The sequence below is a fragment of the Cupriavidus sp. 2SB genome, from assembly GCF_005503625.1.
Classification (GTDB): Bacteria; Pseudomonadota; Gammaproteobacteria; order Burkholderiales; family Burkholderiaceae; genus Cupriavidus.
Genome location: NZ_SCMX01000004.1, coordinates 1 through 56,628, shown reverse-complemented (window position 1 = coordinate 56,628; position 56,628 = coordinate 1). Strand labels below are relative to the sequence as shown.

Below are 56,628 nucleotides of genomic sequence, written 5' to 3'. Positions count from 1 at the left end.
AAGCCCGGACGCCTTGTGGTCGTGGCGGAGAACCACACGGTGATCGGCGGACTGGGCGAGGCGGTAGCGGGAACTTTGCTGCGCGCCGGCGTGAACGTGCCGTTCCGACAGATCGGTTTGCCCGATGCTTTTCTCGATGCCGGCGCACTGCCCACCCTGCACGATCGCTACGGCATTTCCAGTTCGGTGATGGGAGGAACCATCAAAGCCTGGCTGGGATAACGCACCACGATACTGCATGCGCTTGCGACGGGTGTTCGATGTTCCGGTCAAATCGCTGGCCGGCATTGAACACCCGGGCGCATCGACTTTCCTATCGGCACTGGACTTGGAGTGCGCTTGCGTAGGGGGCGTCCGACATCGGGTATCCTCCGCGGTGCATTTCGTATTGCTTTGAGAGGAAGTTGTGTCGCGCAGCAGTTGGGTCGTGGCGGTTGGGCCACTTTTAGGGTTGTTCATTGTCAGCTTGGGAAGCGGCTTCATGTCTTCCCTCACGTCTCTGCGGCTTGACGCCGCAAGCGTTTCGGCAACGATGATCGGCGCCATTTCGTCTGCGTATTTTGTCGGGCTGACTCTCGGTGCGGTAACCAGCGACCGGCTGATTTCCCGAATCGGTCATATCCGCTCATACAGCAGCTTTGCCTCCCTTGTCGCCATCACCTACCTGCTCCAGGGTCTGGTTTTCGATCCCTGGGTCTGGCTGCTGCTGCGCCTTGTGAATGGCTGGGCGATGGTAGGGATCTACCTCGTCGTGGAAAGCTGGTTGCTGCTCGTGGGAGATACGAAGTCCCGGGGGCGATTGCTGGCGATCTATATGATCGCGCTCTACGGTTCCATCATGCTCGCGCAGATGAGTCTGGGCGCCATTGGATCTGCGGCTGAGAGCGCGCCATTCATGGTGGCCGGTGTACTCGCCTCCATGGCGGTGTTGCCCATGGCCGTTTTGCCGAAGACTGCACCGGACGTAAGTCATGCCGAACCCCTGATGCCACAGGATCTCGTTCGCATGACGCCCGCAGGCGCAATCGGCAGCTTTGGTTCCGGTGTGGGCATTGCGGCGGTCTATACGCTACTGCCGATCTACCTGCAACGAGAGGGCATGAGCGTTGCCCAGGTTGGCCAGTTGATGGCCAGTGCCATCTGCGGCGCGATGGCGTTGCAATACCCGGTAGGACGATGGTCCGACAGGAAAGACAGGCAGAGCGTCCTGCTTGCATTGAGCGTGGGCTGCGCAGCGGTCTCGTTGGCTGTCCTGATCCTTCCGAGTTATCCGCCCTTGTTAATGGTGCTGATGTTCCTGATCGGGGGCAGCATTTTCGCTATCTACCCGGTGGCGGTGAGCCACTCGGCGGATCGTGCAGAGGCCAGCGAGCTGGTACGCGTCATTCAAGGCATGCTCCTGATCAACTCGGTCGGTTCGGCGATCAGTCCCTTGATCATTTCTCCGCTCATGAATCGGTTAGGGCCCAGCGGGCTTTTCTGGGCATTTCTCGTCCTGCACGCTGGCCTGGCGTCCTTCTTCCTGTGGCGACGCAATAGCCATCCATCCCCGACATCGGCCGCGCCATTTGCGGCAACCGCGCAGATGACCCCGATCGGGGCAGAGATCCGTGTGACCGAGGAACTGGCGCAAGCCGTCTCGGAGGCGCGAACGGAGGCGCTCGTCCCGTAACTTTTATTTTTGCGTCCACACCGCAGGCAGTCTGCAGATGAAGCACGATTGATATGAACAGCAAGCAACGCCGCAAAGCATACCGACAAAGCCCCTATCAGATCGAAACGAAGTGGATCTTTCGAGGCGCGCCCGTAATCATCACCCGCATTGCGAGCCCCACCGCAGTCATTGTCGAATTCGAGGGGGCCGGCGCGCGTACCCATGTTCCGACGCGAGCACTGGAGCCTCGCGGCCATACGGGCTGGTGGCAGGCCGGCATCCTGTGAGGGGCCGCACCGTAATGTGCTGGTTGAGTCGCGCTGACTGTTGCGCCAATCGCTACGCACTATTACCTAATGCTGCAATGCGACAAACCTTCTGCTACAATCCGGGAAAACCCCATAAGGGTAATCCCTGTAAGGAAGGACGCCATGAACACCCAATCCGATATCAAGCTGACCGATCAACTGGAACGTGACCTCATCGAGCGCGAGCTCGGTACCCAGCGTCTGGGCTTTGTGAACGACGCAAAGCGCGTGATTGCTACGGTGCAAAACGTTTTCGCCCGCCTGCAGGCGGAAGCGCGCAAGGCCAAGGTGGTCTACGCGAACGGCTGATCGACACAGCTGAATGAATGGGCGGTGCTCAAGGCGCCGCCAGCACTAAAAAGCCGGTCCTGGCCCGCTTCGAAAGAGGCGGGCCAGGACCGGCTTTTTGTTTGTATTGAGGCGGGCTGCGGAGCTAGCTGCCCGATTGCTCCTCTATCCAGAGCGTCAAGCGGGCCTTGTACGCCTGCTGGATATGGCGGCGCGTGATCTGTTCGGCTTGTTCGGGGTTGCGTGCTTCCAGGGCTTCCACCAGCGCCATATGTTCTTCGTACGAGCCGCGCGCACGTCCGGGGACGGCCAGTGTGGAGCGGCCCAGCAAGGCCATCGACTCGTGCAGCGACCGCAGCGTCTTGAGCAGATAGCGATTGTGGGCGCAGCGATGCAGGGTTTCGTGGAAGAGACGATTGTTCATCGCCAGCTTGTCCGGGTCTGTAGCGAATGACAGGTCGCGTTCGACGATATCGCGCAGCAACGAGATTTCCACGTCGGTGGCGTGTCGCGCGGCGAGCGCCGCAGCGGTGGATTCCAGGACCTCGCGCATCACATACAGTTCGCTGACCATGCTCGCGTCAAGGCGCGTAACCATCATGCCGCGATTAGGCTCATTGACTACCAGCCCTTCGGACTCCAGCCGCGAGAGTGCTTCGCGCACGGGGGTGCGGGACAGGCCGAGCGATTCGGCCAGCTCTACCTCGCGCAGGCGCGTGCCCGGCGGGAGCTGACCGGCCTGGATGGCGGAGCGCAGTTGCTGGTAAGCGCGCTCGGAGCGGGGCAGCGAAGCGCTCTGATCGCCGTCGGTGCCGGCGAGATCCGTAGGAAGCATGTAAGGACTGATGTGGGGATGACAGCAAGGCAGCCATCATACCCGGTCAGGCCTTGTCCTCACTAGTGTGCCGGGGTCTGCCCCCTCGCTTTCTCGCGGCGCCGCCGCGCCACCATGTTCAACGCTTCCACGGCGGTCGAGAAGGCCATCGCCGTATAGATATAGCCCTTCGGCACATGGTGTCCCAGGCCATCGGCGATCAGTGTCATGCCGATCATGATCAGGAAGGCCAGGGCCAGCATGACGATGGTTGGGTTGTGGTTGATGAAGTTGGCCAGCGGCGTGGCGGCGACAAGCATGACCGTGACGGCAGCGATGACAGCAACGAACATGATCGGCACATGATCGGTCATGCCCACGGCGGTGATGATGCTGTCGATCGAAAACACGAGGTCTAGCACCAGGATCTGGCCGATGGCCGCGGCGAAGCTTGGTACGGCGCGGGCGAGGGTGGAGGATTCTTCGTGCTCCGCATCCGGTGACACGTGCTGGTGGATTTCACGCGTGGCCTTCCAGACCAGGAAGGCCCCCCCGGCAATCAGGATCATGTCCCGCCAGGAAATGCCCTTGCCGAAGATGGTGAAGACCGGCTCCGTCAGCGCGACGATGATGGCGATCGTCGCCAGCAATCCCAGGCGCAGGATCAGCGCCAGGCTGATACCGATACGGCGCGCTTTCTCGCGGGTTTCTTCCGGCAGCTTGTTGGTGAGAATCGAGATGAAGATCAGGTTGTCGATGCCGAGGACGATCTCCATGGCCACCAAAGTGGCGAGAGCAGCCCATGCGGAAGGATCGCGGGTAAGGGCAAGCAGCGTTTCCATGCGAACTCCAGTTCAGAGGTAACACAGGCCGGGGGCGGCTGGCCCGCAAGCGGACAACGGGATACATGGTAGCGCACAGCCAGACGCCCGCGAAGCGGGCACAGCGCAATTAGAAGGGATCAGATGAAGAACGAGGTTGTCGAATGGCGATTGTGAAATATAGTATGTGATATACCAATGCGGATTTGAGTGGCTCCGCGTGCAGCTTTCGGCATCACATATCTAAATAAACCACCATCGAGGAGACAACCCCATGAAGATTTGTATCTACGGCGCGGGCGCCATCGGCGGCTATATGGGCGCGCAGCTTGCGCTGGCCGGCGCAGACGTGAGCTTCATCGCGCGCGGGCCGCACCTGGCCGCCATGCAGGCCAACGGCGTTCGGCTCCAGATCGAAGGCGAAGAGCGCGTCGCGAAAGTCCGTTGTACCAGCGATCCGCGCGAACTCGGCCCTCAGGACTACGTGTTCATTACGCTAAAGGCGCACCAGGTGCCGGGCGTGGTCGATCTAATGCAGCCGTTGCTCGGGCCGGAGACGGCGGTGGTCACTGGTGTGAACGGCATTCCGTACTGGTACTTCCACGGCCACGGGGGCGAGTTCGCCGGGCGCACGCTGGAGAGCGTTGACCCGGGTGCCAAGCAGTGGAATGGTCTCGGACCCGAACGCGCGATTGGCTGTGTGCTGTATCCCGCCGCCGAAATCGTGGCACCGGGCGTGATCAAGCATGTGTACGGCAAGAAATTTCCAATTGGTGAGCCCGATGGTACCCGCTCGGACCGCGTGACGCGCCTTGCGGAGATGATGGCCAAGGCGGATCTCGATGCGCCGGTTCGCGACAACATCCGAGACGAGATCTGGCTCAAGCTGTGGGGCAACCTCTGCTTCAACCCGATCAGCGCCCTGACGCATGGGACGCTGGACATCATCACCTCGGACCCTGCCACCCGCGGGCTGTCGAAGCAGATGATGCTCGAGGCCAAGGACATCGCGGAACGGTTCGGCGTGCATTTTCGTGTCGATGTGGAGCGGCGAATCGATGGGGCCGGCGCGGTGGGCGCGCACAAGACCTCGATGCTGCAGGACCTGGAGGCGGGCAGGGCGATGGAGATCGATCCGTTGCTGACGGTGGTGCAGGAGATGGGCCGCATGATCGGTCAGCCGACCCCGATGATCGACGCGGTGCTCGGCTTGATCAAGCAGCGGGATCGCATGGCGCAGGCTACCGCGTCTGCGCCTGTGGCTGTGGCCGCGCCTCAAATTGAGAAAGTGGCGAGGGCGGCGTAACACGCGCGGCGTTAAACGTCCTTCGGAAGTGCCGTCTTTGTGATATACCATATACAAAAGGGCCGGTCCCGCCTCTTCGCCTGTGATTCCATTCGGTTGCCTGCCAGATTCATGAGCAGAACGCATGGGGTCATGCCAAACTGAGCGCGTTGACGTTCAGGAAGAGGCGGGTCGCCGCTGCTCGCCAGACTGGCGGGCAGGGCGCCGGCCATTGACGAGTGTATTCATGTCTGCCCAAAGCGAATCCGAAGTCCAATCGCATGGTCAACCGCCCGCCGGGCTGGCGCTGTCCTTGCAACCTATCAATGCGGGGGCAAGCCTGCGCGACCAGGCGTATGCGATGCTGCGCCAGGCGATTGCCGACGCCGATATCTATCAGTCGCGTGACGAAGTACGCCTTGACGAGCGCGTGTTGTCCGAAAGGCTAGGCGTAAGCCGCACGCCGATTCGCGAGGCCATGACGCTACTCGAGCAGGAAGGTTTCCTGCGTACGGTGCCACGACGTGGTATCTACATTACGCGCAAGACCAAGCGCGAGATCGTCGAGATGATTCAGGTCTGGGCGGCGCTCGAAAGCATGGCCGCGCGTCTGGCCACGCAGAATGCCACCGACGCGGAAATCGGCAAGCTGCGCCATATGTTCGACAGCTTCCGCGACTCCACGCCCGCCGAGCATATCGAGGAATACTCGGACGCGAATATCGTCTTTCACCAGGCGATTGTGCAGTTGTCGAAGTCGCAGGTCATCATGGACCAGATCAAGAACATCTTCGTTCATGTGCGAGCCATTCGAAAAATGACGATCTCGCAGAGCGACCGCGCCGCGCGTTCTATCGTTGATCACCTGCGGATCATCGAGGCGCTGGAAAGACGCGACACGGAGCTGGCCGAGCGGCTGGTTCGCCAGCATTCGCTGGACCTGGCAGAGTACGTGGAGAAGAACTGCGACTTCCTGGACTGACGTCGGAGTGACGTCTTGCACGCTGCCTGGCAGGTGTCAGGGATAGCTAGCCACAACCGATTTCACCGCATCATTTGAACCCCGACAGCCTTGCGGCTCGTTGGGGTTTTTTCGTTGCGCGGTCTGGGCGCAGAGCGTGTCCACGCAGCTTGCTGCGGCGCAGTATCGAAAGCTGCTGAATTCGGGTTTAAACCCCCTTGCATCTTGGTGATATACCACATACTGTATGTCAAAAGCACAAACACACATCATCAGGAGACGCAGCATGGGTGACACTCACACCGAACGGAAAGCGCTGGACGGTATTCGCATCCTGGACATGACGCACGTGCAGGCCGGGCCTTCGGCCACGCAGTTGATGGCCTGGATGGGCGCCGACGTGATCAAGGTTGAAATGCCTGGGCGCGGCGACATCACGCGTAGCCAACTCCGCGACGTGCCGAATGCCGACAGCCTGTACTTCACCATGCTGAACAGCAACAAGCGTAGCCTGACGCTCAATATGAAGACACCGGAAGGCAAGGCGCTGCTTGAGGACCTGATCCAGCAAAGCGATGTGCTGATCGAGAATTTTGGCCCAGGTGTGCTGGCCCGCGCCGGATTCGACTGGGAGAACATCCAGACCCTGAATCCGCGCATGATCTACGCGTCGATCAAGGGTTTTGGTCCCGGGCCGTACCAGGACTGCAAGGCCTATGAAAATGTGGCGCAGTGCATGGGCGGTTCCGCGTCCACGACTGGCGAATCGCATGGTGTGCCGACGGTGACGGGTGCACAGATCGGCGATTCGGGCACGGGCGTGCACTGCGTGGTTGGCATCCTGGCCGCACTGCTGCAGCGCGAACATTCGGGTCGCGGTCAGCGCGTGGAAGTGGCCATGCAGGACGCCGTGCTGAACCTGTGCCGCGTGAAGCTGCGTGACCAGCAGCGCCTCGAGGCTGGCCCGCTGCGTGAGTACCCCAATACCGAGTTCGATGACCACGTGCCGCGCGCCGGCAATTCGTCGGGCGGTGGTCAGCCGGGCGCTGCGCTGCGCTGTGCACCCGGCGGCCCGAACGACTATGTCTACGTCATCATCCAGCCGCAGGGCTGGGAGCCGCTGATGCGCCTGTGCCGTCGCGAGGACCTGATCACCGATCCGGATTTCGCCACGCCGGAAGTGCGCCTGAAAAAGCTCGCGGCCTGTTTCGGCATCATCGAGCAATGGACCCTGGGCCGCACCAAGTTCGAAGTCATGACCGCGCTCAACGACGCAGATGTGCCGTGCGGCCCGATCCTGTCCATGAAGGATCTCATCGAAGACAAGTCGATGTACGAGCGGGGCTACCTGGTGGAACTGGATCATCCGACGCGCGGTAAATACGTGCAGTTGGGTTCGCCGATCACGTTGTCCGACTCGCCGGTGAGCGTCGAGCGCTCGCCGCTGCTGGGTGAGCACACCGACGAGATTCTGGAATGGCTGGGACGCTCGCCGGCACAGATTGCGGCGCTACGCGTAGCGGGAGCCGTCTGACGCGAGGCGCGCGGCTCACTGGCCGTCGCCCGTCACCCGTCACCCGTCACTGGCCCCCGACTGGGGGTCCCAATCCCTGCTGAGAGCGCAGGCGCGACACGCACGCGTCTGCCTGAGGAGCTCTGCCGTGCAAACCTGGATTCGCTTCCGCCGCCCCGACGGCGACACTGCTTATGGCCGGCTCGACGATGGCGATGCCGACCGCGTCATCGAATACGATGGCCCTGGCTATGCCGATTCCCGTCCCACCGGTAGCGTCTATAGCTACGCCTCGCTGGAACTGCTCGCGCCGTGCCTGCCCGGCAAGATCGTGGCGCTATGGAACAACTTTCACGCCCTTGCTGCGCGGCTGGAGAAGTCGGTGCCCGTGCATCCGTTGTTCCTGCTGAAGCCGGCCAGTTCACTGGCTGGTCCCGGCGACGCGATCGTTCGTCCGAGCGGCTACGCCGGCAAGATCGCCTATGAAGGCGAACTCGGCATCGTCATCGGCCGTGAATGCCGCAACGTGCCATTGAACGAAGCGGCCGCGCATATCTTCGGCTACACCATCGTCAATGACGTGACGGCGGGCGAGCTGCTCAATGCCGACCCGAATTTCCCGCAGTGGACGCGCGCCAAGGGTTCCGACACCTTCGGTTGCATCGGTCCGGCCATCGTCACCGGATTCGACTGGCGCAGTGCCAGCGTGGTGACGCGCCTGGATGGGGTCGAGCGCCAGAACTACCCGTTGTCCGACATTGTGTTTTCTCCGGAAGAGCAAGTCAGCCGTCTGTCACAGGACATGACGTTGATGCCGGGCGACGTGATCGCAGTTGGCACGTCGATCGGAGTCGGGTCGATGAAGGACGGTTCGGTGGTGGAGGTATCGATTCGCGGAATTGGCTCGCTGGTCAACCACGTGCGCGGCTAACCAGGCAGAACTCAGGGGAATCGGTAATTCCCCTTAATTTGCGTCTATTTGTCACGAAATGCTGCGGTGCATCGACGAAAGTTCGTCGGAATAGTGGGAAATAACTTGCTGATCTTTGATATATCACATACGGTATTTCAGCGTTAGAGAAGTACAGCGAATCGAAAGGGAGGAGACACCGTTCCATCCGACCGCTGACACCAAAAAAGACAGTCCAATCCCGTCAAATTTGCATAGAAGGAAGCAACCATGGCAGAAGTCGGAAACGAGCTGCAGCGTCACGCTGCGGAAGAACATCAGGCACAAACCGATGGTTTTCACCTGGTCATCGACGCGCTCAAGCTGAACGGCATCGAGAATATCTACGGCCTGCCCGGCATTCCGGTCACCGATCTGGCCCGTCTGGCACAGGCCAACGGCATGCGCGTCATCAGCTTCCGTCACGAGCAGAACGCAGGCAACGCCGCAGCCATCGCTGGTTATCTCACGCAAAAACCGGGGGTTTGCCTGACGGTGTCCGCACCCGGGTTCCTTAACGGTCTGACTGCGCTGGCGAATGCCACCACCAACTGCTTCCCGATGATTCTGATCAGCGGCTCCAGCGAGCGCGAGATCGTCGATCTGCAGCAGGGTGACTACGAAGAGATGGATCAACTGGCCATCGCCCGTCCGCACGCCAAGGCTGCCTTCCGCGTGCTGCACGCCGAAGACATCGGTGTGGGGATCGCGCGTGCCATTCGTGCTGCCGTGTCCGGCCGTCCGGGCGGTGTGTACCTGGACCTGCCGGCCAAGCTGCTGGGCCAGTCGATGGAAGCAGAGAAGGGTCGCAAGTCCCTGATCAAGGTGGTGGACCCCGCTCCGCGCCAACTCCCGGCACCGGATTCGATCGATCGCGCCGTGGAACTGCTGAAGGGCGCCAAGCGTCCGCTGATCCTGCTGGGCAAGGGTGCCGCCTACGCCCGTGCCGACGAGGATATCCGCGCGCTGGTGGAGAAGACCGGCATTCCGTATCTGCCGATGTCCATGGCCAAGGGCCTGCTGCCCGATACGCATCCGCAATCGGCATCGGCCGCGCGCTCTTACGTACTGGCCGAAGCGGACGTGGTGCTGCTGGTGGGCGCCCGCCTGAACTGGCTGCTGTCGCACGGCAAGGGCAAGACCTGGGGCAAGCCCAAGCAATTCATCCAGGTAGATATCTCGCCGACCGAGATGGACAGCAACGTGGCCATCGCCGCGCCGGTAGTGGGTGATATCGGATCGTGCGTATCGGCACTGCTCGACAAGATTGGCAACAACTTTGCCAAGCCGGGCGCGGAGTGGATCAACGCCGTGGACGAGCGCAAGGACAAGAACCTGGCGAAGATGGCCGAGACGCTGGCCAAGGACACGTCGCCGATGAACTTCCACAGCGCGCTGCGCGTGCTGAAGGATGTCGTCAAGGCCAACCCGAGCATCCCGTTTGTCAACGAAGGCGCCAACACGCTGGACTATGCCCGCGCCGTCATCGACATGTACGAGCCGCGCAAGCGCCTGGACGTAGGTACGTGGGGCGTGATGGGTGTAGGCATGGGCTATGCGGTGGCTGCGGCGGTGGAAACCGGCAAGCCGGTGCTGGCGGTGTGCGGTGACAGTGCATTCGGCTTCTCGGGCATGGAAGTGGAGACAATCTGCCGCTACAACCTGCCGATCTGCGTCGTGGTGTTCAACAACAACGGCGTCTACAAAGGTATCGACAAGAACCCGACGGGCGGTTCGGACCCGGCCGTCACGATGTTCGTGCCGGGCGCCCGCTACGACAAGATGATGGAAGCGTTCGGCGGTGTCGGTCACAACGTCACCACGCCGCAGGAACTGGAAGCGGCAGTCAATGAAGCATTGCGCTCGGGTAAGCCCACGCTGGTCAACGCCGTCATCGATCCGGCTGCCGGCACGGAAAGCGGTCGCCTGACCAACCTGAATCCGCAAAGCTCGGCCAGCAAGTAATTCACTTGAATCCACTCGAATTTCACCCCCATTCCTCAATCCAATAGGAGAGCGAACGTGAACCTTCCACTGCACGGCATCAAGATCATCGACTTCACGCACGTCCAGGCCGGCCCCGCCTGCACCCAGCTTCTCGCGTGGTTTGGCGCAGACGTGATCAAGGTGGAGCGCCCCGGCTCCGGCGACGTCACCCGTACGCAGCTCCGCGACGTTCCTGACGCGGACGCGCTGTACTTCACGATGCTCAACAGCAACAAGCGCTCGTTGACGCTGGACACCAAGAAGCCCGAAGGCAAGAAGATTCTCGAACAACTGATTCGCGAATCTGACGTGCTGGTGGAAAACTTCGGTCCGGGCGCACTGGATCGCATGGGCTTCTCGTGGGACCGCATCAAGGAACTCAATCCGCTGATGATCGTGGCATCGGTCAAGGGCTTCAGCGACGGCCACCACTATGAAGACCTGAAGGTCTACGAAAACGTGGCGCAATGCGCGGGCGGCGCTGCATCGACCACCGGTTTCTGGGACGGTCCGCCCACGGTGTCGGCAGCTGCCCTGGGTGATTCGAACACCGGCATGCACCTGGCCATCGGTATCCTGACCGCAATCATCGGCCGCCAGCAGACCGGCAAGGGCCAGAAGGTGGCCGTGTCGATGCAGGATGCCGTGCTGAACCTGTGCCGTGTGAAGCTGCGCGACCAGCAGCGCCTGGATGCCCTGGGTTACCTGGAAGAGTATCCGCAGTACCCGCACGGTACGTTCAGCGACGTGGTGCCCCGCGGCGGCAACGCCGGCGGTGGCGGCCAGCCGGGTTGGGTGCTGAAGTGCAAGGGCTGGGAGACCGATCCCAACGCCTACATCTACTTCACCATCCAGGGCCACGCCTGGGAGCCGATCTGCAAGGCGCTGGGCAAGGAAGAGTGGATTACCGACCCGAACTACAGCACGGCGAAGGCGCGTCAGCCGCACATCTTCGACATCTTCAATACCATCGAAGCCTGGCTGGCCGACAAGACCAAGTACGAAGCGGTGGATATCCTGCGCAAGTACGATATTCCTTGCTCGCCGGTGCTGTCGATGAAGGAAATTGCCGCAGATGAATCGCTGCGCAAGAGCGGCTCGATCGTGGAAGTTCCGCACAAGGTTCGTGGCACGTACCTGACCGTGGGCAGCCCGATCAAGTTCTCGGACCTGAAGCCGGAAATCACGGGTTCGCCGCTGCTGGGCGAGCACAGCGACGAAGTGCTGGCCGGCCTTGGCTACAGCGCCGAGGAAATCGTCAGCCTGCGCGAGTCGCAGGTAATCTGAGCGCGGTGTGCCGGGGAACGCGCGGACGAAACCTTCCGCGCATTCCCCGGCGGCTCGGGCAAGTGCCAGAATGACAGCCTGGAACCCGGGGCGACGATCCACGCCTCTTCCCATTCCTCAGGAATGACCATGCAGACTGCAATCGACTACGAACAATTGGTGTCCGCCATCGGCGACGCCATCATCATCTCCGGCGCCGATGGCGCCATCACGTTGTGGAACCCCGCGGCAGAATACATGTTCGGTTTCACCCAGGAGGAAGCCCTGGGCAAGTCGCTGGACCTGATCATTCCCGAGCGCCTGCGTGCGCGCCACTGGGAGGGGTACGACAAGACCATGGCAACGGGCCAGACCCGCTACGGCCATGACTTGCTGAAAGTCCCGGCGATCAACAAGAAAGGCGAGGCGATGTCGATCGCCTTTACCGTGGCGTTGCTGCACGGAGAGGGCGGGGAGATTACGGGCATCGTGGCGGTGATCCGCGACGAGACCGCGCGCTTTCAGGAAGAACGGGCGCTGCGCAAGCGCATCACGGAACTGGAAGCCAAGGCGGGCGCCGCAGCCTGAACTTCTTCTCTCTTTTTCGGGGGCGCGCGGATGCCTGCGCGCCCCCGATGCCTATTTCATCGCGGCTGCCATGGTTGCTCCCAGAACCGCTGGCGAAGCGGGCACATGGAGTCCGGCTTGCCGCATGGCGTCGATCTTGGCTTCCGCCGTCCCTGTCCCCCTCAAGACAACGGCCCCTGCATGACCCATGCTGCGTCCCGCTGGCGCAGTGTTGCCGGCGATGTAGCCCACCACGGGTTTGCGACACCGGGCTTCGCGCAGGAAGCGTGCGGCGTCTTCTTCCGCAGACCCATCGATCTCGCCCAGCATGAGGATGCCTTCGGTCTGGTCGTCGGCCAGGAACATCTCCAGGCAGTCGATAAAGCTGGTGCCGTTGACCGGATCGCTGCCAATGTCGATGCAGGTCGACTGACCCAGCCCGGCAGCCGTGGTTTGCGCTACGGCCTCGTACATCAACGTACCCGAACGTGACACTACGCCGATCTTGCCCGACGCGTGGATGTGCCCGGGCATGACGCCGATCTTGCATTGGCCGGGCGTGATCACGCCCGTGCAACCCGGGCCGATCAGGCGGCTGCCGGAACCTGACAGCGCACGCTTGACGCGCACCATGTCCATCACGGGGACGCCTTCGGTCATGCAGACGATCAGGGCAATGCCCGCATCGACCGCTTCCAGGATGGCATCGGCGGCGAACGGTGGTGGTACGTGGATGACCGATGCATCCGCGCCGGTGGCGTCGGCCGCTGCCGCCACGGAGTCGAAAACCGGCAGGCCGAGGTGCGTCGCTCCGCCTCTGCCGGGCGCAACGCCGCCGACCATCTTCGTGCCGTAGGCCAGGGCCTGTTCCGCATGGAACGTGCCTTGCGCGCTGGTAAAGCCCTGGCAGATCACGCGCGTGTTCTGGTTGATCAGGACACCCATTTCACCTGCCTCCTTTTGTCTGCGTGGCGCGCACGGCGGTCACAATCTTTTCGGCCGCATCGGCTAGATCCCCGGCAGACACGATCGGCAGACCTGAATTGCGCAGGGTATGCCTGCCCTGATCGACGTTGGTGCCAGCCAGCCGCACTACCAGCGGCACGGTCAGGTCCACTTCGCGCGCGGCCGCGATGACGCCTTCGGCAATGTCGTTGCAGCGCACGACCCCGCCGAAGATATTCACCAGAACACCTTTGACATTCGGATCGGCCAGGATCAGGCGGAAGGCCGTCGTGATGCGCTCCGTGGTGGTACTGGCGCCTATATCCAGCAAGTTGGCTGGCTCGGCGCCATGGAGCCTGACGATGTCCATGGTGGCCATCCCGAGTCCCGCGCCATTGGCCATGCAGCCGATAGTGCCGTCCAATTGGACATAGTTCAGCGCGTGCCTGGCAGCCTCGGTCTCGGCGGGGTCCTCCTCGCCCTCGTCGCGCATTGCCTCGATCTCGGGATGGCGGAAGAGGGCGTTGTCGTCGAAGCGGAACCTGGCGTCGAGCGCCATGACCTCGCCGTTGTCCGTGACTGCAAGCGGATGAATTTCCAGGAGCGACGCGTCGAGCTCGGTGAAGGCGCGATAGGCCGAGAGAATGAGTGGCGTGGCGGCATCCGCCAGCTTGCCTGACAGCCCGAGGCCGAACGCCAGCCGGCGTGCATGGAACGGTTGGATACCGCAAGCCGGGTCGATCGCCACCTTCAGGATCTTCTCTGGTGTGTGTGCGGCAACCTCGTCGATGTCGGTGCCGCCTTCGGTCGACACCATGATCGTGACGCGCGCCGTGGCGGGGTCGATCAGGATGGCAAGGTAAAGCTCGCGCGAGATAACGCAGTCTTTCTCGATATAAAGACGCCGCACGACCCGGCCGGCCGGGCCGGTGTGCCTGGTGATCAAGGTCCTGCCCAGCATCTGCGCAGCGTTGGCGTGCACCTCGTCAATGGACATCGCGACACGCACGCCACCCTTTTCCGAATGATTGCCCGCGAAACTGCCGGCGCCGTGGCCGCCCCCGTGAATCTGCGACTTCACCACCCAGGCAGAGCCCCCAAGCTTGCGGGCGGCATGGGCGGCGTCGTCCGGCGTAAAGGCCACGCAGCCGGGTGGCACGGGCACGTCATAGCGCCTGAGCAATTCCTTGGCCTGATGTTCGTGGATGTCCACGTGTCTCCTCTCGCTGTTATATGCCGAATGCCGGTCTTGGAAGCGTCGATTTCCTTACAAAAATACGGTATGTAATATATCAACGAGAAAGGTGTAAGGAAATCCGCGAAAACGAGTAGGTAGGAAGCCCTTCTCCTGCCTCGATAGCGGTCGGGACCTTGGCCGGGATCTACAAGGGAAGCGATCTGAACTTGTCGTCGCCGGCCAGGAAAATAAAAAGCGCGCCATTGGCGCGCCTTTGACTTCAAGACTGAAGAACTCAGCGATTCAATTCGTCCCTGCTCCCGCCACGGCGCGCAGGTACTCGTTCTTCTTGTCGAAGATGAGTTGGCTGAGGAACGGCGCATCGTACGCGGTGAGCAGGTGCGCATGGTACTGCTCGATGTAGCGCGCCACGCGGGCTTTTTCGCACTCGATGCCGCACAGCCATTCGAACATGGGTGCGTCCCAGCGGAACGTCAGCTCCAGTTCGTCGAATGCGGCGTTGTAGGCGGCCAGCTGGACGTCGCGGTCATGATGGCGCGTGTCGTTACCGGCTGACGTGGAAAGGGAGGAGGCGGATTCGCCGGTATGAAGTTGTTGCATGTTCGTCTCCTGAAAGTGCACTGCGGTGAATCTTGGTATGTGTGCAGCTTAGGCAGGACGAACGATTTACGATAATTAAAGTTACATCGAAAAACCATAAGTAAATGCTTATGCATTGACGCGATGTCGTTGCGCGGGCCGGATCAACCCCTCGACACCGGTGATCTGCTGGATCAGCGTATGACCTTCCTCCATCAGAAAATGCTTGAATGCCAGCGCTACCGGGGGAAGACGCTTGTTTTTCCGGTGCACGACATACCAGTTCAGCATCACCGGGAAGCCCTGGATATCGAGCACGGCCAGTTTGCCGGTCTGCAGTTCCAGTCCGACGGTATGCGCCGAGAGAAAAGCGATCCCCATGTTGGCGATCACCGCCTGTTTGATGGTCTCGGTGCTCTTGATCTCCATGGCGATGCGAAGGTTGGACAGCCTTCCCGCAAAACCTTCCTGCATCGAGTTCCAGGTGTCAGATCCTTTTTCGCGTGAAACAAACGCCTCCTCCGCCAAGCCGGCCAGAGGTATGTTGCGTTGCCCAACAAGTGGATGATTCGGCGCGGCCACAATCACGTAGGGATGAGGAGCGAATGATTCCGCAATGGTGTCAATACCTTCTGGTGGGCGCACCATGACAGCCAGGTCCGTCAGGTTTCCGCCCAGTTGATGCAGCAATTCCTCGCGATTGTGCACTGCGAGATTCAGTGTCACGCCATCATGCCGATTCATGAATTCGGCAAGCAGGCGAGGAAAGAAATAATCGCCGGCGCTGATCACGGCGACGTTCAGACGGCCTCCGGAAATACCCTTGAGTTGCGCCATGGCATCCTCCGCCTCCCTGAATTGCTGGATGATGCTGCGGCTGTAGTGGAGCATCTCCGTGCCTGCCGGAGTGAGGTAAATCCGCTTGCCGAGCTGCTCGAACAAGGGCAGGCCCACATGGTGCTCCAGCTGCCGAACCTGCGTGGACACGGCAGGCTGCGTGAGATGCAGCTCCTCTGCGGCCCGCGAAAAGCTCAGGTGACGGGCTACCGTCTCGAACACTTTCAATTGCCGCAGCGTTGCATTTTTCATTGCACTGGATTCCTGCAATCTATAAAGGATCGTCAATGATCATAATAAAAAACTTTATGACGTGCTGATCTAAGTTTGAAGTAGCATCAATGCACGAATTCGTGCCGCAATGTCAGGCGCGCTCATTCAGTAGTGAAAAAAACGGGCGGTTCCCCAAACAGGCCAGCCCAGCACTCGCGCCGCAGAGCGCGAAGACACTAATGCAAGGAGACACGACATGGCGCACTTCGATGCGGCAGACGCCGTCACGGCTAATCAAGACGGCGGCCGCTCAGGCGGCCTGCTGGGCAATCGCTGGTTCCAGCTTTTCATCGGCATCCTCTGCATGGGGCTTGTGGCGAACCTCCAGTACGGCTGGACATTGTTCGTCAATCCCATGAACGCCAAGCACCATTGGGGCGACTCTGCGATCCAGGTCGCCTTTTCCATTTTTATCGTGACCGAAACCTGGCTCGTGCCGCTGGAAGGCTGGCTCGTAGACCAGTTCGGACCCCGGCCGGTAGTGGCCGGCGGCGCCATCTGCGCAGGTCTTGCCTGGGTGCTCAATTCCTATGCCACGTCGCTGCCGATGCTGTATGCCGGCGCCGTGCTCGCCGGGATCGGCGCAGGCGGTGTCTATGGCACGTGCGTGGGCAACGCGCTGAAGTGGTTCCCGGACAAGCGCGGGCTGGCAGCCGGGCTCACCGCTGCAGGGTTTGGCGCCGGCGCAGCCCTCACGGTGATTCCCATTGCAAATATGATCGAGAAGTCCGGATACGAGCATGCGTTCCGCACGTTCGGCATCATCCAGGGCGTGCTGATCTTTGCGATGGCGTTGTTACTGGTCAAGCCACGCCCGCCCAAGGGGCTGAAGGCCAACAAGGCCATCCTGACCAACCCCGTGGAGTTCACGCCGGGCCAGATGGTGCGTACACCGGTGTTCTGGGTGATCTATGCATCGTTCGTGGCCGTGGCAGCCGGCGGCATCATGGCCACCGCGCAACTTGGACCGATTGCCCGGGATTTCGGCTTCGCGACGATGCCCATCACGATGCTGGGCATGACGTTGCCGCTGCTGACGATGACACTGTCCATCGACAACCTTTGCAATGGATTGACGCGGCCGTTGTGCGGCCTCATCTCGGATCGCATCGGTCGTGAGAATACGATGTTCGTGATTTTCATTGGCGAGGGCCTGTCGCTGATCGGCCTGCTGGAGATGGGACATAACCCGTACTGGTTCATGTTCTTCGCCGCGCTGGTGTTCCTGTTCTGGGGCGAGATCTTCTCGATCTTCCCGGCGTTGTGTGCAGATACGTTCGGCAGCCGCTTCGCCGCGTCCAATGCCGGCACGCTTTACACGGCCAAGGGGACAGCCGCGATACTGGTGCCGCTGGCATCGGTGCTGTCGCATACGGGCGGATGGAACCTCGTCTTCGCCGTAGCAGCCGCGATGACTGTGGCTGCGGGGCTATCGGCGAAATTCGTATTGCAGCCCATGCGCCAGCGCTTCATCACGGGACATGCCGCTGCGAAACCTGTCAGCGATGCGGGCGGGTACGCAACGGGCTGGTCGGCAGGCAAGGGCGACTAAGCAGGTATTACCCACCTACAACTTTGTAGCCGTACCACCGCACTATCACGGCGACAGCCAGCAAGGAGCGGCACCATGAATGTTTCGCTTCCGCAGTTGAAGGCATTTGCCGCTGTGGCGCGCCAGAAGAGTTTTACGCGCGCCGCGGCGGAGTTGGGGCTGACGCAATCGGCCATCAGCCGTAGCGTGCGCGAACTCGAAGAAGAAATCGACCAGCGCTTGTTCGATCGTACGACTCGCCAGGTGGAGCTAACCGATGCCGGCGAGACGCTCTCCCAGCGGATTTGCCACCTGATAGAAGAGGTGGAGCAAACCCTGCGGGAGAGTCATGGAACGGGAAAGCCGAGCCAGGGCACCGTGCAGATTGCGACCGATCCGGTGACGTCCTCGATGTCGGTGCCAATGTGGGTGGCGGGTTGCCGGCAGGCCTGGCCCGGCATCGGCATTACGCTGCGCGACAAATCGCATGACTCGGTCCTGCAGAGCGTGCGTAGCGGCGAGGTGGATTTCGGTATCGCCAGCAACCCGGCGCCGTGCGATGACCTGTACTGCGAACCGCTGTGCATCGATTCACTGCAGGCGGTATTGCCCGCGGATCATCCGCTGGCAGCGGGGGAGTCCGTGGGCTGGGGCGAACTGGCCGACGCCTCGGTGCTGACCCTCGATCAGAATTCGGGCGTACAGCCGGCGGTGGACCGCGCGTTGTCCACCTATCACGTCAGGCCAGGCTCGCTGCAATTGCTCGGACACTTCGCCGCTATTTTCGGGATGGTTGCGATGGGACTCGGCATTGGCGTCGTGCCGTCGCGTGCCCAGGCCAGCGGTATGGCGCCCGCCGCCGTGCTTCGCCCTTTGCGTCCGCAGGTGACGTCCAACGTCATGCTCGTGCGGCGCAAGTCCCGATCGCTAAAACCTAACGCTGCCGCCATCTGGGACAACCTTCGTGCACAGGAATACGACACCGGGCTGTTGAAGAAAGTAGGGTGAGATCGTGAAACGGATTCATGTGATGCGCCGCCGCATTATTTTTAGTGCCTTAATAGGCTGAATTCATCACGAAAGCGACTGATAAAGCGGATTTTATTCATATTGTTGTGATGACCAACGCACCTCTCGGGGTGCGTTGTCTTTTTAGGCGCAGACCTCTACTGATATACCACATACCAAATATTTACAGACCTCGCAGTGCAGCATATAATGAATCCACCTTGATCTTCATCACTTAGGAGTTTTCATGAACGCTACGCTGCTTACTATCCTGGCCCTTGGTGTGGTTTCCCTTGGCGTTACCGTCACGTATGTCCTCGCCACGCTCGTGCCGATGGGCCTGCTTACCACAGCTCAGGAGCACGGACGCTTCGCTGGCCTGGGTTCCGAAGAGAGCGATACCGGTATCGGCAGCTCGGTTTCGGACACCGTCCTGCAACCGCGTTTCCTGCACGCCTGATCGCTCGGTTTTATCGCTGTACCAAGTATCAAGTTCGGGTCCACTGTAGCGGCCGGCAACACCTGAACTGAAGTGGTTTGTCAGTTTTCCTCGCGGCCGTTTCTTCAGCTTCTTATGCCCCTGCGCCTGCGGATCTCAGGTCCCGACGCAGCGCGGTATATCGCTCCACTCGTTCGTTTCCCTGCTTTTTTTGTTCTCGCATTGCTCGGGACTTACCCTATCGCGGGTATTCCGTAACATGCGCCGCACCAATTTCCACTCCAGCTTCGGCATGATGCATTCATGCGAAAAAGATCCCTAAGTAATTGATCTGAAAGGGGAGCGATACAAGCCGCCCAAGGAATTTGATGCACCCGACGCACCAGTCCGCGTTGCGATGATCATGCGTGCTTTCGAATGTCCGCTGTACCAGTCAGGCACACGTTCCAAGGCCCTTGAACTTCGGTGATATACCACATACTGTATAGCACTAGAACGGCTCAGCTGTTCGAGGCAGCAGGACAGAAGGGCAGTCCAAAAACAAAAGCAAAGCAGTAAAAGCAGGATTAAAAGAAACACCAGAAGACATATCAAAACACCACCGGTATCCAACGTAGATGCCATTCCGCAACGGCGGGACACACCGCCAGAAGGAGACACCACCATGGAAAGTCAGCAACGCGCAGGCGCGCAAGCGTCCTGGTATGGTTCGCCGTGGATGCAGCTTGTATTCGGCGTGATCTGTATGGCGATGATCGCCAACATGCAGTATGGCTGGACGTTGTTCGTCAACCCCATTGACGAGAAACACCAATGGGGCCGCACTGCCATTCAGGTGGCATTCACCATCTTTGTGGTGACCGAAACCTGGCTGGTCCCTATCGAAGGTTATCTGGTCGACAAGTACGGTCCGCGCCCGGTTGTGGTGGGCGGGGGGTTGCTATGTGCGATCGCATGGGTCCTCAATTCGGTAGCTGGATCTCTGCCGATGCTCTACGTTGCCGCTGCAATTGGTGGCGTGGGTGCCGGCGCCGTATATGGCACCTGCGTGGGCAATGCGCTGAAGTGGTTCCCCAATCGTCGTGGCTTGGCGGCGGGTATTACAGCGGCCGGGTTTGGAGCGGGTTCTGCGGCTACCGTGGTGCCGATCGCCAACATGATCAAGACCAGTGGCTATGAGGCAACGTTCCTGTACTTCGGTCTGGGGCAGGGCATCATCGTGGTGCTGCTTGGCCTGGCGCTGCTGCCGCCGCCCGCGAAGCTGATGGCGGACGTCAAGGCGACGCTGAAGTCGGCTGCGACGTATAACGCGTCGCCCCGGCAGGTTCTGTCCTCGCCCATCTTCTGGGTCATGTATGCGATGTTCGTCATGATGGCCGCAGGCGGTCTGATGGCGACGGCGCAACTCGGTCCGATCGCCAAGGACTTTGGCCTGCACGATTCGCCGGTGTCGATCCTCGGCCTGACTCTGCCGGCGCTGACCTTCGCCCTGACCATCGACCGTGTGCTCAATGGGGTCACGCGCCCCTTCTTCGGCTGGATCTCCGACCACATCGGACGTGAAAACACGATGTTCATCGCGTTCGCCGTGGAAGCTGTCGGTATCCTGCTACTGTCCAAGTACGGTCATGATCCGGTGGCGTTCGTGGTGCTGACTGGCATCGTGTTCTTTGCCTGGGGCGAGATCTACAGCCTTTTCCCTGCCACCTGCGGCGATACCTTCGGCCCGAAGTTTGCTGCCACCAATGCTGGCATGCTCTACACCGCCAAGGGAACGGCAGCCTTGCTGGTGCCTTTCTCCAGCGTCATCACGGCCGCCACGGGCGACTGGCACGCCGTGTTCATGCTGGCTTCGGGCATGGCCGCGCTCTCGGCGCTCCTGGCGGTGTTTGTCCTCAAGCCGATGCGCGAAGCGCATGCACGAAAAACCGTGCAAGACAGCGCGCCGATTGGCATGCCGCGCGATGCGTGAGAATCTGACGTGAACAAATAGTAGTCGCCTCGCGAGAGGCGTTTGTCCCAGGCCCGCCGCGTGCGGGCTTTTTTGCGCTTGTTCCGAGGCACGCACCCGACTGGCTTCGTAGACTTCGTGCAATTAACCGCCAACGAAGGACCTAAACAATCCGGGGAGAGGGCCTGCCTTTCGGCAAGTCCCTCTCCCCGGATTCATGGTCTCCAACGAGCAGGGGTCGCTGTGGCGCTAACGGCCCAGGGGCAAGGCAGATCTGGTAGTGAGATTGCCGACGAAATCGACGACATGCCCGAGCACAGCATCGTCGGCCAGGATGCGACGATGGCCCAGCCCTTCGGTTGTCAGGAGTCGGGCGCCCGGCCAAGCGCCGGCAATGGCTGCGCCATCCTGCCAACGCACGGTTTTGTCATGGCGGTCGTGAATGACAAGGGCGGGAGGCACCGGCCGCGCGCGTCCGATATCTGGCACATTGAACGTCGACCAACTCGTGCCGAGCCATTGTTCGCTGTTTCGCTGCATCCGCGCCAGAACCCTGGGCGCAATGCCGAGCTGCCAGGCCAACGCCGAGCAGGCATCGTGCATGTCGGCAGGCGAGCCGATCATGACCACGCCACGGGCTGGAAGACCTTCGCGGATTGCCTGCGCTGCGGCGGCACCGCCCAGCGAATGCGCAATGACCGCGTGCACCGGTCCAACATGCCACGCGACCGCCAACAGCGAGCGCGTCATTTCAAGTATCGAGGTTTGCCGCTGGCCACGGGCGCCTGCGTCCGACGCGCCATGTGATAACGCATCGAAAGCCACGACACGCATGCCCGCCGACAGCAGCTTTCCAACCATGGCGTGCCACTGTCCCGCATTGCCGCCCCATCCATGGGCGAGTACCACGACCGGTCCTTTGCTTCCCCAGCGATATACCCGCACGCGGCGGCTGCCGCCTTGCCCCGTTACAAGTGCCCACTCTGTGCGTGCAGCATCGAGCAATCGCAAACCTTCCGCCGGGATGCGTTCGCGTGGAGGCGAAAACCACAGTCTCTCGAGCGCGCGCGACGTGGCGTCGGGAAAAAACAGGCTGCCGGTCTGCCAGCGCAGGCGGTGCCACGCCAACAACCCGGACGTCAAGGTGTTGGTGAGTCGATGACGGAGGCGAAACGGTACCTGCCCGGGTTCGGATGCAGGGTCGACGGATGCAGATGACAACACTTGCGGCACGGTGAGCACCTCCAACAGCTTCTTTATGATGGCTGACGAGAATATGACTGCAGCCGGTCCGACTTTTTTCGCGTAAGGGAACGACCAGTCGTGCTATTTTTTGGGCAAGAAAAACCGGCAAGAATGCCGTTGGATACACTGCGCGAATGCCCTCGCTGCAGCGTTGTCAATCCCGTTAGCCGGTTTCCTGTAGTACTACTCTGCGCGGGCCGGCGACCCAGGGCAATTCTCACGGACGTCATTGACGAGCCGCCCAAAGGCCTTTCGCGCCATCCCTGCCGCATCGCCCCGGCCCATCAGCCTGAGCGATGACTGGAACGACATCCCGATGCCAGCCATCTCGAATGCGAACTGGCGCGGATCCGTATCCTGGCGCAGATCCCCTTCATCGACTGCATCCAGAACCACCCGTACGATGGTGCTGTGCCAATCCTTGAATGCCTGTACAACGTTGTCCCGTATGACGCCGGGACGATCCCGGTATTCCTGGGACAACGCCATGAACACGCATCCGCCTTCGATCACCGTGCCGGACAACCAGGCCATGTAGCCGTCGAACAACTTCTCCAGCCGGCCGGTGCCGCGAGGCTCGCGCATGGCGGGCTGAATGACGATTTCCGAGAAGCGTTCCATGGCTCTGACCAGAACGGCTTCCTGCAACGCTTCCTTGGATCTGAAGTGCGCGTAAAGCCCGCTCTTCGACATGTTGGTGTCGGCAGCAAGTGTTGCGAGCGACAACTGCTCGAAGCCGACCTTTGTGGCCGACTGCAGTGCCTGCTCGATAATTGCGCTCCGCGTCAGTTGTCCTTTTTGCATGCGCTGGAGAATAGCACGACCGGTCGGTTTGTCAACTTGCCTTGTGCCACACATGGACGATACTGATGTGACGTCAACGCAAAGCGGGCGCTTCCGTTATGTGAAGGCGGAGGAGGATGGTGTGCTTTGTCAGCCGTACGGATGAGAGTCCGAATGGCCAGATCAAGCCATCATTAAAAAACTGTAAAAGTGTTCCACAACAGACCTTACGGAACGCTTAACGTGCTCTATACTCGAATGCACGTCCGCGCACTTTTTTTTCACTGGTGACTGGAGACCGACATGAACAGTACAGCCGTGCCAAGAGGCGCTAGCGAACCGTTCCGGCAACTGCGTGCGTTGCGTCGAGCCCGCAAGCTCAAGCAGGAGGACGTCGCCCGTAAGGCCGGGATTTCCCGGGAGGCCTATCTCAGGGCCGAATCGGGCCAAGCCGATCCGCGCATGTCCACCTTTCTGGCGGCATGCGAGGCGTTGGGCCTTGAAGTCGTACTTGCGCCGCAACACCTGGCTGCAGACGTCAACGCATTCATAGCCAGCCGCAATGGTGGTGTCACAACCGCCTCAATGGCGGGACAACCCGCTGCAGCGCAGGCCCCGTCGGCGCCCGCGCCGTCGCAGGGTGGTTTTGGAACCGGCTCGGCGCCGGGCGAGGGCCACAAGCCCGTTTGACCGAAACAGTGCGCTGAACGACGAGGGCGGGCGAGTCATCGCTCGCCCTCGGCGGATATATGCTTCGCCGCCAGCCCCTGCTGGCGCATATTGCGTGGCCGTGCGCCGCGCATCTCGTTTTCCTGATTCATTCTTGGCCGCCCGTCCTCGTCTTCGCGCGGCGCTCCTGTCGTTCACATTTCCCCGTTTGTTTCGTTGCCGTCGCCTGTCAGCTGACGATGCCTGCGTGCGTCTATTGTGTTGGTGTCAGTTGTGTTTGACTTTGCGCAGGCGCGTGATTACGATTCGGTAAATTGATTTAACAATACGTAATTTTCTCGGCGACGCTTGAGTTTGATGGCGAGGTGAGAAGGAGACTTCATGACACAAGCACAACTTCATCCGGCTGAAGGCATCGGGCAGCAGGCAGCGGCGTATATGTCCGGGTTCGCCAACGAATTTGCTACCGAGGCGCTGCCTGGCGCGCTGCCTGTTGGCCGCAACTCGCCGCAACGCGTGGCATATGGTCTCTATGCCGAACAGATTTCAGGTACCGCCTTTACCGCGCCGCGCGCGCACAACCGTCGTTCGTGGCTGTACCGCATTCGCCCGGCGGCCATGCACAAGCCGTTTGTCGAGATGGCGCAAGGCCGCTGGCTAAGCCGCTTCGACGAGGTGCCGGCGTCACCGAACCAGATGCGGTGGAGTCCGCCGGCGATGCCGTCTGCCCCAACGGATTTCGTGGACGGCATCGTCACGATGGCAGGCAATGGCGGACCCGAGGCGCAAACGGGGTGTGGCATCCATCTCTATATGGCGAACCGGTCGATGCAGGACCGCTTCTTCTATAACGCCGATGGCGAGATGCTGATCGTGCCGCAGCAAGGCCGCTTGCAGGTGGATACAGAGATGGGACGCCTGACCGTGGAGCCGCAGGAAATCGTGGTGATTCCACGCGGTGTGCGATTCAGCGTTGCGCTGCCCGATGGCGAGGCGCGCGGCTACATCTGCGAAAACTACGGGGCGTTGTTCCGGCTGCCGGATCTTGGCGTCATCGGCTCCAACGGTCTGGCGAATCCGCGTGACTTCCTCACACCGGTTGCCCACTACGAAGACCGCGAAGGCAAGTTCGAACTGGTGGCGCGCTTCCAGGGCAATCTTTGGCGCGCCGAGATCGATCATTCGCCGCTTGATGTCGTGGCATGGCATGGCAACTACGCGCCTTATAAATACGACCTGCGCCATTTCAATACGATCGGATCCATCAGTCATGACCATCCGGATCCGTCCATCTTCCTGGTGCTGCAGTCGCCGTCGGACACACCGGGTGTCGATACGGTCGACTTCGTGATCTTCGGGCCGCGCTGGCTGGCTGCGGAAAACACGTTCCGTCCGCCCTGGTTCCATCGCAATATCGCCAGCGAATTCATGGGCCTGATCACGGGCGTGTACGACGCCAAGGCCGATGGATTTGCACCGGGTGGTGCCAGCCTGCACAACTGCATGAGCGGGCATGGTCCCGATGCCGAGACCTTCGAGCGGGCCAGTGTCTCGGACACCAGTGCGCCGCACCACATCACGGACACGATGGCGTTCATGTTCGAAACCCCCGGCGTTATCCGTCCCACTCGCTATGCGGCGGAGTCGGCCATGCTGCAACACAACTACTACACGTGCTGGCAGGGCCTAAAGAAGCATTTCAACCCTGACGTCCGCTGAAACTCGGAGTATTTCGATATGACCGCCCCCATGACCAGCTGGGTCGAATCGGCCAACGATGGCCAGACTCATTTCCCGCTGCAGAACCTGCCGTACGGCATTTTTTCCAAAGTTGGCGAGACACCGCGCGTAGGCGTGGCGATTGGCGACCAGGTGCTTGACCTCGCTGCACTGGACGATGCCGGACTGCTGCCCGCCGCGGCGCGCGGCACGTTTGCGGCGCCGACGCTGAACCGCTTCATCGCCCTTGGCAAGCCGGTGTGGAGCGAGACGCGTGCGCGGCTGGCCGCGCTGCTGTCAGTAGCGGGTGACCAGAGCCTCCGGGGCAATGCGGCACTGTGTGGCAAGGCGCTGGTGCCGATGTCTGCAGCGACCCTGCACCTGCCCGTCGAGATTCCGGGCTATACCGATTTCTACTCGTCTCGTGAGCACGCGACCAATGTCGGCCGCATGTTCCGCGATCCCGAGAATGCGCTGCTGCCCAACTGGCTGGAGATTCCGATTGGTTACAACGGTCGTGCCAGTTCGGTCGTGGTCAGCGGCACCGCGCTGCGTCGGCCGAATGGCCAGATCAAGCTGCCAGATCAGCCGCGCCCGATTTTTACGGCGTGTCGCAAGCTGGACTATGAACTGGAGATGGGCTTCATCGTTGGAAAACCGTCGACCCTTGGAGACCCGGTGAGTACCGAGGCCGCGCCTGCGCATATGTTCGGCATGGTGATTCTCAACGACTGGAGTGCGCGCGATATCCAGCAATGGGAATATGTGCCGCTTGGGCCGTTCAACAGCAAGGGCTTTGGCACGTCGATCTCGCCGTGGGTCGTCACGATGGATGCGCTAGAACCGTTCCGTCGCGACAATCCGGCCCAGTCTCCCGAGCCGCTGCCGTATCTGCGGCAGCAGGCGAGGAACGCCTACGACATCGCGCTTGAAGTGGCGCTGCAACCCGAGGGCGGCGATGCCACCACGGTATGTCGTACCAACTTCAAGGCGATGTACTGGACGATGGCGCAGCAACTGGCTCACCATACCGTATCCGGCTGCAATGTACGCGTCGGGGACCTGATGGGCTCGGGCACCATTAGCGGTACCACGGCCGATTCGTGCGGCAGCCTGCTGGAAACCACGCGCAACGGCAACGAACCCGTGGAACTGGCTGGCGGGGTCCGGCGCGGTTTCCTGGAGGACGGCGATACCGTGGTCATGACAGGCTGGTGCCAGGGCGACGGTTACCGCGTGGGATTCGGAGAAGTGATGGGGAAGATCCTGCCGGCGCATGCATAATTTGACCGACTGAATTCTCGGACTACACGGTCGCGGGGCGGGGCAACCAAGAGGTTGCGCCCGCCCCGTTACATTTGGGCAGGATCGTTACGGTTACGCCACAGCTTTCGTGGCAGTTAGAGACTACGCTTGGAAAATAATACGGAACTATCCCCGGGTCTTGCGGGTGCCGGCACTTCGCGTGCGTCAACAGGCACTCCGTGTGCGGCGTGCCTGTGGCGGGTTCCGGGTCTACTACTCACCCGACGCGCACGGCATGACATTGGAATTTGGAGTTCGCGCATGGGCGGCAACTGCGCCGGCATTGCATACGCCTGACGCCTGGCAGGCATGGTGCCGGTCGCCATGGCTACCAGACGGCACGGGCTTGCCCGCACTCTCCTCCATGGCGCCGATGTTGCGCCGACGCGTCAATGCGATCGGCAAGGCTGCATTACTTCCGGTCTGTGACGTAGCCGGCACCCCGGTGCCCGCGTCCGAAGGCGGCTCCCGCCTTCCACAGATTCCTTCCGTTTTTGCCTCGCGCCATGGCGATAGCGAGCGCGCGTTCGAGATGTTGAGCGAACTGGCCGCAAACGCGCCAATTTCGCCGACGGCCTTCGGGCTGTCCGTGCACAACGCAATTGGCGCCCTGTTCTCGATCGATCGTGGCGAGACCTCGGTCCAGCAGGCCGTTGCTGCGGGGTGCGACACCGTCGAGGCGGCCGTCGTCGAAGCGGCTGCACTCTTGGCCGATGGCGCTGACGAGGTGCTGCTGGTCTGCTATGACGCGCCGTTGCCTGCCGCTTATTCCGAGTTCGCGGATGAACCGGGCTGCCTCTTCGGTTGGGCGTGGCGAATGGGCCGTCCACGTGCCGGAGACCCTGCCATGAGGCTGGAAATTGTGGCGCAGCGCGGGACGAGGGAAGCGGAGGATACGGACACTGCGCATCCTGTGTTGCCGCACGGCCTGGACGTATTGCGCTTCTTCCTGGCCGGCGAACCAGAACTGATGCACCGTGGCGAGCGCGCGATCTGGAGGTGGCAACGCCATGGTTGAACGCCTGGACCGCATGTGGCGCGTTTGCGCCACGGGCTTCTGCTTCTCGAGCTTCGGCATGGGCGGCCTGATGCTGCGGGTGTTCGTATTTCCGGTCTTGTCGTTGCTGCCATGGTCCGATGCCAGTCGTCAACGTGCATGCCGGCAGGTGATCCACCATGCGTTCCGGCTGTTTGTCTGGCTGATGCACACCGTGGGCGTGATCCGCTGCGATGTGCTCCACGGCGAGCGGTTGCGCCGCAATGGGCTGCTGGTCGTGGCCAACCACCCGTCACTGATCGACGTGGTGTTCCTGATGTCGCTGATCCCTCGTCCTGACTGCGTGGTCAAGTCCGCGCTGGTGCGCAATCCGTTCACGCGCGGGCCGGTGCTGGCGACGGGCTGGGTCCGTAACGACGTCGGGGCAGCGATGGTGGATGACTGCATCGCATCGCTGCGCTCGGGCAACAACCTCATCATCTTTCCGGAAGGCACGCGCACGCGCCCCGATGGTCCGCTGACCTTGCGGCGTGGCGCCGCCAACGTGGCGGTGCGTGGTGGATTCGCGCTGACCCCGGTGGTGATCCGTTGCCAGCCGCCTACGCTGACCAAGGGCGAGAAGTGGTACCACGTGCCAGTGCACCGGCCACACTTTGTTATCGAGGTGCATCCCGATGTGCCGGTGTCTGACTGGGTGCCGCCGGGCACTGACGACAGTCTGGCCGTGCGCCGGCTCACGCAATCGCTATCCGAATTTTTCTCCAGGGAGATCCGCCGTGACGGCGCTTGAAACAGAAATCAAAGAACTGATCATCTCATCGCTGTCCCTTGAGGACGTGAGCGCAGATGACATCGACCCGGCGGCACCGCTGTTCGTCGAGGGTCTTGGCCTCGACTCGATCGACGCGCTGGAGCTTGGCCTCGCGCTGCAGAAACGCTTTGGCATCACGATGAACGGCAGCAAGGAAGAGGTCCGCGCGCGTTTTGCCAGCGTCTCGGCACTTGCCGCCTTCGTGGCCGAGCAGCGCGGGCAGGCGCCTGCCTGACGTACCGCCACCGATCTTTCCGCCCAGCTACGGAGTCCGACATGACCCATGACCAAATCTTCGCGCGCGTGGCCGCGGTCCTCGAGGAGAGCTTCGAGATCGACCCGGCGTGCATTACGCCCGAGGCGCGCCTGTACGACGATCTGGATATCGACAGCATCGATGCAGTGGACTTGCTGGTCAAGCTCAAGCCATTGTTGAGCAAGCCGCTCAAGCCCGAGCATTTCAAGTCCGTGCGCACGGTGCAGGACGTTGTGCTGGCGCTGTCGCAACTGATCGACACGCCGGCTACCGCGTGACGCCGGCATGCTCTGGCGCAAGTGGGGATTCGGGCTGCTCACGCTGTCCTATCCGCCAGTGATCTACCTCGGTCTGCAGCATTTTTCGCCGCGGGTGATGGCGCTGGCGCTGTTGGCGCTGGCATTGTTGCGCGCCGGCACGAGCCGTCAAGCCGGCTGGCGCGTCGTGGCACTACTGGCGGCCGGGCTCGCCATGGTGGTCATGGCGTCGGATCATGCGTTGCCGCTGAAGCTATACCCGGTAGTCGTCAATGTGGCGATGCTGTGCGTGTTCGGCTGGACGCTGTGGCATCCGCCCACGCTTGTCGAGCGTCTGGCTCGTATGCGGGAACCGGACCTGCCGCCGAGAGGGGTGGCCTACACACGCCGCGTCACCCAGGTGTGGTGTGTGTTCTTTGCGTGCAACGGCACGATGGCGGCAATCACGGCGTTTGCGGCCAGCGACCGCGTCTGGGCGCTCTATAACGGCGCCATCGCCTACGGGTTGATCGGCGCGATGTTTGCCGGTGAGTGGCTCGTCCGCCAACGGGTGATGGCTAGGGGCGCGGAGAATCGTCATGGTTGAGCGGCATCCGGTGTGGACCGGGTTGGGGGGCGTCATGGCGGCGCTGGCCGCGGCCGATGGCGCGCATCCCGTGGCGTGTGACGGGGCGCGCACCGTGGATACCGTGCAGTTCCTGGCGCGCGCCACGGCATGGCGGCGCATGCTGGCTCTCGCGCCGGGGCGGCGCTGGGCGATCCATCTCGACGACACCGCCGAGTTTGCCGCTGCACTCTTCGGCGCCTGGCATGCGGGCAAGCACGTGGTGCTGCCCGGCGATACCCGCCCCGAAACACTGGTGGCATTGCGTGCGCAGAGCGATGGCTGGGCCGGCAACCTGCCGGGTGGAGCGTTGCCCGACCCGGCACAGGTCACGGATACCGGGGGCGACTGGCCGAATCTGGCGACGCAGGACACCGGGATCACGCTGTTTACGTCCGGCTCGACCGGCGCGCCAGAGGCGATCGACAAGCGCCTGGGCCAACTCGATGCCGAAGTCCACGCGCTGCAGCAGGCATTCCGCCACACCTGCTCCGACACCACGCGTGTACTGTGCACGGTTTCGCATCAGCATATCTATGGACTGCTGTTTACGGTGCTCTGGCCGATGGCGGCCGGGCGGCCGATGCCGCTCTCGCGACTCGCTTTCCACGAGGAATTGGTGGCTGCCTGCCAGAGCGGTGGCACACCGGCCGTGCTCGTCAGTAGTCCTGCATTCCTGAAGCGGCTGCCCGATGCATTGGACTGGCCGGTAATACGCCATGTCGTACGCGCCGTCTTTTCGTCTGGCGGCCCATTGCCCCCCGAGGCGGCGGCCGCCACGCTGCGCCTGATGGGCCAGTCTCCGATCGAGGTGTTCGGCAGTTCGGAAACCGGCGGCGTCGCCTGGCGCCAGCGCCCGGTAGAAGGCGATCGCTGGACCGCGCTGCCGGGCGTGGCATGGCGGCTCCAGGACGGCTTTCTGGCCGTGCGGTCGCCCCATCTGGCCGACGACAACTGGTATGTCTGCGCGGACCGGGCGTTGCCTGCCGGCGACGACAGCTTCGTGCTGGCGGGACGGGCCGACCGCATTGTGAAGATCGAGGAAAAACGGATCTCGCTCACGCAGATCGAGCAGTGTCTGATGGCATCGCCATGGGTGCGAGAGGCGCGTGTGGTAACGATGGAACTGGATGTCGGCGTGCGTGTGGCCGCCGCCGTAGTGCTCTCGGACGATGGGCAGGCGCAGCTGGATGCGTACGGACGAAGTGTCCTGGGCAGTGCGCTACGCCGGCATCTGGCCGACGCTATCGATCCCGTGGCGTTGCCACGTCGTTGGGGATTTCTGGGGGCGCTGCCGTGCAATGCGCAGGGCAAGACGACCGAAGTGATGCTGCGCGAGGTGTTTCGCCGCACAATGCCCGACGTGCGCTGGCTGGCGCACGACGCGGTGTCCGCCATGGCCGAGCTGCACGTGACCGAGGACCTTGCCGTGTTCGACGGTCATTTCCCCAGCGCGCCCGTGGTGCCAGGCGTGGCCCAGGTGGACTGGGTCATGGCACTCGCCCCTCAGAAGCTGCCGGTCCCGCCGCGCCAGCACTTCGCGGGAATGGATATTCTCAAGTTCCATGCCGTGATTCGTCCGAACACCCGCGTGCGGGTGGAACTGATCTGGCACGCCGATCTCCATGCGCTGGGTTTCCGCCTGAGCTCCGATGCGGGGCACCACGCCAGCGGCAAGATCGTCTTTCATCGCGGGGCGCCATGAGTTCGACAGGCGCATGGGTCCGTCCGGCGTTTCACCCGGTGGTGCTCGTCCCCGTCTTCGATCACGAAGGGGCGATTGGCGCCATGGTGGACGCTATTCTTCAGCACCCGACACCGTGTCTGCTCGTGGACGACGGCAGTGGTCCGGCGTGCGAGCAGGTGCTTCGCGAGCTCGCCGCTGCCCACCCGGGCCGCGTGCGCCTTGTGCGCCTGCCGCAGAACCAGGGCAAGGGTGCCGCGCTCATGGCGGGCTTTCGGGCTGCCGCAGAGTTGGGCTACACACATGCGCTACAGATCGACGCCGACGGCCAGCACGATGCCGCGTGCATCCCGCAGTTTCTGGCGCTGGCCGAGGCGGCTCCGGAAGCCTTGATTTGCGGTCATCCCGTCTATGACGAATCCGTCCCGAAGCACAGGTTGTACGGGCGTTATCTGACCCATGTCTCGGTGTGGATCAATACGCTCTCCTTCGAGATTCGGGATTCGATGTGCGGGATGCGGGTCTATCCGCTGCCTGCCGTGACGCGTCTGATGCGGGAAGTGAATCTGGGCCACCGCATGGAGTTCGATACCGAGGTGGCTGTGCACCTAGTGTGGCGCGGCGTGCGGGTGGTCAATGTCCCGACGCGCGTCACGTATCCGGCCGATGGCGTATCGCACTTCGATCTGTTGCATGACAACGTACGCATCGCGCGCATGCACGCACGGCTGTTCGTCGGCATGTTGCTGCGGATGCCGCGCCTGCTGTGGCGCAAGGTGGTGACGTGAATCCGGCCGATACTGGCCCTGGCGCCGCATCCGGTGCCGCCCGTTCGCGCCACTGGAGCACGATTGGCGAAGTCACGTGTGCCTGGGGTGTCTGGTTCCTGTATTTTCTCCATCGGATCTTCGGTCGGACCCTTTTCCGAATCGTGATCTATCCGGTGGTGACGTACTTCTGGCTGACCCGCCCGCTGGCCCGCCGATCCTCGATGGCGTTCCTGACCCGGGTCGAGCAGACCGCCGGCACGTTTGGCGGCAGGCCGACCTGGCGGCATTCGCTGCGGCACCTGTTCTGCTTTGGCGACACGTTGCTGGACAAGCTGCTGGCCATTGGCGGCCGGTATCGCTTCGACAATGTCCGCTACGAAGGTGTCGAGGTGCTGCGCGAACAGATCGCACGGGGGCAGGGTGGCGTCATCATGACCGCACATCTGGGCTGCCTGGAGCTATGCCGCGCGGTGGCCGACCGGCGCGACGGCATGCGGCTGACGGTACTCGTTCACACCCAGCACGCGGAACAGTTCAATCAGATCCTGTCGCGCCTGGATCCGGAGTCGGGTGTACAGCTCTACCAGATCGTCGATATCTCGCCTGCCACGGCGCTGGAACTATCGGCCAGGGTGCAGGCCGGCGAATTCGTGGCGATTGCGGGAGACCGCGCACCCGCCCACGGCGGCCGCGCCGTGCGGGTGCCGTTCATGGGGGCGCCAGCCCGGTTCCCGATAGGCCCTTACGTACTGGCATCGCTGATGCGCTGTCCGTTGTATGCACTGGGCTGCATCCGGCAGCGCGACGGGTATCTGCTGCGCTTCACCGAACTTGCACGCGAGGTCAAGCTGCGCCGCGCGCGTAGAGAAGAGGCGTTGGTCGAATTGGCCACGGCCTATGCCGCGTGGCTGCAGGCCATCGTCCTGGAGTCGCCGTACGACTGGTTCAATTTCTACGATTTCTGGGCGGACGATCCCGTAACCGCCGGTCGCCAGGTGGCGGCGGCTTCTTGAGACAGGCAGGCCCAATTTCCCATGCCCAAAGCGCTCCATCACGCCATCACGCTGACGCCGTCATTCCATGACCTCGATCCCATGGACGTGGTCTGGCACGGCAACTACCTGCGCTACTTTGAAGTGGCGCGCTGCGCGTTGCTGCAGACCTTCGACTACGACTATCCGCAGATGCGGGAGTCGGGCTACGCGTGGCCCGTGGTTGACCTGCGCGTCAAGTACGTTCGCCCGCTGGTCTACGGGCAGGTCGTCGAAGTCCATGCATCGATTGTCGAGTGGGAGAACCGGCTCAAGATCGACTACGAGATCCGCGACGTAGCGTCGGGGCAGCGCGTGACCAAGGGGTATTCGATTCAGGTGGCTGTCGACATGAAGACGCAGGAAATGCTCTATGTGAGCCCGCCGGTGTTGCTGGAAAAACTTGGAGTGGAGCCATGAAGCGCCGCCACTTCGTTTGCTGCCTTGCGCTCGGCGCGGCGTTATGTGTGGGTGTTCCCGCCCAGGCCGAAGACCTGCTCGGCGGCGTGGCCGCGCGACTGGCCGATGCGCCAGTGATTCGTGGCCAGTTCGAGCAGACTCGCAAGCTGGCCGGTTTCGGCAACCCGCTGGTGTCGCGCGGCGATTTCGTCCTGGCACGCGGACGAGGCGTGATATGGGCCACGCGTGAGCCGATTGCATCGAGCTTGCTGGTCACGCCCGAGCGGCTGGTGATGCGTGGCGCCGATGGCAAGGTGCAGCAGCAGATGCAATCCGATACCCAGCCCGCGATGCGCGTCGTGGGTGAATCCATGATCGCGATGCTGCGTGGCGACCTGCGCAGCCTGCAGGCGCGCTTCGATGTGACGGGCAAGCTGGTCGGCAAGGCCGGCTGGGCGTTGACGCTGACGCCGACCGATGCCGGCATGCGCCGGGTTTTTGTCCGTATCGAACTGACGGGTGACAAGTTCGTGCGCAATGTCCGGCTGGAGGAGGCGGGGGGCGACAGCACCGTGGTTCGGATGATCGACACTGCGGCGGCCACCGCACTCACGCCCGCCGAGGAGCAGCGTTTTGAGTGACGCGGCCGGCGTGGCGATGCGTGGCGGACTGACGCGGCTGGAGCGCTGGCTGGCCATCGGCTGGCTGCTGCTTGTGCTGGCGCTGATCGCGCATCAGTTGCAGTTCTGGCGTGCATCGCGGCTCGATACCGATGTCATGGCGCTGCTGCCGACGAGCGAACGCACAGCCACGGCGGATCGTGTGCTGCGCCGAATGGCGGATGGCGTGGCACAGGAGGTGGTGGTGCTGGTCGGTAGTCCGGACTGGACACGTACACGCGCCGCCGCCGAGCGTTTCAGCGCGGTCACGGCGAAGCAGGCGGCGCTGCTCAAACCGGTGGACAAGATAGCCGCCTTCGATTTCGACGCCGCGCTGGCGTTCTACCGGCCGTGGCGCGACCACCTGCTGACCGATGCGCAGCGCACGCAGTTGCGTGATGCCAATGTGGATGCGCTGGCGCAGCAGGCGCTGACCAGGCTATATCAGTTTTCCACTGGCCCTCGCCTGACGGACTGGGCCGCCGACCCGCTCGGACTCTGGCAGGACTGGTGGCTATCGCGCGCGGCGATCACGCGGGTGCATGAACGCGATGGCCTGGCCGCATTGTCGGGTGACGGCAAGGAGTGGGCGTTGCTGTCGTATCGCATCACCCGGCCGGCCTTCGCGGTCGATGGCAATACTGACTATGGCGACCTCCTGCACACGGCAGAGGTTGCGGCGCGGCACGGCGACGAAGGGGTGCGCGTGATCGCCGCCGGTATTCCACTCCATGCGGAAGCCGCCGCCGCACAGGCCAACTGGGAAATGAACGTGATCGGCGGAGGATCGCTGGCCGCCGTGTTGTTGCTGGTGTGGCTCGCGTTCCGCTCACTGCGGCCCATTGTGCTGGTGGGTCTGTCACTGCTGATCGGCACGGCGGCTGCAATTTCGGCCACGGCGGTCGTGTTCGATCGCGTGCATCTGGTGACGCTCGTGTTCGGGGCAAGTCTGGTCGGTGTGGCCGAGGATTTCGGTATTCATTACTTCGTGACGCGGCAGTCGATGCCGCGCAGCGCGCCACCGGCAGTGATGCGATTCTTGCTGCCCGGTCTGGTGCTGGCCTTGCTGACGAGCGTGGTGGCGTATCTGGCACTCGGGGTGGCGCCATTCCCCGGGTTGCGGCAGATGGCGCTGTTCTCGGCGGTGGGTCTGGTCTGCGCATTCCTGACTGTGGCGCTCTGGTTTCCGCTGCTGGATCGCGGCACGCTGCGCCAGACCCGGCTGACTGCATGGCTGGCGGGCAGCCTGGCCCGTTGGCCGCGCGTGCGCAACGATCGCCGCACATGGATGGCGCTCGTCATGCTGGCCCTGTTTGTCGTGCCGGGCGTGTGGCAGGTGCGTGTCGTCGACAATCTGCGGCAACTGCAAAGCTCGCCGCCTGCACTCGTGGAAGCGCAACGCACGACAGGGCGGTTGCTGGGGACGCCGAGTCCCGCGCAATTCGTGCTGGTACGTGGCGCCACGCCTGACGAAGTGCTGGCTCGCGAAGAAGCGGTCAAGGCAAAACTGGCCGGAGCGATTGGCCGGGGCGAGCTGGCCGGCCTCCTGTCGGTATCCGATTGGGTGCCGTCCGCCGCGCGGCAGCGTGCCGATGCGGCGCTGGCGGACCGGCAGGAACTTGCGGTGCGCCAAAGCGTGGCGAAGACGCTCGGCGGCACCATTGCCGCACCGCCCGTCAGGCGCGGCGATGCCGTGCTGACGCTTCAGGCATGGCTGGCGAATCCGGTGTCCGATACGCTGCGCCACCTCTGGCTCGGCCGGGAAGGCGAGGGCTACGCAAGCGTGATGCTGCTGCGTGGACTCGACAATCCGGCAGCGATGCCGGCCATTGCGCGTTCGGTAAGTGAAGTGCAAGGGGCCGAATGGGTAGATCGCGTGGCGGATCTGTCCGGCCTGCTGCATCACTATCGCGTGCTGATGAGCTGGCTATTGCTGGCCGGCGCGGCGGGCGTGGCGTTGCTGCTGGCGTGGCGCTATGGCCGGAGCGGCTGGCGCGCGCTGGCTCCCACGCTGCTGGCTGCGGCAATCAGCGTGGCTGTGCTTGGATGGCTGGACGTGCCACTGCAATTGTTCTCCGTGCTCGCGCTGGCGTTGCTGCTGGGCGTAGGCGTCGACTATGGCATTTTCCTGCTCGAACATCCCGGCGATGGCGTGTCGTGGACCGCCATCGTCCTCGGCGCGGCCAGTACGCTGCTTGCCTTCGGGCTGCTGGCATTGTCCTCGACGCCGGCACTGCATGCCTTCGGCATGACCATGCTCTCGGGCGTGGGTGCCGTATGGTTCCTGTCGCCATGGTTCAGGCCGGCGGCCGGGCCATCCCATGACAACCTTGAACAGGGTAGATCCACATGAAGAAGGAACAGGTCGAGGTGCTGATCGTCGGTGCCGGTCCTGCGGGATCGGTGGCGGCGGGGTTGCTGCGCCGTCGCGGCATCCGCGTGCTGGTGATCGAAAAGGAGCAGTTTCCGCGCTTCTCCATCGGTGAGAGCCTGCTGCCGCAGAGCATGGCGTACATCGAGGAGGCCGGCATGTTGCAGGCCGTGGTCGAGGCAGGATTCCAGTACAAGAATGGTGCGGCGTTTTCTCGTGCGGGGCGCCATACGGCCTTTGATTTCCGCGAGAAGTTCTCGCCGGGCTGGGGCACCACGTACCAGGTGCAGCGCGCCGACTTCGACAACGTGCTGATCCGCGAAGCCGAGAAGCAGGGCGCCGAGGTTCGCTTCCGTCATGTGGTGGAAGCCGTGGACGTGAGCGGTGCGCAGCCGCTGGTGACAGTGCGCGATCCGGACGGACAGGCATACGTGGTGGAACCGCGCTTCCTGCTCGACGCGTCCGGCTTTGGCCGCATCCTCCCGCGCCTGCTGCAACTGGAATCGCCTTCGAATTTCCCGGTGCGTGCCGCCATCTTCACGCATGTGGAAGACCGCATTCCCGTGGGCGCCTTCGATCGCAACAAGATCCTGATCAGCGTGCATCCCGCGCATACCGACGTGTGGTACTGGACCATTCCGTTCTCGAACGGCCGCTGCTCGCAAGGCGTGGTGGCGGAGAAATCGTTCCTCGACCGCTATCCGGGCGGCGAGATGGCCAAGCTCAGGACGGTAGTGTTCGAGGAGCCCGGGCTAGCCAGATTGCTGGGCGATGCCGGATGGGACACACCCGCGCGGCAGATCGTTGGCTACTCGGCCAATGTCAGTTCGCTGTGGGGCAAAGGCTATGCGCTGCTCGGCAACGCAGGCGAATTCCTCGATCCCGTGTTCTCGTCGGGCGTGACCATCGCCTTCAAGTCGGCCAGCCTTGCGGCCGGGTGCGTGGCCCGGCAACTGGCGGGCGAACCGGTGGATTGGGATACGGACTTTGCGAAGCCGCTCAAGGCAGGCGTGGACTGCTTCCGCACCTACGTGGAGGGGTGGTACGACGGCAGCTTCCAGAAGGTGATTTTCCATGCCGAGGGCGCGCCGGAGATCCGCAAGATGATTTCGTCGATCCTCGCGGGCTATGCCTGGGATCGCGAGAATCCCTTCGTGGCGGAATCGAAGCGCCGTCTCAACGTGCTGGAGCAGCTTTGCTCGGCGTGAGTCCTGCCGCTCGATGGCTGGCGGGCGCGGCGTTGGCAGCGATGCTGGCGCTGGGCGGCTGCGCGCCGTTTGCGTCGCATGGTCCGGACGCGCCGTCGGGTACGCAGGCTGGCGAGGTGCCAATGCTGCGCCTGCCACCGGCATCGCTCGGGCGGACGCTGCAACTGCAGCAGCAGATCACGGTGCAATACCCGTCGCCGCAGGGCGAACAGACCCGCGACATGCTGGCCCTGCTGGAGGCCGACGCCGCACACACAAGGCTGGCCGCCGTGGCGGGTGGGCAGGTGCTGGCGCGGCTGGATTGGGATGGCCGCGACCTGCGCGTGACGCGCGCACCGTGGGCCCCCCCGGAACTGCTGCCCGAGCGTATCCTCAATGATCTGCAGTTGTCGTTATGGCCCGTTGCCGCGATCCAGGCGGCACTGCCGGCCGGTTGGCGCATGGAGGCGTCTGCTGGCCTGCGGCAGCTACGTGCCGGCGACGAAGTCGTGGCGGAGATTCGCTATCCCGACGCGCGGACCACGCTATTCGCGCAACACCGCGATGGCTACCGCCTGACGATACGGACGCTGCAGGAGCAAGGGGGAGCGCGATGACGATCTACCTGAACGCGATGAACGTGATCTGCGCGCTCGGCAGTGGCAACGATGCCGTGCGCACCGCCTTGTGGCGCACCGATGGCCCCAGCGGCGGCGAAACCACCGATCGGTACACGCCCGGCACCCCGTTGCATCTGGGCACGGTGCGGGAAGTGGTCACGGCAGCGGACCTGCCCGCAGATGTGGCGCCAGCCCGGCGCAGCCGCAACAACGCGCTGTTGCACCATACGTTGGCTGCAATTCGTCCAGCGGTGGAAGCAGCCATCGCGCGCGTGGGCCCCACGCGGGTGGCCATCGTCCTTGGCACCAGCACGTCGGGCATCGGCGATGGCGAGGTGGCGGTGCGCGAGCGCCAGCGCACCGGCCAGTGGCCGAAGGCGTTCCATTACGGCCAGCAGGAACTAGGGTCGCCCGCCCAGTATCTGGCGCTGGCGCTGGGCGTGGCGGGGCCCGCCTATACGATTTCCACGGCGTGTTCGTCCAGTGCCAAGGCGCTTGGCGCGGCTGGCCGGCTTCTGGAACAGGGTATGGCCGATGTGGTCATCGCGGGCGGCGTGGACACGCTCTGCGCGTTTACAATCGCCGGCTTCCGCTCGCTGGAATCGGTCAGCGCCGAGCGCTGCAATCCGATGTCAGCGCATCGCAACGGCATCAATCTGGGCGAAGGTGCGGCGCTGTTCCTGATGTCCCGCGAGGCTGGCCCGGTGCGTCTGGCCGGTTGGGGCGAGACATCCGACGCACATCATATGTCGGCGCCGGACCCGAAGGGCTTCGGCGCGCGCACGGCCATGGCGCAGGCGCTGGATCGCGCCGGCCTGCAAGCCGCCGATATCGACTACCTGAATTTGCATGGTACGGCCACCGAGCAGAACGACGCCATGGAGTCTCGCGCGGTCATGGACTTGCTCGGGCCGGACGTGCCTGTGAGTTCGACCAAGCCACAGACCGGGCACGCGCTGGGCGCGGCGGGCGCCGTGGAGGCTGCGCTGATGGTCCTGACGTTGACCGGCAACCCTCGGGGCCGTCTGCCGGCGCACTGGTGGGACGGCACGCCGGACGCGGCGCTGCCTGCGCTCCACGTGGTGGATGCGGACGAGTCGCTGGGGCGGCCGGTCCGCCATGTGATGAGCAACTCGTTTGCATTCGGCGGCAGCAACTGCGTGCTGGTACTGGGCGAGGGGTAAAGATGACGACGATGGAACCGATATCGAATGTACCGATGCCCCCAGTGGCCGAGGTGATCTCGCATGCGGGAGCGATGCGCCTGATCGACGAATTGATCCACGCCGATGCCGGACACTGCACGGCGCGCGCGACAGTGCGTGCCACGCAGTTGTTTGTTGGCGATGACGGCATGCCTGGCTGGGTGGGCATCGAATACATGGCGCAGACCATCGCAGCCTGGGCCGGCGTGCGCGACCGCGCTGCCGGTCGGGGGCCAGGCGTGGGCTTCCTGCTCGGTTCTCGCCGTTACGCGTGCGACGTAGCGGCTTTCCCGGTGGGCAGCGTACTGACAATTTCCGTGCAGGTGGAACTGGAAGGCGAGAATGGCCTGGGCATGTTCGCCTGCACGCTGGCGATGGATGGCCGCGAAGTGGCCCGCGCCAATGTTTCCGTATTCCAGCCTGCCGACGCGGAGGCTTTTCTCCAGGGGCAGCAGGTATGACAAACAAGACGGTGCTGGTCACGGGGTCCTCGCGCGGCATCGGGCGGGCCATTGCCTTGCGCCTGGCGCGCGACGGCTTTGACGTGGTGGTTCACTGCCGGACACGCCGGGACGAGGCGGAATCTGTGGCGGATGCCGTTCGCGCGTTCGGACGCAATGCCCGGGTGCTGGCGTTCGACATGGCGCGCCGCGAGGCCACGGCGGAAATCCTGCTGGCCGATATCGAGAAGCACGGCTGCTATTACGGCGTGGTCTGCAATGCCGGCATGACGCGCGATGCGGCGTTTCCGGCCATGACCGGCGAGGAATGGGACGAGGTCGTGCATACCAACCTCGACGCGTTCTACAACGTGCTGAATCCCGTGGTCATGCCCATGGTGCAGCGACGCCAGCCGGGCCGCATCGTTACGTTGTCGTCGGTGTCGGGGCTGGTGGGCAACCGTGGGCAGGCCAATTACAGCGCCGCCAAGGCAGGCATCATCGGCGCCACCAAGGCGCTGGCCATCGAACTGGCCAAGCGGCAGATCACGGTCAATTGCGTGGCGCCGGGGCTGATCGACACGGAAATGGTGGAAGACCACGTGCGCGACGAGGCGCTCAAGATCATTCCGGCGCGCCGCTTGGGCACGCCGGACGAGGTGGCTGCAACGGTGGCCTTCCTCTTGTCGCCAGATGCCGGTTACATTACGCGGCAGGTGATTTCGGTGAACGGAGGGATGTTCGGATGAAGCGGGTTGTCGTAACCGGCGCCGGGGCGGTAAGCGCCCTGGGTAATGACTGGGCCACAGTGCGCGAGCGCCTGGCCAGCGGACGCAATGCAGTGGTCCATATGCCGGAATGGGACGATATCCGGGGGCTCAATACCCGGTTGGGCGCACCGGTGCCGCCGTTCTCGCCGCCGCCGCATTACACGCGCAAGCTGACGCGATCGATGGGACGTGTCTCGCTGATGGCCGTGATGGCCAGCGAAGCTGCATTGGCCAATGCCGGGCTGGCCGGCAGTCCGCTGGTAACGGGCGGCCGGCTGGGCATCGCCTACGGTTCGTCCACCGGTACGCCTTCGGCGGTCCAGGATTTCGGCCGGATGATGTCCGAGCGCACGACCGAGGACATCAGCGCCACCACGTATATCCGCATGATGCCGCACACCACGGCGGTCAATATCGGCGTGTTCTTTGGCATTACCGGGCGCATCCTGACCACATCGAGCGCCTGTACTTCGGGCAGCCACGGCATTGGTTATGCGTTCGAGACCATTCGCGCGGGCCGCCAGTTGGCGATGCTGGCAGGGGGCGCCGAGGAGCTGGATGCCACCGAGGCCGCTGTCTTCGATACGCTGTTCGCCACGAGTACACGCAACGATGCGCCGGAGCGCACGCCGCGCCCGTTCGATGCAAATCGCGATGGACTGGTGCTGGGCGAGGGCGCCGGCACGCTTGTCCTGGAGGAACTGGAGCATGCGCAGGCGCGCGGTGCCACCATCCTGGCCGAGATCGTCGGCTATGGCACCAACAGCGACGGCGCGCACGTGACGCAGCCGCAGGCCGGGACCATGGCCCAAGCGATGCGGCTGGCACTGGAAGACGCCAATCTGTCGCCGGATGCCATCGGCTATGTCAATGCGCACGGTACGGCGACCGACCACGGCGACGTGGCCGAATCGCAGGCCACGCACGATGTGCTGGGCGGACGGATGCCGGTCAGTTCGCTCAAGAGCTATATGGGACATACGCTTGGTGCCTGCGGCGCGCTGGAAGCGTGGATGACGATCGAGATGATGCGGGATGGCTGGTTTGCACCAACGATCAATCTCACCGATCTCGATCCACGTTGCGCACCGCTGGACTACATCATGGGTGAAGGGCGCAGGATCGATACCGACCATGTGATGAGCAACAATTTCGCTTTCGGCGGCATCAATACCTCGCTGGTATTCCGCCGCTGGGCGGATTGATGCCGGCGCTATCCACACACCATTACCATGCCGCTCGCCCTGCGTACCGGATCGGTCATGGCCTTCGCTGCCATGGCGCCACCAGTCAGCCGCTGGATGTCTGCGGAAGAGCTGTCACGCCTGGCCGAAATGCGTGCGGAGCAGCGCGCCGAGCAGTTTGCCGCGGGGCGCTGGCTGGCGCGGCGGCTGCTGGCGGTGACGCTGGGGGGCGATGCATCGGAATGGATGTTGTCGGCCGCCGAGGATGCACCGCCCGTTGCCACGCACTCGGGCGGGGCGGTGGGCATGCCGATCTTCGTATCGATCGCACATTCGGGTGATCACCTGGCGTGCGCGGTATCTGACATGCCGGTGGGCGTCGACATCGAGGCCCTTCAGCCGCGCAAGCACCTCGGGACGCTGATCGAAGCCACCACGACCGAAGCCGAGCGCGCGGCGCTGCCGGAATTGATCGCCGGGGGTGACGACGAAGCCCGCATGGTGGCCTTCTTCCAACTCTGGACACTCAAGGAAGCGTGGATCAAGTGCCATGGCGGCAGCCTGTTCCAGACGATGATCGGCCATGTCGTGGAAGCGGTTCCGGCGCCGCTGGAGGCTGCCAATGGGCTGACATGGCGCCGCAAGGACGCCGTGCTGGCGCTGGCGGCAGCGCTGCCGGTCGGTGACATCGATCTGCCCGACGCGATGAGCTGGCGGCTGGTGTCGCGCGAGACTGTCGACTGAGCGTGGACTGAGCGTGACCGCTCAGGTCTTCTCCAGCGATGCACAGGCCGCGCGCAGGATGGCCGCGTAGCGCTCCAGATGCGGCTCGATCCGGTACACCGGACCGGCGATCGAGATCGCATAACTTTCCCCCGATAACCGCACCGGCCACGCCAGCGCGCCTACATCGGGCATCGATTCACTGAGATTGACATACGCACCACGCGTGCGCGCAGCCTGCAGGTCGGCTTCGACCATGGCGGGCGTGGTCAGCGTACGCGCGGTGAACGGCTGGAATGCCACCTGCGCCAGTACGGCGCCGCGCTCGGCATCCTCCATGGCGCCCAGCAGCGCTTTGCCAATCGAGTTTGCGTACAGTTCGCGCCGTTCGCCTGCGGTGGCGATATAGCGGATGGCGTGCGGGGATTCGAGCACGTCCAGGTACACCACCGCCGCGCCCTCGTGCAGCTTGCCGATGACCACGGTTTCGCCCGTGGCATCGCGCAACTCGGCCATCGTGTCGTGCACGCGGTCCAGCACGGGATCATGACGGGCGATCTGCTGCGCCATGGCCAGCAGGCGTCCCGTCGGGTAGTAGCCTTGCCGGCGCGCGGTTTCGTAGAGATAGCCCAGCGACGTCAGCGTCCGGATGAGCGCATGGCAGCTCGACGCTGGCACCGCCAGCAGGCGCGCGAGTTCCGACAACGACAAGGCCCGCCGCTCCCGCGCAAACGTCTCGATGATCTCGATCACGCGCAAGGCGGTCTTGACGTTCATGGAAGCGGGCTTGGGCGTAGAGTCTTGACGCTCGGACATGTGCGGTGGCTCGGCGGATAGTGGCCGGACTGTATCACGGCGTGGCGAGCGCGCCGGCCTTCGACATTTGTACCGTCATGTATCTGCGCGAGCCGCAGATACGTGCGCATACGGATTCCCGCTTTCGCCACATGGAAGCGATACGTCGCCGCCTTCCAATACATCCATTGCCATCCCAACGGATCTTGAAAGGATCGACATGCTGAATCGAACGCTTGCATCGCTGGCCATTGCGGCCCTGGGTTTCACGGCCGCCACCGGGGCTTCCGCCGCCGACAAGGTGCCGACTACCGTCGTGATCGTGCATGGCGCATTTGCCGATGGCTCGGACTGGGCCAAGGTCATTCCGTTCCTGCAGGCCAAGGGCGTGAAGGTGCAGGCCGTGCAGAACGGGCTGAACTCGCTGGCGGACGACGTGGCCACCACGCGCCGTGCCATCGACAACCAGCCGGGCAAGGTTGTGCTGGTGGGCCATTCGTGGGGCGGTACGGTGATTACCGAAGCCGGTGCCAACGACAAGGTCAAGGCGCTGGTCTATGTGGCCGCCTTCGCGCCGGATGCCGGCCAGTCCACGGAAGAAGTGGGCAAGGGGTATCCGCCGGCACCGGGCATCGCCAAGTTGATGGCCGACAAGGATGGATACCTGACGCTGCCGCCCGAGGCGCTGGCCGCCAACTTTGCGCAGGACGTGCCTGCCGCACAGGCGCGCGTCATGGCTGCCACCCAGGGCCCGATCCAGGCCAAGGCATTTGGCGAGAAGACCACCGTCGCGGCCTGGACCACGCGGCCGTCGTGGTTCATCGTCAGCGAAAACGACCGCATGATCCCGCCCGCCCTGGAGCGCGAGATGGCTAAAAAGATCGGGGCGAAGGTCACGCAGCTGCCGACCAGCCACGTGCCGCAGCAATCGCGTCCGGCCGATGTGGCCAAGGTGATTCTGGACGCCGTGCAGACCGTGCAGCGTCAGTAAGCAAGGCAGGACGCGGGGGCGGCGCGTTCGCCTTCCCTCGCGACAGCAGGACGGCAGGACTGGCAGGAGCGAATCATGAAAATCGCGGCAATGGGCGCAGGCGCTGTGGGCTGTTTCTTTGGTGGCATGCTGGCGAAGGCCGGCGAGGGCGTGGTCCTGATCGGCAGGCAGCGTCATGTCGATGCCATTCACGCGCAGGGGTTGCGCTTTGAATCGAAGTCATTCGATACGCGCGTGCACATCGGTGCGAGTACGGACCCCGCTGCAGTGGCCGATGCCGATCTCGTGCTGGTCTGTGTGAAATCCGTCGATACCGAGCACGCGGCCGAGCAGATGCGTCCATATCTGAAACCCGCAGCGGTGATCGTCTCGCTGCAGAACGGTATCGACAATGCCTGCCGGCTCGAAGCCGCGTTGGCGCGGCCCGTCATTCCCGCAGCGGTCTACGTCGCGAGCGAGATGGCCGATGCCGGCCATCTCCGCCATCACGGGCGTGGCGACCTGATTATCGGGACGGGCGAGGGGAGTGCGCAGGTGGCCGAGTTGTTCAACCACGCCGGCGTGCCCACGGTTGTATCGTCCGATGTCATGAGCGCACTGTGGGGGAAACTGATCCTCAACTGCGCCTACAACGCGCTGTCGGCCATCGTCCAACTGCCGTACGGCGAGATTCGCGACGTTCCCTCTGCCGATGCCGCGATGACCGCCATCGTGGCGGAATGTCTGGCCGTGGCACGCGCCTCCGGCGTGACGATCGAAGGCGGTGCCGAGAGCCAGGTCGAACTGATCCGTCGCACGATTCCGCTCGGGCAATATTCGTCGATGGCCCAGGATTTCGCACAAGGCCGTGCCAGCGAGATTGCGTCGCTCAATGGCGAGATCGTGCGTCGGGGCGCATCACTTGGCATTCCGACGCCGGTCAACCTGCTGGTCGTAGCGCTGGTCGGACTGGTGGAAAAGCGCCGCCGCATGGCGCTGCACTGATCGGCAGGATTCGATGCGCCGACCGCACGTGGCAGTGCATGGTGCAGAGTCCTGCTCCGGGTGAAGCAAGGCGGTCCCGATGGGATCGCCTTCTTTATCGTGCGCTGCGCCGATTGGCCGCGCGATCGGTCAGCCACTCCACGATCTGGCCGCCGTGGGAAGCTGGCACAACCTTGAGCGTACGCTCCGCGATATCAGCAAGGGTATGTTTCTTGAGTTCCGCCTGCATCGCCTTCGCGGCCTGCTGCATGATGGCGTGAATGCCGCAGACGCCGCGCGTGGCCCATGCGGGCGGGCATCCCTCGAACACGGCATTGCGATCGCGAATCTCGCGGCACTCGAACAGCGATTTGTCGCCATCAATGGCCATGACCACGTCGTACACCGTGATGCGCGACGGGGGGCGGGCCAGGCGGAAGCCACCCTTGATCCCCTCGGTAGCCACGACCAGATCGGCTTTCGCCAGCTTGGTGAACAGCTTGGCGAGAAACTCGGCGGGAATACCTTGTAACTCGGCGAGGTCGCGCACGCTGGCTTCTTCCACCGCGAGTGGCGAACGCGACAGATACAACAGGCAATGCAGCCCGTATTCAACACCTGTACTGATGTGGGACATAGGAAAACTAGGACTCGATAAATCGTAGTTCGAAGCGTATACGAGCATGGCGACTACGGCAAGGGCGGGGGCAGCGCTTTGACAAGCAGGCCGCATGGGAGCGGTTGATAAGCCACTCCCATTGTTGACAAGAAATCAACAATATTTCCTGCGAAAGCCCCTTAATCCGCAAGAGTAAAGCCGGCAGACTGGCCTCCATCGTGACTTTCCTTCCTGGAGCGCTGCAATGCCCGATACCCGCAACCCGTTGTTCCAACCGTACTCGCTTGGCAGCCTGAAGCTGCCGAACCGCCTCGTCATGCCGCCGATGACGCGCTCGCGTGCCAGCCAGCCCGGCGATGTACCGAATGCGTTGATGGCCGAGTACTACGCCCAGCGCGCTGGCGCCGGCCTGATTGTCAGCGAAGGGACGTGGATTTCGCCGATGGGCAAGGGCTATGCCTGGACGCCCGGTGTGTACACGCCGGAGCAGATCGCCGGCTGGCGCAAGGTCACCGATACCGTGCATGCGGCAGGCGGGCGCATCTTTGCGCAGCTCTGGCATGTGGGACGCCTGAGCCACGTCAGCTTGCTGGGCGGCGAACAGCCGGTGTCGTCTTCGGCCATCCAGGCGAAGGGCGTCAATGTGTTTGTGGCTGACAACGATGGCAAGCCGGGCTTCGTCCAGGCATCCGAGCCGCGCGCCCTGAGCATTCCCGAGATCCACGACATCGTCGAGCAGTTTCGACAGGCGGCCCGCAATGCCATGGCCGCCGGTTTCGATGGTGTGGAGTTGCATGCGGCCAATGGTTACCTGGTGAACCAGTTCATCGACTCTGGCGCGAATGCACGAACCGATGAGTACGGTGGCTCGCTCGACAATCGCCTGCGATTCCTGCGCGAGGTGGCCGAGGCGCTGGTGGACGGCACGGGTAGCAAGGATCGCGTCGGCATCCGGCTTGCCCCGCTGACCACGCTGAACGGTTGTGTCGATGCCGATCCGGAGACCACCTATACCGCCGCCGCGAAGTTGCTCGCCGAGGTGGGCGTGGGCTACATCCACATCGCGGAAGCAGATTGGGAGGATGCGCCGCACATGCCGATGGCGTTCAAGCAACGCCTGCGCGCGGTGTATCCCGGTACGCTGATCTACGCCGGCAAGTACACGAGCGCGCGCGCCGTGGCCGCGCTGGAAGAGGGTTGGGCCGACCTGATCGCCTTTGGTCGTCCATTCATCGCGAACCCGGATTTGCCGGAGCGCCTGCGCACGGGCGCAATGCTCAACCCTACGGATCGCGATACGCTGTTTGGCGGTGACGCGCGCGGCCTGACCGACTATCCGACCTTGCCGGCCAAGGCGGCTTGATCTGCGCTAACGGGGCTTGAAAATCAGGCCCTGCTGCGCCACGCCGATCGGGCCGCGTTCGTCATGCAAGGTGGTGCGTGCCAGCCCGATGCCGTTGGGCTGCACGAAGGTCTCCGATTCCGCAGCCACCCATTCCCCTTGCGGCTGACGGTGCAGATAGACAGTGAGATCGGCATTGGCAAACGCGAAGCGACTAAGCGGCACCGCCCAACTTATGCCATTGCCGAAGTCTGCGGCGGCAATCGCGCGGGATGCGGGCGAGATGGGCCAGTCGGCGACTACGGGTACAGCAAAGCGAAACCAAACCGCTGCCGGACCCGGCTCGGAGACGGTGCCCGTTGCCACGCGGGTTTCCATGGCGGTGTAGTGGAACGATGTCTGCGGCGCCATGCCGGGAATCTGGAGCGGCGTGTGGCAAGCGTCGGGCGGTGGCAGCACTGGCGATGCGGGTGTGGCGTGTAGGTCGAGTTCGCGTTCGCGCATGTAGACCGCCGTGCCATGCACGACGGTCACGCCTTCGTGCTGTAACTCGACGCGCACACGGCGCACGGCGCCACCAGGTTGCGGCTCGATGATGGCGCGCAGCGGTGCCACGGGCACTGGCCGCACGAATTCCAAGGTGAGACGCGACATCGACCAGCCCGGCTCATGCGCCATGGCCCGATCTGCCATCGTGGCCAGCAAGGCACCGGGCGCACCACCGTGTTGCGCACCGGGGTTCCAGGGGCCGCGTGACAACACCGTGGACTCGACGGCATCGCCGGAGACTTCGAAAATGCTGGCGGGAAGGGACACGGGTTACCTCTGCAGTGGGAGATTGGCTGGGTGGATAGTAGCGTGTCTTTGCTCCCCTCTCCCATGAAATGGGAGAGGGGCTGGGGGTGAGGGCAAGCGTGTCGTAACTGATCACGCTTTTCGCATAGCGACGGCCGGCCCTCACCCCCAACCCCTCTCCCGCATGGCGGGAGAGGGGAGCAAACAAGCGGCAGTTGTCATGCTTGCGGTTTGTCTACAACACCCCCCTGGCCCTCAACCCCGCCACCGCATCCCCATCCAACCCCAAGCACTCGCGCAGCACCTCTTCCGTATGCTGCCCGAGCGCAGGCGGTGCATGCCGCAGCGTTGGCGGTGTGTCGCTCAACCGTAGCGGACTGGCCGTGCTGCACACCCGGTTGACCGGATCAGAAACACCAGACCCCTCAGCGTAGCGAAACTGTTCGACACGCAGCTCACGAGACTGCACATGCTCATCGGCAAACGCCTGGCCGATGTCGTTGATCGGTCCGCACGGCACGGTCGCTGCTTCGAGCAGGTGAATCCATTCGCTCGTGGGCTTCGTCCGCGTGATGTCGCACATCATCGGAATCAACGTGTCGCGATTCGCCACGCGGGCGCTGTTCGTCGTGTAGCGCGCGTCGCGGGCCCAGTCGACATCGGCCACTTCGCAGAAACGCGCGAACTGGCCGTCGTTGCCGATGGCCAGCAGCATGTCGCCATCACGTGTGGGGAAATCCTGATAGGGCACCACGCTTGGATGCACGTTGCCCCGGCGCGTGGGGACGACTCCCGCATTGAGGAATCCGGCACCCTGGTTGGCCAGTACCGCCATCGCTACGTCGAGCAGCGCGATGTCGATGCTTTGCCCGCGCCCGGTGTGGTGCCGAGCCTCGATCGCGCCAAGGATGGCCGTGGTCGCATACATGCCCGTGAACACGTCGATGACGGCCACGCCCACGCGCATCGGCCCCGCGCCGGGCGTGCCATCGGGTTGCCCCGTGATACTCATCAGGCCGCTCATCGCCTGCACGAGCAAGTCGTAGCCCGGGCGCGTCGCGTACGGGCCAGTCTGGCCAAAGCCGGTGACCGAACAGTAGATCAGGCGCGGATTCAGCGCCGAGAGCGTTTCATAGTCGAGTCCATACCGCTTGAGGCTACCCGTCTTGTAGTTCTCGATGACCACATCGCTCTGCGCCGCCAGGTCGCGCACCAGCTTCTGGCCTTCCGGCGTGGCGATGTCCACCGTCACCGAGCGCTTGTTGCGGTTGCACGCAGCAAAGTAGCTCGCCTGATTCGTCGAGCCGTCCGCGCCATCGAGGTAGGGAGGCCCCCAGTGGCGCGTGTCGTCACCGGCGCCGGGCTTCTCGATCTTGATCACGTCGGCGCCCATGTCGGCCAGGTTCTGCGTGCACCATGGACCGGCCAGCACGCGCGACAGGTCGAGCACGCGCAGGTGACTGAGCGCGCCGGTCTGCCGCGACGGCGAGGGAAGGTTCGTCGGTGCCATGCCTAGGCCACCGGCGCGAAGACAGGAACTGGTGCGCTGCCTTCTCCGTCGGTTTCGGCAAAGCGCACCTTCACGCGTTGCCCGATCCGCACGCTATCCAGGTCGGTATCGACGATATGCGTCATCATCGTCACGCCTTCGTCCAGACGGACATAGGCGATGCAGAACGGGTTCGGACCCGCGCGGCGTGTGATGCTGAACGAGTAGATCTCACCGAGGCCGGAGGCGGTCTTCCATTCGGTGTCGCCCATGCAGAACGGACACAGCGTGCGCGGATACCAGTGCGGCTTGCCGCAGCCGGTGCAATGGCGCACCAGCAACTTGCCCTCGCGCGCGGCCTGCCAGAAGGCAGTGTTGTCCGGCAGCTCGTCCGGGGCCTTGTATGGCGTGGAAACATAAGGCGTGGTCATGGCTTGCTTTCCTTTTATTCGCGTTCGAGGATCAGGGTGGCGGAGCCATGGCGCGAGCCCATATAGCCGCCCGTGCCCTGCGCCAATGCCAATCCGCAGTTCTTGACCTGTACTGCCGGATGCGCCTCGCCGCGCAACTGGCGCACGGCTTCGATCACCTTTGTGATGCCGCCGCGATTGGCCGGATGGTTGTTGCACAGGCCGCCGCCATCGGTGTTGATGGGCAGCTTGCCCACGCCCGAGATCAGGTTGCCGTCCATCACGAACTTGCCGCCTTCGCCCTTCTTGCAGAAGCCCAGGTCTTCAAGCTGCATTAGCACGGTGATCGTGAAACTGTCGTAGATCGACGCGTACTGGATATCCGAAGGCGTGACGCCGGCTTCGGCAAACGCGGCGGCACCGGAGATTTTTGCAGCAGACCACGACAGGTCCACTTGTCCGCCGAGCAGGCCCTTCACGTGCTCGCCCGCACCCAGCACCTTGATCTTCGGGCGCTTCAGCGTAGCGGCGATTTCCGGGCGCGCAACGATCAGCGCGCCGCCGCCATCGGACACCACGCAGCAGTCAAGCCGGTGTAGCGGATCGGAGATCATCGGCGAGTTGACAACGTCCTCGACGGTCACCAGTTCGCGCAGCATTGCATTGGGGTTGTGCTGCGCGTGATGCGACGCGGCCACCTTGATCCACGCGAGTTGCTCGGGCGTCGTGCCGAACTCGTACATGTGCCGCTGCGCGACCATCGCGTACAGGTTGACCGTCACGGGATTGAACGGTGCCTCGAACGGCTGGTCGGGCAGGTTGGCGCCCCAGTTGCGCGCCTGCGTACCGCTCGATCCTTCCGAACGGGGCCGGCCGGCGAGCGTGATCAGTGCCACGTTGCACTTGCCGGCGGCAATGGCCTGCGCGGCGTGCGAGACGTGCGCGATATACGACGAGCCGCCCATTTCGCTGGAATCCACATGGCGGGCGTTCAGGCCGAGATAGTCGACCATGTTGACCATGCCGAGTCCGGGCGCGTCGCCCGCGCAGAAGTAGCCGTCGACATCGGCCAGCGTCAGGCCAGCGTCTTCCAGCGCGCCGCGTGCGCTTTCGGCGTGCAGTTGCGCCACGGTCTTGTCCGGTGCCTTGCGGGTCGGGTGCTCGTAGGCGCCGACGATGTATGCCTTGCTATTGATGGTCATCGTGTTTCATCCGTTTGCGTGTTCGATATCAGGCGGCCATCGCCTCGGTGTAGCGTTCCATGTGCAGGTCCGTGTCGCCGAGCAGCACGTCCACCATGGCGAGCGCCTTGAAGTAGTCGCCGACCTCCAACTCGTCGGTCATGCCCATGCCGCCATGCAGTTGCACCGCCTGCTGGCCCACAAAGCGCGCGGCGCGCGCGGTGATGACCTTTGCAGCCGAGACCTTGCGGCGTCGCTCCGCAATGTCGATAGCATCGAGTCCCTGCGCGGCCACGTAGGCCATCGACAGCGCCAGTTCCTTCTGCATGACCATCTCGGCCACACGGTGCTGCAGCGACTGGAACGAGGCGAGCGGCTTGCCGAACTGCTTGCGCGCGCCGAGGTATTCGGCGGTGATCTCGATCAGGCGCTCCATCGCACCGGCAGCCGCAGCGCATTGCGCGGCAATGCCGTGGTCGAGGCCCACTTCGAGGGCGTCGAGACCCTGCGTCGTCAGCAGCGTGGCGGGCACGTCCGCGAGCGTCAGGTCGGCACCGGCAAGGCGGTCCATCGTCGGATAGCTGGTGATGTTCAGGCCCGGTGCATCGCGCTGCACGAGGAACAATGCGAGCACGCCATCGAGCATTGCAGACACGATGTAGATGTTTGCTGCAGCACCGTGCCACACGCCGGACTTTGCGCCGTTCAGCACGTAGCCTTCCGTGCCTTGCTTGCGGGCTTGTGCTTGAGCAGTGTCGGTGCGATAGCGTGTGGTGGGTTCGAGATAGGCTACGGCGAACACGTTCTCGCCACTGGCGAGTGCAGGAAAATACGCGGCCTGCATTGCGGCGGGCGCGAACTGCTTGAGGATCGCGGCAGCAATCACGCCGCCGGGAATCACGGGTTCCTGCACCAGCGCGCGGCCCAGCTCGCGCTGTACCACGGCCTGCGTGGCCGGGCCTTCGCCAAAGCCGCCGTATTCGGTGGGGACGCAGAGGCCGAGTACGCCCATCTCGGCCAGTGCGGACCAGATATGTGTGTCGAAGCTGCCGTTCTCGCGCGCATTGCGGCGCCGTGCCTCGAAGGTATATGCCGAGGCGACAAAGCGGCGCAGGCTGTCGGTCAGCATCTGCTGTTCTTCGCTGTAGGTGAAATCCATGTCGTCGTCCTTGCTGAGATGCGCGCTTAGAAACCGATGATCATCTTGGAGATGATGTTTTTCTGTACTTCGGTGGAACCGCCGTAGATCGTGGTCTTGCGCATGTCGAAGTAGGTGGATGCAGCAGGCGGTGCCCAGTCCGGGCCGCTCGATGGATTCGGTGCGCCGGGTTCCAGCCAATCGGGCGAGTAGGGCCAGCCGTTCGGGCCGGCCACTTCCATCTGCAGCATGGCGATATCCTGCTGCAACTCCGAGCCGCGAATCTTCACAAGCGATGCTTCCGGTCCCGGCGTGCCGGCGGCCTGTGTGGCCACGCGCAACAGCAGCATCTCCAGCGCCAGCAGGTCCATCTCCACACGTGCAATGCGATCGCGCATGCGCGGCTCTTCGATCAGCGGACGGCCACGGCCATCGGTGGCTTCGGACGCGTAGTGCTTCAACTGGCGCAATTCGCGGTAGCAATGGCCGATGCCTGCGATGCCGGTGCGTTCATGGCCGAGCAGGTACTTGGCATAGGTCCATCCGCGGTTTTCCTCGCCCAGCAGGTTCTCCACGGGCACTTCCACCTCTTCGAACCACGTCTCGTTGACATCGTGGCCACCATCAAGCGTCTTGATGGGCCGCACCGTCACGCCGGGCGACTTCATGTCGATCAGCAGCATCGAGATGCCTTCTTGCGCCTTGGCTTCCGGATCGGTGCGCACGAGGCAGAAGATCCAGTCGGCAAAGTGCGCCATCGTGGTCCAGGTTTTCTGGCCATTGACGATGTACTTGTCGCCGCGCCGCACCGCGCTGGTTCGCAGCGACGCCAGGTCCGAACCCGCGCCGGGTTCGGAATAACCCTGACACCAGAACTCATCGACCATGGGGATGCGCGGCAGGAATCGTTCCTTGTGCGCCTGGCTGGCGTACTTCATCAGGACCGGACCGATCATGGTCAGGCCGAACGGCAGCATGCGCGGTGCGCCGGCCTGCAGGGTTTCGATCTCGAAGATCAGGCGTTGCAGCGCGTTCCAGCCGGTGCCGCCCCATTCCTTCGGCCAGGTGGGCGCGCCCCAGCCCTGTGCGTGCAGGATGCGGTGCCAGCGCACGTAGTCGTCTTTCTCCACGCGGCGGTGGCCCAGCACCTTGTCGCGGATGTCGGCGGGCAGGCTGGCCTGCACGAAGGCACGGACTTCCTGGCGGAAGGATTCTTCTTCTTTGGAAAAACGCAGGTCCATGGGTTGTCTCCTCAATGCCACCGATTCTAGGGGGGTGTCGGTCGCTCTGGTTCAGGTTTGCCGAATCCGGTCTTTATCTATGCGGAATGCGCTGCCAGCCTGCGCCCGCGCGTACTGCAGCGCGGTTTCAGCGAGGCAAAGGCGGGCCTTGCCATTTACGAATGGCGCCCCGACGGCTTTGCGCTCATGCTGCGCGCACCACTTCCCGCATTGCAAAGGACGGCCAGCAGTGACTACGCGAATTCATCACCTGCTCGATTACTGGTTGAACGAGGCACCCGATCAACCGTTCATCCACCTGCCGGATGGCACTCAGGTGACGTTTGCCCAGCTTGGAGCGCTGACCTATGTGGCCGAGGTAGAACTGCGGGCGCTCGATGTCCGCCCCGGTGACCGCGTCATGGTGGTGGCGGAGAACTGTCCCGAGCATGCGGCGCTGATCATGGCTTGCAGCCGCGTGGGCGCATGGTCTTGCGGCGTCAACGCACGCATGGCGCCGGGCGAGATCGATGCCTTTGCGGCGCGCGCCGATGCCCGCGTGGTGTACTTCACCGCATCGGCATCGCAGGCCGCCGCAGCGCACGGGGCACGCTTCGATGCCGTGCCGTCCGCGCTCCCGGGCATGGTGCGCTCGGCGGTGCGCGCGGACGCCGTGACGGAGCCCGAACCGTTGCGCGACGAGGTAGCCGCGCTGATCTTCACCTCGGGCACCACGGGTGAGCCGAAGGGCGTGATGCTGACGCACGACGCGCTGATCCACTTTGCACGCGTGACGCGCGACGCACGGGAGATGCGTCCGGCAGACCGCAGCTACGCGTTCGTGCCGATGACGCATATCTTTGGCCTTGGCACGGTGCTGCTGAGTTCGCTGCTGGCCGGATCGCAGCTTGTCATGCGTCCGCAGTTCGATCCCGAGGATCTGCTCGATGCGCTGGCGCACCACGGCGTGTCGCAACTGCAGGGGCCGCCGACGCTGTTCTCGCGGCTGCTGGCCTATCTGCAACAGCAAGGCATCACGCAACCTGTAGCGCCGTCGCTGCGCTACATCTACACGGGTGCAGGGCCGCTCGACCTCGCGCTGAAGCAACGCGTGGAAGCGATGTTCGGGCTGACGCTGCACCATGGCTATGGACTCTCCGAGTACGCGGGATCGGTCCATGTCACGCGCATCGACGAACGGCGTGCCGATACCAGCGCGGGCTATGCGGTAGCCGAAGCCGAGGTGCAGGTCACCGACGCCACGACTGGCAAGCCGCTGCCGCTGGGCGAGCGCGGCGAACTCTGGCTGCGGGGCAGGGGGCTGATGCCTGGCTATTTCCGCGATCCGGAAGCCACCGCTGCCGTGATGCGCGAAGGCGGCTGGTATGCGAGCGGCGACCTGGGCGAGATGCACGCCGATGGCGCGGTCTTCGTGGTGGGTCGCCTCAAGGAAATGATCATCCGCTCGGGCTTCAACGTGTATCCCGCAGAAGTGGAAACGGCATTGAACACCCATCCAAGCATTCAGCGCTCGGCGGTGGTCGGCACGCCCGAGGGCGACGGCAACGAGGAAATCGTCGCGTTCGTGGAACTGCGTCCTGGCTGCCCGCTGGAACTTGCCGCGCTCAAGGATCATCTGCGCAGCCGGCTGGCCCCTTACAAACGCCCCGCGCGAATCATCGCGCTGGCAGAACTGCCTACCAATAACAACGGCAAGATCCTCAAGCGTGTGCTGCGGGAGCAGGCCGGTTCGATGCAGACCCAAGGAGACAAGGCATGATCATTTCCCCTATGCGCAGGCGGCTCATGGCTGCTGGCGCGCTGGCAGCCGCCACGCATCCGCTATCGGTGCTGGCCAGCGATCCATGGCCGGCCAAGCCGGTGCGGCTGATCGTGCCGTTTCCGCCCGGCGGTCCGGTGGACAGTACCGCGCGCATCTTCAGCCAGCGGCTCGGCGAGATCTGGAAGCAGCCGCTCGTCATCGACAATCGCGCGGGCGCGGGCGGCACGATCGGCGCCACCATCGCATCCAAAGAGGCGCCCGATGGCTACACGCTGTTCCTCGGCTCGATTCACCACGCGGTGAATCCATCGCTGATGGGCAAGCTGCCGTACGACATCGAGAAGGACTTCGCGCCGGTGAGCTTCGCGGCGATGTTCCCGGTGTTCGTGGTCGCGCATCCGTCCGTGCCTGCCAACAACATCAAGGAACTGATTGCGTACGCGAAGCAGCCCGGCCGTACGCTCTCATATGGCTCGTCGGGCAACGGTGGCGGCACGCATCTGGCGGGCGAACTGTTCAACATGGAAGCGGGCACGAAGTTGCAGCACGTGCCCTACAAGGGCAGTGGCCCGGCGATGAATGACCTGCTCGGTGGACAGGTACAGTTGATGTTCAGCGATGCGCCGACTGCGCTGCAACACATCAAGACGGGACGTATCAAGGTATTGGGCGTGGCCAGCCGCAAGCGTTCGGGCATGCTGCCCGATGTGCCGACCGTGGCCGAATCGGGATTGCCGGGTTACGAAGCGTATTCGTGGGCAGCGTTGTTCGCCCCGGCCCAGACGCCCAAAGCCGTGCTCGACAAGATCAATGCGGATTTCAACGTGGCGATGAATGACCCGAGTGTGAAGCAGAAGCTGCTGCAGGCGGGGGCTGAGGCTGATGCGGGGACGCAGGAGCAGATGCGCAAGCGGCTCCATGCGGAGATCGAGAAGTGGGGGAAGGTGATCAAGACGGCGGGGATCACGGCGGGGTGATGCCTCGACAATCTCCTGACTGTTTTCTCCCCTCTCCCGCTTCGCGGGAGAGGGGCGGGGGAG

57 protein-coding genes (1 of these 57 only partly in view) are annotated in these 56,628 nt (G+C 63.3%); 41 read left to right on the top strand and 16 right to left on the bottom strand.

Annotation, left to right across the window (positions count from 1 at the left end; translation table 11 throughout):
• The 4 genes from FFS21_RS02965 to FFS21_RS02950 form a co-directional block, all read left to right on the top strand.
• Positions 1-222, top strand: partial view of a transketolase family protein gene (locus tag FFS21_RS02965; RefSeq protein WP_237380470.1) — the 3' portion only. The gene continues 783 nt to the left of window position 1, outside the view; only the last 222 of its 1,005 coding nucleotides appear in the window; its start codon lies off the left edge, out of view; the stop codon is at positions 220-222.
• Between the two features lie 184 nt (positions 223-406).
• The gene (locus FFS21_RS02960) at positions 407-1,672 is read left to right on the top strand and encodes an MFS transporter (protein ID WP_349304709.1); all 1,266 of its coding nucleotides are present in this window, start codon (positions 407-409) and stop codon (positions 1,670-1,672) included.
• A 53-nt stretch (positions 1,673-1,725) separates the two neighbouring features.
• The gene (locus FFS21_RS02955; protein WP_137923447.1) at positions 1,726-1,941 is read left to right on the top strand and encodes a hypothetical protein; all 216 of its coding nucleotides are present in this window, start codon (positions 1,726-1,728) and stop codon (positions 1,939-1,941) included.
• 144 nt (positions 1,942-2,085) lie between these two features.
• Positions 2,086-2,271: a hypothetical protein gene (locus FFS21_RS02950; RefSeq protein WP_137923446.1), complete on the top strand. Its 186-nt coding sequence runs from the start codon at positions 2,086-2,088 to the stop codon at positions 2,269-2,271.
• A 124-nt stretch (positions 2,272-2,395) separates the two neighbouring features.
• Here the strand turns inward: FFS21_RS02950 and FFS21_RS02945 are convergent, their stop codons facing one another.
• The gene (locus FFS21_RS02945) at positions 2,396-3,085 is read right to left on the bottom strand and encodes a GntR family transcriptional regulator (protein WP_137923445.1); all 690 of its coding nucleotides are present in this window, start codon (positions 3,083-3,085) and stop codon (positions 2,396-2,398) included.
• A 62-nt stretch (positions 3,086-3,147) separates the two neighbouring features.
• Positions 3,148-3,906, bottom strand: a complete 759-nt coding sequence (locus FFS21_RS02940) for a TerC family protein (protein ID WP_137923444.1) — start codon at positions 3,904-3,906, stop codon at positions 3,148-3,150.
• A gap of 253 nt (positions 3,907-4,159) precedes the next feature.
• Here FFS21_RS02940 and FFS21_RS02935 point away from each other — a divergent pair, with 253 nt between their 5' ends.
• The 7 genes from FFS21_RS02935 to FFS21_RS02905 all read left to right on the top strand — a co-directional run bounded on the left by FFS21_RS02935 (position 4,160) and on the right by FFS21_RS02905 (position 12,433).
• Positions 4,160-5,191 (top strand): 2-dehydropantoate 2-reductase, encoded by a 1,032-nt coding sequence (locus FFS21_RS02935; protein ID WP_137923443.1) that lies wholly within the window; start codon positions 4,160-4,162, stop codon positions 5,189-5,191.
• 226 nt (positions 5,192-5,417) lie between these two features.
• Positions 5,418-6,152 (top strand): GntR family transcriptional regulator, encoded by a 735-nt coding sequence (locus FFS21_RS02930; RefSeq protein WP_137923442.1) that lies wholly within the window; start codon positions 5,418-5,420, stop codon positions 6,150-6,152.
• 265 nt (positions 6,153-6,417) lie between these two features.
• Positions 6,418-7,665 (top strand): formyl-CoA transferase, encoded by a 1,248-nt coding sequence (gene frc / locus FFS21_RS02925; RefSeq protein WP_137923441.1) that lies wholly within the window; start codon positions 6,418-6,420, stop codon positions 7,663-7,665.
• Between the two features lie 127 nt (positions 7,666-7,792).
• Complete coding sequence (locus FFS21_RS02920; protein WP_137923440.1) at positions 7,793-8,575, top strand: fumarylacetoacetate hydrolase family protein; 783 nt, start codon at positions 7,793-7,795, stop codon at positions 8,573-8,575.
• A gap of 249 nt (positions 8,576-8,824) precedes the next feature.
• Complete coding sequence (oxc, locus tag FFS21_RS02915; protein ID WP_137923439.1) at positions 8,825-10,558, top strand: oxalyl-CoA decarboxylase; 1,734 nt, start codon at positions 8,825-8,827, stop codon at positions 10,556-10,558.
• Positions 10,559-10,615: 57 nt separating this feature from the next.
• Positions 10,616-11,866, top strand: a complete 1,251-nt coding sequence (gene frc / locus FFS21_RS02910) for a formyl-CoA transferase (RefSeq protein WP_137923438.1) — start codon at positions 10,616-10,618, stop codon at positions 11,864-11,866.
• A gap of 129 nt (positions 11,867-11,995) precedes the next feature.
• Positions 11,996-12,433: a PAS domain-containing protein gene (locus tag FFS21_RS02905; protein WP_137923437.1), complete on the top strand. Its 438-nt coding sequence runs from the start codon at positions 11,996-11,998 to the stop codon at positions 12,431-12,433.
• A gap of 51 nt (positions 12,434-12,484) precedes the next feature.
• On the opposite strand, the gene sucD is transcribed toward FFS21_RS02905, so the two are convergent.
• From sucD to FFS21_RS02885, 4 genes are all read right to left on the bottom strand, one after another.
• Entirely contained in the window at positions 12,485-13,357 is an 873-nt protein-coding gene (gene sucD, locus FFS21_RS02900) for a succinate--CoA ligase subunit alpha (protein WP_137923436.1), read from the bottom strand.
• Between the two features lies 1 nt (position 13,358).
• Entirely contained in the window at positions 13,359-14,570 is a 1,212-nt protein-coding gene (gene sucC, locus FFS21_RS02895) for an ADP-forming succinate--CoA ligase subunit beta (protein WP_137923435.1), read from the bottom strand.
• Between the two features lie 267 nt (positions 14,571-14,837).
• Positions 14,838-15,155: an HAD family hydrolase gene (locus tag FFS21_RS02890; RefSeq protein ID WP_137923434.1), complete on the bottom strand. Its 318-nt coding sequence runs from the start codon at positions 15,153-15,155 to the stop codon at positions 14,838-14,840.
• A 108-nt stretch (positions 15,156-15,263) separates the two neighbouring features.
• Positions 15,264-16,223, bottom strand: coding sequence for a LysR family transcriptional regulator (locus FFS21_RS02885; protein ID WP_137923433.1), 960 nt, complete (start codon positions 16,221-16,223; stop codon positions 15,264-15,266).
• A 217-nt stretch (positions 16,224-16,440) separates the two neighbouring features.
• On the opposite strand from FFS21_RS02885, the gene oxlT (FFS21_RS02880) reads away from it, so the two are divergent.
• The 4 genes from oxlT (FFS21_RS02880) (at position 16,441) to oxlT (FFS21_RS02865) (ending at position 21,194) form a co-directional block, all read left to right on the top strand.
• Positions 16,441-17,796, top strand: coding sequence for an oxalate/formate MFS antiporter (oxlT, locus tag FFS21_RS02880; protein WP_137923432.1), 1,356 nt, complete (start codon positions 16,441-16,443; stop codon positions 17,794-17,796).
• Positions 17,797-17,871: 75 nt separating this feature from the next.
• Positions 17,872-18,783: a LysR family transcriptional regulator gene (locus FFS21_RS02875; RefSeq protein WP_137923431.1), complete on the top strand. Its 912-nt coding sequence runs from the start codon at positions 17,872-17,874 to the stop codon at positions 18,781-18,783.
• Positions 18,784-19,030: 247 nt separating this feature from the next.
• The gene (locus FFS21_RS02870; protein ID WP_137923430.1) at positions 19,031-19,243 is read left to right on the top strand and encodes a hypothetical protein; all 213 of its coding nucleotides are present in this window, start codon (positions 19,031-19,033) and stop codon (positions 19,241-19,243) included.
• Between the two features lie 643 nt (positions 19,244-19,886).
• Positions 19,887-21,194: an oxalate/formate MFS antiporter gene (gene oxlT, locus FFS21_RS02865; RefSeq protein ID WP_137923429.1), complete on the top strand. Its 1,308-nt coding sequence runs from the start codon at positions 19,887-19,889 to the stop codon at positions 21,192-21,194.
• A gap of 228 nt (positions 21,195-21,422) precedes the next feature.
• On the opposite strand, the gene FFS21_RS02860 is transcribed toward oxlT (FFS21_RS02865), so the two are convergent.
• Together FFS21_RS02860 and FFS21_RS02855 are read right to left on the bottom strand one after the other, a co-directional pair.
• Entirely contained in the window at positions 21,423-22,424 is a 1,002-nt protein-coding gene (locus FFS21_RS02860) for an alpha/beta fold hydrolase (protein WP_370459363.1), read from the bottom strand.
• Between the two features lie 177 nt (positions 22,425-22,601).
• Complete coding sequence (locus tag FFS21_RS02855) at positions 22,602-23,222, bottom strand: TetR/AcrR family transcriptional regulator (protein ID WP_137923427.1); 621 nt, start codon at positions 23,220-23,222, stop codon at positions 22,602-22,604.
• 282 nt (positions 23,223-23,504) lie between these two features.
• Between FFS21_RS02855 and FFS21_RS02850 the strand changes: the two genes are divergently transcribed.
• From FFS21_RS02850 to FFS21_RS02750, 21 genes are all read left to right on the top strand, one after another.
• On the top strand, positions 23,505-23,891 hold the full coding sequence (locus tag FFS21_RS02850) for a helix-turn-helix domain-containing protein (protein WP_137923426.1): 387 nt from the start codon (positions 23,505-23,507) through the stop codon (positions 23,889-23,891).
• Between the two features lie 360 nt (positions 23,892-24,251).
• A complete protein-coding gene (gene hmgA, locus FFS21_RS02845) occupies positions 24,252-25,589 on the top strand; it encodes a homogentisate 1,2-dioxygenase (protein WP_137923425.1) in 1,338 nt (445 codons plus the stop codon).
• An 18-nt stretch (positions 25,590-25,607) separates the two neighbouring features.
• Positions 25,608-26,873 (top strand): fumarylacetoacetase, encoded by a 1,266-nt coding sequence (fahA, locus tag FFS21_RS02840; RefSeq protein ID WP_137923424.1) that lies wholly within the window; start codon positions 25,608-25,610, stop codon positions 26,871-26,873.
• Positions 26,874-27,129: 256 nt separating this feature from the next.
• Entirely contained in the window at positions 27,130-27,912 is a 783-nt protein-coding gene (locus tag FFS21_RS02835; RefSeq protein ID WP_137923423.1) for a beta-ketoacyl synthase chain length factor, read from the top strand.
• Positions 27,905-28,681, top strand: a complete 777-nt coding sequence (locus tag FFS21_RS02830; protein ID WP_137923422.1) for a lysophospholipid acyltransferase family protein — start codon at positions 27,905-27,907, stop codon at positions 28,679-28,681. The genes FFS21_RS02835 and FFS21_RS02830 overlap by 8 nt, the downstream gene beginning before the upstream one ends.
• Positions 28,668-28,937 (top strand): phosphopantetheine-binding protein, encoded by a 270-nt coding sequence (locus FFS21_RS02825; protein ID WP_137923421.1) that lies wholly within the window; start codon positions 28,668-28,670, stop codon positions 28,935-28,937. The genes FFS21_RS02830 and FFS21_RS02825 overlap by 14 nt, the downstream gene beginning before the upstream one ends.
• Positions 28,938-28,978: 41 nt before the next feature.
• Entirely contained in the window at positions 28,979-29,236 is a 258-nt protein-coding gene (locus tag FFS21_RS02820; RefSeq protein ID WP_137923420.1) for an acyl carrier protein, read from the top strand.
• A 7-nt stretch (positions 29,237-29,243) separates the two neighbouring features.
• Positions 29,244-29,801, top strand: coding sequence for a COG4648 family protein (locus tag FFS21_RS02815; protein ID WP_137923419.1), 558 nt, complete (start codon positions 29,244-29,246; stop codon positions 29,799-29,801).
• The gene (locus tag FFS21_RS02810; protein WP_249359074.1) at positions 29,794-31,524 is read left to right on the top strand and encodes an ApeI family dehydratase; all 1,731 of its coding nucleotides are present in this window, start codon (positions 29,794-29,796) and stop codon (positions 31,522-31,524) included. The genes FFS21_RS02815 and FFS21_RS02810 overlap by 8 nt, the downstream gene beginning before the upstream one ends.
• Positions 31,521-32,291 (top strand): glycosyltransferase family 2 protein, encoded by a 771-nt coding sequence (locus FFS21_RS02805; RefSeq protein ID WP_137923418.1) that lies wholly within the window; start codon positions 31,521-31,523, stop codon positions 32,289-32,291. Before FFS21_RS02810 ends, FFS21_RS02805 begins: the two co-directional genes overlap by 4 nt.
• Complete coding sequence (locus tag FFS21_RS02800) at positions 32,288-33,286, top strand: lysophospholipid acyltransferase family protein (RefSeq protein ID WP_137923417.1); 999 nt, start codon at positions 32,288-32,290, stop codon at positions 33,284-33,286. The genes FFS21_RS02805 and FFS21_RS02800 overlap by 4 nt, the downstream gene beginning before the upstream one ends.
• A 21-nt stretch (positions 33,287-33,307) precedes the next feature.
• Positions 33,308-33,724 (top strand): acyl-CoA thioesterase, encoded by a 417-nt coding sequence (locus FFS21_RS02795; RefSeq protein WP_137923416.1) that lies wholly within the window; start codon positions 33,308-33,310, stop codon positions 33,722-33,724.
• Positions 33,721-34,344, top strand: coding sequence for a LolA family protein (locus tag FFS21_RS02790; RefSeq protein ID WP_137923415.1), 624 nt, complete (start codon positions 33,721-33,723; stop codon positions 34,342-34,344). The genes FFS21_RS02795 and FFS21_RS02790 overlap by 4 nt, the downstream gene beginning before the upstream one ends.
• On the top strand, positions 34,337-36,715 hold the full coding sequence (locus FFS21_RS02785; protein WP_249359071.1) for an MMPL family transporter: 2,379 nt from the start codon (positions 34,337-34,339) through the stop codon (positions 36,713-36,715). Before FFS21_RS02790 ends, FFS21_RS02785 begins: the two co-directional genes overlap by 8 nt.
• A complete protein-coding gene (locus FFS21_RS02780) occupies positions 36,712-37,941 on the top strand; it encodes an NAD(P)/FAD-dependent oxidoreductase (RefSeq protein WP_137923414.1) in 1,230 nt (409 codons plus the stop codon). The genes FFS21_RS02785 and FFS21_RS02780 overlap by 4 nt, the downstream gene beginning before the upstream one ends.
• Positions 37,938-38,537 carry a DUF3261 domain-containing protein gene (locus tag FFS21_RS02775; protein ID WP_249359069.1) on the top strand — a complete coding sequence of 200 codons (600 nt, stop codon included), beginning with the start codon at positions 37,938-37,940 and terminating at the stop codon, positions 38,535-38,537. The genes FFS21_RS02780 and FFS21_RS02775 overlap by 4 nt, the downstream gene beginning before the upstream one ends.
• Entirely contained in the window at positions 38,534-39,724 is a 1,191-nt protein-coding gene (locus tag FFS21_RS02770; RefSeq protein WP_137923413.1) for a beta-ketoacyl-ACP synthase, read from the top strand. The genes FFS21_RS02775 and FFS21_RS02770 overlap by 4 nt, the downstream gene beginning before the upstream one ends.
• Before the next feature lie 2 nt (positions 39,725-39,726).
• On the top strand, positions 39,727-40,206 hold the full coding sequence (locus FFS21_RS02765; protein WP_249359067.1) for a hotdog family protein: 480 nt from the start codon (positions 39,727-39,729) through the stop codon (positions 40,204-40,206).
• Positions 40,203-40,934, top strand: coding sequence for a 3-oxoacyl-ACP reductase FabG (fabG, locus tag FFS21_RS02760; protein ID WP_137923412.1), 732 nt, complete (start codon positions 40,203-40,205; stop codon positions 40,932-40,934). Before FFS21_RS02765 ends, fabG begins: the two co-directional genes overlap by 4 nt.
• The gene (locus FFS21_RS02755; protein WP_137923411.1) at positions 40,931-42,160 is read left to right on the top strand and encodes a beta-ketoacyl-ACP synthase; all 1,230 of its coding nucleotides are present in this window, start codon (positions 40,931-40,933) and stop codon (positions 42,158-42,160) included. Before fabG ends, FFS21_RS02755 begins: the two co-directional genes overlap by 4 nt.
• Positions 42,161-42,217: 57 nt before the next feature.
• Entirely contained in the window at positions 42,218-42,883 is a 666-nt protein-coding gene (locus FFS21_RS02750) for a 4'-phosphopantetheinyl transferase family protein (protein WP_249359064.1), read from the top strand.
• A gap of 21 nt (positions 42,884-42,904) precedes the next feature.
• On the opposite strand, the gene FFS21_RS02745 is transcribed toward FFS21_RS02750, so the two are convergent.
• A complete protein-coding gene (locus FFS21_RS02745; RefSeq protein ID WP_137923520.1) occupies positions 42,905-43,639 on the bottom strand; it encodes an IclR family transcriptional regulator in 735 nt (244 codons plus the stop codon).
• Positions 43,640-43,877: 238 nt separating this feature from the next.
• Here FFS21_RS02745 and FFS21_RS02740 point away from each other — a divergent pair, with 238 nt between their 5' ends.
• Positions 43,878-44,648: an alpha/beta fold hydrolase gene (locus FFS21_RS02740; protein ID WP_137923409.1), complete on the top strand. Its 771-nt coding sequence runs from the start codon at positions 43,878-43,880 to the stop codon at positions 44,646-44,648.
• 75 nt (positions 44,649-44,723) lie between these two features.
• Complete coding sequence (locus tag FFS21_RS02735) at positions 44,724-45,632, top strand: ketopantoate reductase family protein (RefSeq protein ID WP_137923408.1); 909 nt, start codon at positions 44,724-44,726, stop codon at positions 45,630-45,632.
• Positions 45,633-45,726: 94 nt separating this feature from the next.
• Here the strand turns inward: FFS21_RS02735 and FFS21_RS02730 are convergent, their stop codons facing one another.
• Positions 45,727-46,248, bottom strand: a complete 522-nt coding sequence (locus tag FFS21_RS02730) for an RrF2 family transcriptional regulator (RefSeq protein WP_137923407.1) — start codon at positions 46,246-46,248, stop codon at positions 45,727-45,729.
• Positions 46,249-46,474: 226 nt separating this feature from the next.
• Here FFS21_RS02730 and FFS21_RS02725 point away from each other — a divergent pair, with 226 nt between their 5' ends.
• The gene (locus tag FFS21_RS02725; protein WP_137923406.1) at positions 46,475-47,593 is read left to right on the top strand and encodes an alkene reductase; all 1,119 of its coding nucleotides are present in this window, start codon (positions 46,475-46,477) and stop codon (positions 47,591-47,593) included.
• 6 nt (positions 47,594-47,599) lie between these two features.
• Here FFS21_RS02725 and FFS21_RS02720 read toward each other — a convergent pair whose 3' ends face one another.
• The 6 genes from FFS21_RS02720 to FFS21_RS02695 all read right to left on the bottom strand — a co-directional run bounded on the left by FFS21_RS02720 (position 47,600) and on the right by FFS21_RS02695 (position 53,826).
• On the bottom strand, positions 47,600-48,388 hold the full coding sequence (locus FFS21_RS02720) for a thioesterase family protein (protein ID WP_137923405.1): 789 nt from the start codon (positions 48,386-48,388) through the stop codon (positions 47,600-47,602).
• 214 nt (positions 48,389-48,602) lie between these two features.
• Complete coding sequence (locus FFS21_RS02715) at positions 48,603-49,877, bottom strand: CaiB/BaiF CoA transferase family protein (protein WP_137923404.1); 1,275 nt, start codon at positions 49,875-49,877, stop codon at positions 48,603-48,605.
• 2 nt (positions 49,878-49,879) lie between these two features.
• The gene (locus FFS21_RS02710) at positions 49,880-50,287 is read right to left on the bottom strand and encodes a Zn-ribbon domain-containing OB-fold protein (protein WP_137923403.1); all 408 of its coding nucleotides are present in this window, start codon (positions 50,285-50,287) and stop codon (positions 49,880-49,882) included.
• 14 nt (positions 50,288-50,301) lie between these two features.
• Positions 50,302-51,468, bottom strand: coding sequence for a thiolase family protein (locus FFS21_RS02705; protein ID WP_137923402.1), 1,167 nt, complete (start codon positions 51,466-51,468; stop codon positions 50,302-50,304).
• Between the two features lie 28 nt (positions 51,469-51,496).
• The gene (locus tag FFS21_RS02700; protein ID WP_137923401.1) at positions 51,497-52,606 is read right to left on the bottom strand and encodes an acyl-CoA dehydrogenase family protein; all 1,110 of its coding nucleotides are present in this window, start codon (positions 52,604-52,606) and stop codon (positions 51,497-51,499) included.
• Between the two features lie 26 nt (positions 52,607-52,632).
• On the bottom strand, positions 52,633-53,826 hold the full coding sequence (locus FFS21_RS02695; protein ID WP_137923400.1) for an acyl-CoA dehydrogenase family protein: 1,194 nt from the start codon (positions 53,824-53,826) through the stop codon (positions 52,633-52,635).
• Positions 53,827-54,055: 229 nt separating this feature from the next.
• Between FFS21_RS02695 and FFS21_RS02690 the strand changes: the two genes are divergently transcribed.
• Both FFS21_RS02690 and FFS21_RS02685 read left to right on the top strand, forming a co-directional pair.
• Positions 54,056-55,585, top strand: coding sequence for a class I adenylate-forming enzyme family protein (locus FFS21_RS02690; RefSeq protein ID WP_137923399.1), 1,530 nt, complete (start codon positions 54,056-54,058; stop codon positions 55,583-55,585).
• Complete coding sequence (locus FFS21_RS02685) at positions 55,582-56,565, top strand: tripartite tricarboxylate transporter substrate binding protein (protein ID WP_137923398.1); 984 nt, start codon at positions 55,582-55,584, stop codon at positions 56,563-56,565. The genes FFS21_RS02690 and FFS21_RS02685 overlap by 4 nt, the downstream gene beginning before the upstream one ends.
• The last annotated feature ends 63 nt before the right edge of the window (positions 56,566-56,628 follow it).

Excerpts from the sequence above, each read along its gene's own strand:
- FFS21_RS02780 (WP_137923414.1), top strand. The coding sequence starts at position 36,712 with ATGAAGAAGGAACAGGTCGAGGTGCTGATCGTCGGTGCCGGTCCTGCG.
- FFS21_RS02725 (WP_137923406.1), top strand. The coding sequence starts at position 46,475 with ATGCCCGATACCCGCAACCCGTTGTTCCAACCGTACTCGCTTGGCAGC.
- sucD (WP_137923436.1), bottom strand. The coding sequence starts at position 13,357 with ATGGGTGTCCTGATCAACCAGAACACGCGCGTGATCTGCCAGGGCTTT.
- FFS21_RS02750 (WP_249359064.1), top strand. The coding sequence starts at position 42,218 with ATGGCCTTCGCTGCCATGGCGCCACCAGTCAGCCGCTGGATGTCTGCG.
- FFS21_RS02955 (WP_137923447.1), top strand. The coding sequence starts at position 1,726 with ATGAACAGCAAGCAACGCCGCAAAGCATACCGACAAAGCCCCTATCAG.
- FFS21_RS02905 (WP_137923437.1), top strand. The coding sequence starts at position 11,996 with ATGCAGACTGCAATCGACTACGAACAATTGGTGTCCGCCATCGGCGAC.
- hmgA (WP_137923425.1), top strand. The coding sequence starts at position 24,252 with ATGACACAAGCACAACTTCATCCGGCTGAAGGCATCGGGCAGCAGGCA.
- FFS21_RS02730 (WP_137923407.1), bottom strand. The coding sequence starts at position 46,248 with ATGTCCCACATCAGTACAGGTGTTGAATACGGGCTGCATTGCCTGTTG.
- FFS21_RS02735 (WP_137923408.1), top strand. The coding sequence starts at position 44,724 with ATGAAAATCGCGGCAATGGGCGCAGGCGCTGTGGGCTGTTTCTTTGGT.
- FFS21_RS02885 (WP_137923433.1), bottom strand. The coding sequence starts at position 16,223 with ATGAAAAATGCAACGCTGCGGCAATTGAAAGTGTTCGAGACGGTAGCC.
- oxlT (WP_137923429.1), top strand. The coding sequence starts at position 19,887 with ATGGAAAGTCAGCAACGCGCAGGCGCGCAAGCGTCCTGGTATGGTTCG.
- FFS21_RS02795 (WP_137923416.1), top strand. The coding sequence starts at position 33,308 with ATGCCCAAAGCGCTCCATCACGCCATCACGCTGACGCCGTCATTCCAT.
- fabG (WP_137923412.1), top strand. The coding sequence starts at position 40,203 with ATGACAAACAAGACGGTGCTGGTCACGGGGTCCTCGCGCGGCATCGGG.
- FFS21_RS02770 (WP_137923413.1), top strand. The coding sequence starts at position 38,534 with ATGACGATCTACCTGAACGCGATGAACGTGATCTGCGCGCTCGGCAGT.
- oxlT (WP_137923432.1), top strand. The coding sequence starts at position 16,441 with ATGGCGCACTTCGATGCGGCAGACGCCGTCACGGCTAATCAAGACGGC.
- FFS21_RS02715 (WP_137923404.1), bottom strand. The coding sequence starts at position 49,877 with ATGGCACCGACGAACCTTCCCTCGCCGTCGCGGCAGACCGGCGCGCTC.
- FFS21_RS02940 (WP_137923444.1), bottom strand. The coding sequence starts at position 3,906 with ATGGAAACGCTGCTTGCCCTTACCCGCGATCCTTCCGCATGGGCTGCT.
- frc (WP_137923441.1), top strand. The coding sequence starts at position 6,418 with ATGGGTGACACTCACACCGAACGGAAAGCGCTGGACGGTATTCGCATC.
- FFS21_RS02835 (WP_137923423.1), top strand. The coding sequence starts at position 27,130 with ATGACATTGGAATTTGGAGTTCGCGCATGGGCGGCAACTGCGCCGGCA.
- FFS21_RS02685 (WP_137923398.1), top strand. The coding sequence starts at position 55,582 with ATGATCATTTCCCCTATGCGCAGGCGGCTCATGGCTGCTGGCGCGCTG.
- fahA (WP_137923424.1), top strand. The coding sequence starts at position 25,608 with ATGACCGCCCCCATGACCAGCTGGGTCGAATCGGCCAACGATGGCCAG.
- FFS21_RS02820 (WP_137923420.1), top strand. The coding sequence starts at position 28,979 with ATGACCCATGACCAAATCTTCGCGCGCGTGGCCGCGGTCCTCGAGGAG.
- FFS21_RS02875 (WP_137923431.1), top strand. The coding sequence starts at position 17,872 with ATGAATGTTTCGCTTCCGCAGTTGAAGGCATTTGCCGCTGTGGCGCGC.
- FFS21_RS02805 (WP_137923418.1), top strand. The coding sequence starts at position 31,521 with ATGAGTTCGACAGGCGCATGGGTCCGTCCGGCGTTTCACCCGGTGGTG.
- FFS21_RS02755 (WP_137923411.1), top strand. The coding sequence starts at position 40,931 with ATGAAGCGGGTTGTCGTAACCGGCGCCGGGGCGGTAAGCGCCCTGGGT.
- FFS21_RS02815 (WP_137923419.1), top strand. The coding sequence starts at position 29,244 with ATGCTCTGGCGCAAGTGGGGATTCGGGCTGCTCACGCTGTCCTATCCG.
- FFS21_RS02850 (WP_137923426.1), top strand. The coding sequence starts at position 23,505 with ATGAACAGTACAGCCGTGCCAAGAGGCGCTAGCGAACCGTTCCGGCAA.
- oxc (WP_137923439.1), top strand. The coding sequence starts at position 8,825 with ATGGCAGAAGTCGGAAACGAGCTGCAGCGTCACGCTGCGGAAGAACAT.
- FFS21_RS02705 (WP_137923402.1), bottom strand. The coding sequence starts at position 51,468 with ATGACCATCAATAGCAAGGCATACATCGTCGGCGCCTACGAGCACCCG.
- FFS21_RS02870 (WP_137923430.1), top strand. The coding sequence starts at position 19,031 with ATGAACGCTACGCTGCTTACTATCCTGGCCCTTGGTGTGGTTTCCCTT.
- FFS21_RS02855 (WP_137923427.1), bottom strand. The coding sequence starts at position 23,222 with ATGCAAAAAGGACAACTGACGCGGAGCGCAATTATCGAGCAGGCACTG.
- FFS21_RS02830 (WP_137923422.1), top strand. The coding sequence starts at position 27,905 with ATGGTTGAACGCCTGGACCGCATGTGGCGCGTTTGCGCCACGGGCTTC.
- FFS21_RS02935 (WP_137923443.1), top strand. The coding sequence starts at position 4,160 with ATGAAGATTTGTATCTACGGCGCGGGCGCCATCGGCGGCTATATGGGC.
- FFS21_RS02950 (WP_137923446.1), top strand. The coding sequence starts at position 2,086 with ATGAACACCCAATCCGATATCAAGCTGACCGATCAACTGGAACGTGAC.
- FFS21_RS02790 (WP_137923415.1), top strand. The coding sequence starts at position 33,721 with ATGAAGCGCCGCCACTTCGTTTGCTGCCTTGCGCTCGGCGCGGCGTTA.
- FFS21_RS02890 (WP_137923434.1), bottom strand. The coding sequence starts at position 15,155 with ATGCAACAACTTCATACCGGCGAATCCGCCTCCTCCCTTTCCACGTCA.
- FFS21_RS02765 (WP_249359067.1), top strand. The coding sequence starts at position 39,727 with ATGACGACGATGGAACCGATATCGAATGTACCGATGCCCCCAGTGGCC.
- FFS21_RS02945 (WP_137923445.1), bottom strand. The coding sequence starts at position 3,085 with ATGCTTCCTACGGATCTCGCCGGCACCGACGGCGATCAGAGCGCTTCG.
- FFS21_RS02930 (WP_137923442.1), top strand. The coding sequence starts at position 5,418 with ATGTCTGCCCAAAGCGAATCCGAAGTCCAATCGCATGGTCAACCGCCC.
- FFS21_RS02700 (WP_137923401.1), bottom strand. The coding sequence starts at position 52,606 with ATGGATTTCACCTACAGCGAAGAACAGCAGATGCTGACCGACAGCCTG.
- FFS21_RS02710 (WP_137923403.1), bottom strand. The coding sequence starts at position 50,287 with ATGACCACGCCTTATGTTTCCACGCCATACAAGGCCCCGGACGAGCTG.
- FFS21_RS02745 (WP_137923520.1), bottom strand. The coding sequence starts at position 43,639 with ATGAACGTCAAGACCGCCTTGCGCGTGATCGAGATCATCGAGACGTTT.
- FFS21_RS02695 (WP_137923400.1), bottom strand. The coding sequence starts at position 53,826 with ATGGACCTGCGTTTTTCCAAAGAAGAAGAATCCTTCCGCCAGGAAGTC.
- FFS21_RS02810 (WP_249359074.1), top strand. The coding sequence starts at position 29,794 with ATGGTTGAGCGGCATCCGGTGTGGACCGGGTTGGGGGGCGTCATGGCG.
- FFS21_RS02740 (WP_137923409.1), top strand. The coding sequence starts at position 43,878 with ATGCTGAATCGAACGCTTGCATCGCTGGCCATTGCGGCCCTGGGTTTC.